The organism is Lapillicoccus sp. (genome assembly GCF_036559105.1).
GTDB lineage: Bacteria > Actinomycetota > Actinomycetes > Actinomycetales > Dermatophilaceae > Lapillicoccus.
The window spans coordinates 1-47,935 of the sequence record NZ_DATBTV010000131.1 but is presented as its reverse complement, the minus strand read 5'-3'; the positions used below and the strand labels follow the sequence as shown (position 1 = coordinate 47,935).

Annotated in this window: 43 protein-coding genes and 1 pseudogene; 29 read left to right on the top strand and 15 right to left on the bottom strand. The window is 71.7% G+C overall.

Going from position 1 to position 47,935, the window contains the following annotated elements; translation table 11 throughout:
* Positions 1–50 precede the first annotated feature (50 nt).
* Positions 51–215: a hypothetical protein gene (locus tag VIG79_RS16445; RefSeq protein WP_331887567.1), complete on the bottom strand. Its 165-nt coding sequence runs from the start codon at positions 213–215 to the stop codon at positions 51–53.
* 108 nt (positions 216–323) lie between these two features.
* Here VIG79_RS16445 and VIG79_RS16440 point away from each other — a divergent pair, with 108 nt between their 5' ends.
* Positions 324–1,688: a glutamine synthetase family protein gene (locus VIG79_RS16440; protein WP_331887565.1), complete on the top strand. Its 1,365-nt coding sequence runs from the start codon at positions 324–326 to the stop codon at positions 1,686–1,688.
* 58 nt (positions 1,689–1,746) lie between these two features.
* On the opposite strand, the gene VIG79_RS16435 is transcribed toward VIG79_RS16440, so the two are convergent.
* Positions 1,747–2,127, bottom strand: coding sequence for a nuclear transport factor 2 family protein (locus VIG79_RS16435; protein WP_331887563.1), 381 nt, complete (start codon positions 2,125–2,127; stop codon positions 1,747–1,749).
* A 51-nt stretch (positions 2,128–2,178) separates the two neighbouring features.
* The gene (locus VIG79_RS16430; RefSeq protein WP_331887561.1) at positions 2,179–3,276 is read right to left on the bottom strand and encodes a class I SAM-dependent methyltransferase; all 1,098 of its coding nucleotides are present in this window, start codon (positions 3,274–3,276) and stop codon (positions 2,179–2,181) included.
* A gap of 112 nt (positions 3,277–3,388) precedes the next feature.
* Here VIG79_RS16430 and VIG79_RS16425 point away from each other — a divergent pair, with 112 nt between their 5' ends.
* The 4 genes from VIG79_RS16425 (at position 3,389) to VIG79_RS16410 (ending at position 8,713) form a co-directional block, all read left to right on the top strand.
* Positions 3,389–6,508, top strand: coding sequence for an ATP-binding protein (locus VIG79_RS16425; RefSeq protein ID WP_331887559.1), 3,120 nt, complete (start codon positions 3,389–3,391; stop codon positions 6,506–6,508).
* Positions 6,508–6,903, top strand: a complete 396-nt coding sequence (locus VIG79_RS16420; RefSeq protein ID WP_331887557.1) for an SRPBCC family protein — start codon at positions 6,508–6,510, stop codon at positions 6,901–6,903. Before VIG79_RS16425 ends, VIG79_RS16420 begins: the two co-directional genes overlap by 1 nt.
* A 371-nt stretch (positions 6,904–7,274) precedes the next feature.
* Positions 7,275–8,300, top strand: a complete 1,026-nt coding sequence (gene fbaA, locus VIG79_RS16415; RefSeq protein WP_331887555.1) for a class II fructose-bisphosphate aldolase — start codon at positions 7,275–7,277, stop codon at positions 8,298–8,300.
* A gap of 2 nt (positions 8,301–8,302) precedes the next feature.
* The gene (locus VIG79_RS16410; protein WP_331887571.1) at positions 8,303–8,713 is read left to right on the top strand and encodes a DUF3151 domain-containing protein; all 411 of its coding nucleotides are present in this window, start codon (positions 8,303–8,305) and stop codon (positions 8,711–8,713) included.
* Positions 8,714–8,917: 204 nt separating this feature from the next.
* Here the strand turns inward: VIG79_RS16410 and VIG79_RS16405 are convergent.
* Positions 8,918–9,049: pseudogene (locus tag VIG79_RS16405) on the bottom strand (VOC family protein); the annotation flags it as partial.
* A gap of 669 nt (positions 9,050–9,718) precedes the next feature.
* Here VIG79_RS16405 and VIG79_RS16400 point away from each other — a divergent pair.
* Genes VIG79_RS16400 through VIG79_RS16390 form a run of 3 tightly spaced genes read left to right on the top strand, consistent with a single transcriptional unit; the run spans position 9,719 to position 13,221 of the window.
* Positions 9,719–10,618, top strand: coding sequence for a helix-turn-helix transcriptional regulator (locus VIG79_RS16400; protein ID WP_331887553.1), 900 nt, complete (start codon positions 9,719–9,721; stop codon positions 10,616–10,618).
* Between the two features lie 60 nt (positions 10,619–10,678).
* Positions 10,679–11,998 carry an adenylosuccinate synthase gene (locus tag VIG79_RS16395; protein ID WP_331887551.1) on the top strand — a complete coding sequence of 440 codons (1,320 nt, stop codon included), beginning with the start codon at positions 10,679–10,681 and terminating at the stop codon, positions 11,996–11,998.
* A complete protein-coding gene (locus VIG79_RS16390) occupies positions 11,995–13,221 on the top strand; it encodes a glycoside hydrolase family 32 protein (RefSeq protein ID WP_331887549.1) in 1,227 nt (408 codons plus the stop codon). Before VIG79_RS16395 ends, VIG79_RS16390 begins: the two co-directional genes overlap by 4 nt.
* A gap of 3 nt (positions 13,222–13,224) precedes the next feature.
* Here VIG79_RS16390 and VIG79_RS16385 read toward each other — a convergent pair whose 3' ends face one another.
* Positions 13,225–15,408, bottom strand: coding sequence for a HelD family protein (locus tag VIG79_RS16385; RefSeq protein ID WP_331887569.1), 2,184 nt, complete (start codon positions 15,406–15,408; stop codon positions 13,225–13,227).
* Between the two features lie 182 nt (positions 15,409–15,590).
* Positions 15,591–16,616 (bottom strand): helix-turn-helix transcriptional regulator, encoded by a 1,026-nt coding sequence (locus tag VIG79_RS16380; RefSeq protein WP_331887547.1) that lies wholly within the window; start codon positions 16,614–16,616, stop codon positions 15,591–15,593.
* A gap of 400 nt (positions 16,617–17,016) precedes the next feature.
* Here VIG79_RS16380 and purD point away from each other — a divergent pair, with 400 nt between their 5' ends.
* The 5 genes from purD to purL are packed head-to-tail and all read left to right on the top strand — an operon-like array spanning position 17,017 to position 22,418.
* Entirely contained in the window at positions 17,017–18,306 is a 1,290-nt protein-coding gene (gene purD, locus VIG79_RS16375; protein ID WP_331887546.1) for a phosphoribosylamine--glycine ligase, read from the top strand.
* Positions 18,303–19,187, top strand: a complete 885-nt coding sequence (locus tag VIG79_RS16370) for a phosphoribosylaminoimidazolesuccinocarboxamide synthase (RefSeq protein ID WP_331887545.1) — start codon at positions 18,303–18,305, stop codon at positions 19,185–19,187. The genes purD and VIG79_RS16370 overlap by 4 nt, the downstream gene beginning before the upstream one ends.
* 23 nt (positions 19,188–19,210) lie before the next feature.
* Positions 19,211–19,465, top strand: a complete 255-nt coding sequence (gene purS / locus VIG79_RS16365) for a phosphoribosylformylglycinamidine synthase subunit PurS (RefSeq protein ID WP_331887544.1) — start codon at positions 19,211–19,213, stop codon at positions 19,463–19,465.
* Positions 19,462–20,130, top strand: coding sequence for a phosphoribosylformylglycinamidine synthase subunit PurQ (purQ, locus tag VIG79_RS16360; RefSeq protein WP_331887543.1), 669 nt, complete (start codon positions 19,462–19,464; stop codon positions 20,128–20,130). The genes purS and purQ overlap by 4 nt, the downstream gene beginning before the upstream one ends.
* The gene (gene purL, locus VIG79_RS16355; RefSeq protein WP_331887542.1) at positions 20,127–22,418 is read left to right on the top strand and encodes a phosphoribosylformylglycinamidine synthase subunit PurL; all 2,292 of its coding nucleotides are present in this window, start codon (positions 20,127–20,129) and stop codon (positions 22,416–22,418) included. The genes purQ and purL overlap by 4 nt, the downstream gene beginning before the upstream one ends.
* A gap of 5 nt (positions 22,419–22,423) precedes the next feature.
* Here the strand turns inward: purL and VIG79_RS16350 are convergent, their stop codons facing one another.
* Together VIG79_RS16350 and VIG79_RS16345 are read right to left on the bottom strand one after the other, a co-directional pair.
* Positions 22,424–23,233, bottom strand: coding sequence for a fused MFS/spermidine synthase (locus VIG79_RS16350; RefSeq protein WP_331887541.1), 810 nt, complete (start codon positions 23,231–23,233; stop codon positions 22,424–22,426).
* Complete coding sequence (locus VIG79_RS16345; RefSeq protein ID WP_331887540.1) at positions 23,230–24,024, bottom strand: GNAT family N-acetyltransferase; 795 nt, start codon at positions 24,022–24,024, stop codon at positions 23,230–23,232. The genes VIG79_RS16350 and VIG79_RS16345 overlap by 4 nt, the downstream gene beginning before the upstream one ends.
* A gap of 17 nt (positions 24,025–24,041) precedes the next feature.
* On the opposite strand from VIG79_RS16345, the gene VIG79_RS16340 reads away from it, so the two are divergent.
* From VIG79_RS16340 to purM, 7 genes are all read left to right on the top strand, one after another.
* Positions 24,042–24,908, top strand: coding sequence for an LLM class flavin-dependent oxidoreductase (locus VIG79_RS16340; RefSeq protein ID WP_331887539.1), 867 nt, complete (start codon positions 24,042–24,044; stop codon positions 24,906–24,908).
* Positions 24,908–25,282, top strand: coding sequence for a sterol carrier family protein (locus VIG79_RS16335; RefSeq protein ID WP_414672647.1), 375 nt, complete (start codon positions 24,908–24,910; stop codon positions 25,280–25,282). The genes VIG79_RS16340 and VIG79_RS16335 overlap by 1 nt, the downstream gene beginning before the upstream one ends.
* 1 nt (position 25,283) lies before the next feature.
* Complete coding sequence (locus VIG79_RS16330) at positions 25,284–25,793, top strand: AAA family ATPase (RefSeq protein WP_331887537.1); 510 nt, start codon at positions 25,284–25,286, stop codon at positions 25,791–25,793.
* A complete protein-coding gene (locus tag VIG79_RS16325; protein WP_331887536.1) occupies positions 25,790–26,005 on the top strand; it encodes a hypothetical protein in 216 nt (71 codons plus the stop codon). Before VIG79_RS16330 ends, VIG79_RS16325 begins: the two co-directional genes overlap by 4 nt.
* Positions 26,006–26,040: 35 nt before the next feature.
* Positions 26,041–27,576: an amidophosphoribosyltransferase gene (purF, locus tag VIG79_RS16320; RefSeq protein ID WP_331887535.1), complete on the top strand. Its 1,536-nt coding sequence runs from the start codon at positions 26,041–26,043 to the stop codon at positions 27,574–27,576.
* Between the two features lie 123 nt (positions 27,577–27,699).
* Positions 27,700–28,644 (top strand): type IV toxin-antitoxin system AbiEi family antitoxin domain-containing protein, encoded by a 945-nt coding sequence (locus VIG79_RS16315; RefSeq protein WP_331887534.1) that lies wholly within the window; start codon positions 27,700–27,702, stop codon positions 28,642–28,644.
* Between the two features lie 125 nt (positions 28,645–28,769).
* Positions 28,770–29,810 carry a phosphoribosylformylglycinamidine cyclo-ligase gene (gene purM / locus VIG79_RS16310; RefSeq protein WP_414672648.1) on the top strand — a complete coding sequence of 347 codons (1,041 nt, stop codon included), beginning with the start codon at positions 28,770–28,772 and terminating at the stop codon, positions 29,808–29,810.
* Positions 29,811–29,832: 22 nt separating this feature from the next.
* On the opposite strand, the gene VIG79_RS16305 is transcribed toward purM, so the two are convergent.
* Positions 29,833–30,030 (bottom strand): DUF3073 domain-containing protein, encoded by a 198-nt coding sequence (locus tag VIG79_RS16305; RefSeq protein WP_331887532.1) that lies wholly within the window; start codon positions 30,028–30,030, stop codon positions 29,833–29,835.
* Positions 30,031–30,168: 138 nt separating this feature from the next.
* Positions 30,169–31,242 (bottom strand): Glu/Leu/Phe/Val dehydrogenase dimerization domain-containing protein, encoded by a 1,074-nt coding sequence (locus tag VIG79_RS16300; protein ID WP_331887531.1) that lies wholly within the window; start codon positions 31,240–31,242, stop codon positions 30,169–30,171.
* 201 nt (positions 31,243–31,443) lie between these two features.
* Between VIG79_RS16300 and VIG79_RS16295 the strand changes: the two genes are divergently transcribed.
* Positions 31,444–31,623, top strand: a complete 180-nt coding sequence (locus tag VIG79_RS16295) for a BldC family transcriptional regulator (RefSeq protein WP_331887530.1) — start codon at positions 31,444–31,446, stop codon at positions 31,621–31,623.
* Between the two features lie 68 nt (positions 31,624–31,691).
* A complete protein-coding gene (locus VIG79_RS16290; RefSeq protein WP_331887529.1) occupies positions 31,692–33,020 on the top strand; it encodes an AI-2E family transporter in 1,329 nt (442 codons plus the stop codon).
* A gap of 12 nt (positions 33,021–33,032) precedes the next feature.
* Here VIG79_RS16290 and VIG79_RS16285 read toward each other — a convergent pair whose 3' ends face one another.
* Complete coding sequence (locus VIG79_RS16285) at positions 33,033–33,608, bottom strand: DUF7158 domain-containing protein (protein ID WP_331887528.1); 576 nt, start codon at positions 33,606–33,608, stop codon at positions 33,033–33,035.
* The gene (locus tag VIG79_RS16280; protein ID WP_331887527.1) at positions 33,605–37,924 is read right to left on the bottom strand and encodes an NEW3 domain-containing protein; all 4,320 of its coding nucleotides are present in this window, start codon (positions 37,922–37,924) and stop codon (positions 33,605–33,607) included. The genes VIG79_RS16285 and VIG79_RS16280 overlap by 4 nt, the downstream gene beginning before the upstream one ends.
* Positions 37,925–38,037: 113 nt before the next feature.
* On the opposite strand from VIG79_RS16280, the gene VIG79_RS16275 reads away from it, so the two are divergent.
* The 7 genes from VIG79_RS16275 to VIG79_RS16245 all read left to right on the top strand — a co-directional run bounded on the left by VIG79_RS16275 (position 38,038) and on the right by VIG79_RS16245 (position 44,004).
* Positions 38,038–38,529, top strand: coding sequence for a TadE/TadG family type IV pilus assembly protein (locus VIG79_RS16275; RefSeq protein ID WP_331887526.1), 492 nt, complete (start codon positions 38,038–38,040; stop codon positions 38,527–38,529).
* Positions 38,517–39,875: a pilus assembly protein TadG-related protein gene (locus VIG79_RS16270; protein WP_331887525.1), complete on the top strand. Its 1,359-nt coding sequence runs from the start codon at positions 38,517–38,519 to the stop codon at positions 39,873–39,875. Before VIG79_RS16275 ends, VIG79_RS16270 begins: the two co-directional genes overlap by 13 nt.
* 87 nt (positions 39,876–39,962) lie before the next feature.
* Positions 39,963–40,658, top strand: coding sequence for a PadR family transcriptional regulator (locus tag VIG79_RS16265; protein WP_331887524.1), 696 nt, complete (start codon positions 39,963–39,965; stop codon positions 40,656–40,658).
* Between the two features lie 160 nt (positions 40,659–40,818).
* Positions 40,819–41,889 (top strand): ATP-binding cassette domain-containing protein, encoded by a 1,071-nt coding sequence (locus VIG79_RS16260; RefSeq protein WP_331887523.1) that lies wholly within the window; start codon positions 40,819–40,821, stop codon positions 41,887–41,889.
* On the top strand, positions 41,886–42,668 hold the full coding sequence (locus VIG79_RS16255; RefSeq protein ID WP_331887522.1) for an ABC transporter permease: 783 nt from the start codon (positions 41,886–41,888) through the stop codon (positions 42,666–42,668). The genes VIG79_RS16260 and VIG79_RS16255 overlap by 4 nt, the downstream gene beginning before the upstream one ends.
* Positions 42,669–42,710: 42 nt before the next feature.
* A complete protein-coding gene (locus tag VIG79_RS16250) occupies positions 42,711–43,151 on the top strand; it encodes a hotdog fold thioesterase (protein WP_331887521.1) in 441 nt (146 codons plus the stop codon).
* 1 nt (position 43,152) lies between these two features.
* Positions 43,153–44,004 (top strand): SDR family oxidoreductase, encoded by an 852-nt coding sequence (locus tag VIG79_RS16245; RefSeq protein WP_331887520.1) that lies wholly within the window; start codon positions 43,153–43,155, stop codon positions 44,002–44,004.
* 2 nt (positions 44,005–44,006) lie between these two features.
* On the opposite strand, the gene VIG79_RS16240 is transcribed toward VIG79_RS16245, so the two are convergent.
* The 3 genes from VIG79_RS16240 to VIG79_RS16230 form a co-directional block, all read right to left on the bottom strand.
* Entirely contained in the window at positions 44,007–45,578 is a 1,572-nt protein-coding gene (locus VIG79_RS16240) for a hypothetical protein (RefSeq protein ID WP_331887519.1), read from the bottom strand.
* A 235-nt stretch (positions 45,579–45,813) separates the two neighbouring features.
* Positions 45,814–46,605, bottom strand: coding sequence for an alpha/beta fold hydrolase (locus VIG79_RS16235; protein WP_331887518.1), 792 nt, complete (start codon positions 46,603–46,605; stop codon positions 45,814–45,816).
* Positions 46,606–46,672: 67 nt separating this feature from the next.
* On the bottom strand, positions 46,673–47,935 hold a 1,263-nt coding region (locus VIG79_RS16230; protein WP_331887517.1), incomplete at its 5' end, for a transglycosylase family protein.

Genomic DNA, 47,935 nt, shown 5'->3' with positions numbered 1-47,935 from the left:
ACCGTGGCAGTGGTGGTCGGTGAGCACCCCGAGCCGGTCGGACTCCGGTCTCACGAGGTGGCGGGCGCGTCGGCGGGGTTGTCCGGCGACTCGTCGAGGTGTCGGAACGCCGCGGACATCCGGTGGGCCAGCCCGGGGACGCCGAGGACGACGACGGTCACGAGGAGCAGCCAGCCGAACGCGACCACAGGGAACCAGCGGGTTGTGGTGGCCACTGCACGCTCCTGCCTGGGGTGGTTCCGACCTCTCGGCAGTCTCGTCACGCACCTATCCTTTGTCCACCCCACCGCACACGCGCATACCGAGGCCGTTGGAGGACGCCTGTGGACCAGGCCGACCGGGACCAGCGTCATAGCCGCGCGACGGAGCTCGCTTCGGCGCTCGCCGACCAGGGGGTCGTCGGCGTCGCGACGAGCTTCGTCGACAACGCCGGGATATCCCGCGTCAAGACCGTGCCTCTTGCCAGGCTGCCGGAGCTGGCCGCCTGGGGTGCCGGGTTCTCCACGGCGTTCGACTACTTCCGCGCCGACGACTGGGTCGCCGCGCCGACCAGTGGTGCGGGGCCGGTCGGCGACCAGCGGATCGTCCCCGACCTCGGCCGGCTCGTCGTGCTCGCGGCCCAGTCAGGATGGGCGTGGGCGCCGGGCGACCGCTACGAGCAGGACGGGCAGCCGCACGCCCAGGACACCCGGCTGTTGCTGCAACGGCTGGTCGACGACTGGGCGGAGCGGGACGTGACGTTCCGCTCGGCGTTCGAGGTCGAGTGGGTGGTGTCCGCCGGCTGCGGGGACGCGTTCGTCCCGGCGGCGGTCGGACCGGCATACGGGCTGGGGCGGCTGGCCGCCGTCTCGGACTACGGCCGCGACCTGCTGGAAGCCTTTGTGGCGCAAGGGATCCGGGTGGAACAGCTGCACCCGGAGTATGCGCCAGGACAGTTCGAGGTGTCGGTCGCCGCGGAGTCGCCGGTCCACGCGGCGGACACGTCGGTGCTCGTGCGCGCGACGATCCGGGCGGTCGGGCTGCGCTACGGGTTCCGGACGTCGTTCTCGCCGAAGGTCGATGCGGCCGGGGTCGGCAACGGTGGTCACCTCCACATCAGCCCGTGGCGGGCCGACGAGAACCTCATGGCCGGTGGGCCCGGACGCTACGGGATGTCGCCCGACGGTGAGTCGTTCGCCGGCGGAGTGCTGGCCCACCTGCCGGCGCTCCTGGCGCTGGGCGCGCCCAGCGTCGCGTCCTACCTGCGGCTGGTCCCGCAGCACTGGGCCGGCGCGTATGCGTGCTGGGGGCTGGAGAACCGGGAGGCCGCGCTGCGGCTGGTCACCGGTTCGGCGGGCAGCGAGGCGTGGTCGGCGAACCTCGAGGTCAAGTGCGTCGACCTGCACGCGAACCCCTACCTCCTGCTGGCCGGCGTCCTCGCCGCCGGCGCGGACGCGACGCCGCTGCCCGAGCCGGTCGACGTCGACCCCGCCTCGCTGGACGACGCCGAGCTGGCGCGGCGAGGGGTGGCCCGGCTTCCGACCACGCTGGGGGAGGCGCTCGACGCGTTCCTCGCGGACCAGGTGCTGGCGGAGGCGTTCGGGGCGCCGCTCGTCGCCTCGATCGTCGCCGTGCGCGAGTCTGAGCTGGAGGAGCTGGGCTCCTCCAGCCCGGAGCAGGTGGCCGACGCGTCGCGCTGGGCGCACTGAGCCGCCCCACGAAGTTCTGCGCTTCGCTCCGATACTTCGCGGGGACCCCGACTCAGCGTCAGGCGTCCCAGACCTGCACGGCCGTCTGGTCGACGATGAGCCCCTCCTTGACCCGGGCGACCGCGATGCAGACGACTCGCTGGCCGTTCGGGTAGCGGCAGTGCTGGGTGAAGGCGATCCGGTCGGGGGCGGCGACGCGGTCGGCGACGCGGTGGCCCAGGTTGCGGCCGCAGATGTCGCGGAAGTAGGCGTCGATCTCGTCGGTGCCCGCGAGGATCGCGGGATCGGCCGGCGGGTGGTCGCGGTCCAGCAGGCTCAGCGTGGCGCCGGGCGCGTAGTGCGCGGCGATGGTGCTTGCGTCGTTCGCTTCGATGGCGGCGGCCAGGGAGTCGAGCAGTGCAGCGGTCGTGGTGGTCGTGGGCTGAGTGGTGGTGGTCATGACGAGTCTCCTTGTTTGCGTGGGTGAAGGTGGTGCTGGTGGTGGTCGGGCTCAGTCCCGAGCCTCGTAGACGTGGTTGACGGGTGTCTCGGCCGCGATCCGGACCGAGCCGAAGCCGGCCTCCTGGAGGACGGCGGTGATGCGGGCGGGTCCGGCCTGGGTACCGATGGCCGCCTGACCGGGCTGCGCGAGCGAGCTTGGCGTGCAGATGAGGGTCGAGGCACCGTAGAAGACGCGACCCAGGGGGTTGAGGTTGTCGGCGACGTGGTCGCCGGCGCGAGGTTCGACGAGCATGAACACGCCGTCCGGGGCGAGTGAGGCCCGGATCCGGCGGGCCGCGCCGACCGGGTCGCCCATGTCGTGGAGGCAGTCGAACATCGTCACGAGGTCGTAGCCGGCGCCGGCCGGGTTGGCGGCGAGATCGAGGGCGTCGACGGTGACGAACGTGGTGTTCGCCGTGACGCCGGCCTCCTCGGCGCGGCGGCGGGCCACGACGATCGAGCCCTCGTGGTAGTCGGCGCCGACGAATGACGAGTGCGGATAGGCCGCGGCCATGAGGACCGTCGACGCGGCGTGTCCGCAGCCGACGTCGGCGACCCGAGCCCCGCGCTCGAGCTTGGGGACGACGCCGTCGAGCGCGGGCAGCCACGCGTCGACGAGGTTCGCGACGTAGCCCGGCCTGAAGAACCGTTCGGTGCCGACGAAGAGTCCGGCATCGTGCTCGTGCCAGCCGAAGCCCTCGCCCGTGCGGAACCGGTCGGCGATGGCGTCGACGTCCCGCAGGGCGCCGAGCGCGACCTGCACGCTCGGGGCGAAGTACGCCGGGCTGTCCGGATCGGCGAGGGCCGCGGCCTGCTCCGGGCTCAACGCGTACGTGTCGGTGTCTCCGTCGGTCCGGTGCGTGACGTACCCGCCCGCAGCCTGGTTGGCGAGCCAGGGACGCAGGTACGCGGCGGACAAGCCGGTGCGGTCGGCGAGGCTCTCAGGGGTGACGGGCGTGCCATCGGCCATGGCGCGGTAGAGGCCGAGACGGTCGCCGATGAGGACGAGGCCGGCGGATACCGTCCCGCCGAGGTCGACGACCATCTGGCCGATGAAGGCGTTGAGCAGGTCCGGGTCGGGTTGGCGGGTCTGGGTGATCGTGGTCATGGCGGTACCTCCGGGCGGTGGACGTAGGTGATGTCGACCACGGTCCGCGGCGCCCGTCAGGGCTGCGTCAACGAACCGTCAACGGCTCGCCGGGCCGGTCTACGCTCGTCGTGTGCTCCGGCTTCATCTGGTCGGGCGCGTGGCCGCGGAGGCCGACGGGACCCCGCTGCCCGTGCCGTCGGCAGACCGGGTCCGGGCCCTCGTCGGGTGGCTCGGGCTCCATCCGGGTGTGCAGTCGCGCGGTCGGGTCGCGGCCGCCCTCTGGCCGGACGCCGACGAGGCGCAGGCGCGGGCCCGGCTGCGGACCACGGTCTGGGCGCTGCGCCAGTCCTGGGGCGGGGCTTCGGACCAGGTGTTGGCCGGGGCGCGGGACACGCTCGGGTTCGCCGAACCTCTGTGGGTCGACGCGACCGACGAAAGTGGGCAGGAGGTCTCGGACGGCGAGCTGCTGCCGGGGGTCGACGACGAGTGGGCGGAGACGGAGCGCGAGGCGTACCGCGAGCGGCAGGCCTCGCGCTGCCGGGTGATGGCCGAGCAGGCTCTCGCCGACGGGCGGACGCGCGAGGCGGTCGGCTGGGCAAGGCGCCGCTGCGCGGTGGCCCGGTTCGACGAGTCGGCGCACCGGGCGCTGGTCCGCGCCCTGGTGGCCGACGGCGACCGTGCGGGAGCGGCGGACGCCGTCCAGCGGTTCACCGAGCGGCTCCGCGCGGACCTCGGGGTCGGGCCCAGCCCGACGACCCGCTCGTTGCACGCCGACGTCGCGTCGGGCGCCGCGCCCCGCGCGGCGGTGTCGATCTTCGGCCGCACGGCCGAGCTGGGCCTTCTCGACGCCGCCTGGCGGGCTACCACGCGCGGCAGCGGTCGGGTCGTCGTCGTCACGGGCGAGCCGGGGATCGGCAAGACCACGCTGCTCGACGAGCTGGCTCGCCGTGCCTCGGCCCGTGGAGCCCGGACCGCCGGCGCCGCGGGTCTGGACGTCGGCGGAGCCATGCCGTTCGGGGTCTGGCTGGAGCTCGCCCGCGGGCTCGCCGCTCAGGTGCCGCCCCCCGCCCCGGCGGCGCTCTGGCCACTGGAGCTGACCCGCCTGTCCGAGGACCTCGGCTCGGCCCTCGGGCGGTCGGGGGTGGCGCCGCCGGTCGCGACCCCGGAGCTGGAACGCCTGCGGGTGTTCGAGGCGTCGCTGCGGCTCGTCGAGTGGGCGGCGGCCGATCGACCAGTCCTCCTGGTGGTGGACGACGCCCACCAGGCAGACCGGGCGAGCATGCGGCTGCTCGCCCACCTCGCTCGTCGCCTCGGCGGACTGCCGGTCGCCATCGCGCTGGCCTGTCCCGACCGGCCCACGGCCGAGACGGACGTCGTCGCGGACGTCGCCGCTCGGTCGGGCGTGGGTGTCGTGCGCGTGGCCGTGGGGCCGATCACACCGGAGGCCGTGGCCGCCCTGGCCTCGTCGTTGGGCCTGGCCGGCGGAGGCGACGTCGACCGGGTGGTCGCGGCCGCCGAGGGCAACGCGCTGCTCGCCACGGAGAGCGCCCGGGCCCTGGCCGCCGGCGACAGTGGGCCGCCCCCGAACCTGCGCGCCGCCGTCCGCGTCTCGATGGGCCGGCTCAGCCCGCCGGCCCGCCGCCTGCTCGACCTCGTGGCCGCGGCGGAACGTCCGCTCACCGGTTCGGAGCTGGTCCGGCTGGGCGACCTCGCGGCCGACGACACGGTTGCGGAGGTGCTCGCCGTCGGCCTCGCCACCCGGACCGACGGACGCCTCGGCTTCCGGCACGGCCTGCTTCGGGAGGCCGCCTACGTCGACGTGTCCGACCCCGTGCCGCTCCACGCCGCCCTGGCCGAGGCCGTCGACCAGGCCCAGAGCGCCGAGGTCGCCGGGCACTGGGAACGCGCAGGCCGACCGGACCGGGCCACGACGGCCTGGGTGGAGGTCGCTACGTACGCCCGTTCGGTCGGGGCGTTGGTGGAGGCGGTCGACGCCCTCGGTCGGGCCGTCGACAACGCCCCGGATCGCGGGGACCTGTGGCTGGAGCTCGAGGAGCTGTTCGCCCTGCTCGGCCGGCGCGAGGACGAGGAGCGGACCTGGGACGTCGCCCTGACCCGGCTGCCGGCCAGATCCCTGGCGGAGGCGTGGTGCCGGCGGGGTGACCAGTTCCGGAGCGTGAGCTGCGATCCCGGCCGCTCGTGGACCGCATACCGAGAGGCCCGGCAGGCCTACCGCCGGCACGGATCGGGGGAGGACGCCGGCCGGCTGCGCTTCCGGATCGACATCGGCCTGGCGTGGAACGAGGCGGTCGCCGGCGACCCCGGTACGGCACTGATGGCGCTGGCCGAGCTCGGCCGCTCGCTGGCCGTGGACGCCGACAGCGAGGACCGCCTCGACCTCATCGACATCGGTATGCAGGGCCTCATCCGACAGGGTCGGTTCACCGACGCGGCGGAGCTGGCCCGCACCGCCCAGCCGCTGCTCGACCGCGACGACTCCGCGGGGAAGGGCTGGCGGATCACTGTCAACGCCGCCGCGGCGCTGGTCTGCGAGGGCGACGACGACGGGGCCCTGCGCTTCATCGACCGCGCGGTCGAGGACGCCAGGGAGGCGCCCGCCATCCTCGCCCGGTCCCTCGGGGCCATGGCCCACCTGCAGGCCCGGACCGGCCGGCCGGCGGAGGCCAGGGCCACGCTCGCCGAACAGGGTCGGGTCGTGGAGCGTCTCGCCGCTCCGGAGTTCGCGGTGCAGGCCGCCGCCGACGCCGGACTCGTCGCCCTGGCCCTCGGCGACCCGGTCGAGGCGGCCGACCGGCTCGGCGCGTCCCTGGACGGCGGGCTCGAACCCTGGCGACCGTCGACCGCCCTGGCCCGGGCCGAGGCGCTGGCGCTGGCCGGCGACCACGAGGCCGCGACGAACCAGCTGCGCGCGGCGCTGGAGGAACCCACGACCGCCGCCGACCAGCCCTGGTCGCTGCTCCCGCGCGTCTGCTTCGTCCAGGCCCTGATCGCCGTGGCCCGGCACGACACCCCGGAGGCGATTCGGCGGCTCGACGAGGCGCGCGCGGCCTGGGACCGGCTGCTGCCACGGGTGGGCGCGCTGACCAGCGAGGGGTACCTCGCCAACCTGCTGGACCTGGGCCGCCCCCCGGTTCTCGGCCTCGTGGAGCCGCAGCGCGAGCTGGACCGGATCCAGGCCCTGCGTGAAGGGCTGGCCGCCCGGCCCGGCAGCCCGGTGGAGGTGGCGTGATGCCGCAGTTCGACGACGAGGTCCTCGTGCGGGCGCCGCTGGAGGAGGTCTGGAAGCTCGTCCACGACCCGTCCCGGTACCCCGAGTGGTGGACGGGTATCGGGTCGGTCGAGCCCGCTCCGGACGGCTACACGATGTACCCCGAGGGTTGGCCCGACTACCCGATGCCACAACGGCTGAGCACCTCCTCGGCCGATGGTCGGGTCACCATCTCCTGCCTCGTCTCCGACCTCGAGTACCGCTGGCAGCTCACCGCCGACGGGGAGCGCACGCGGGTCCAGGTCCACGTCGACATCCCCGAGGTGGAGGCCCATCGCCTCGACACTCAGACCGCGGCGATGTCCTCGGCGCTCGTTCAGCTGGCCCGGCTCGCCGCGGCATCGACTGCTCGCTGACGAGAGACTGTCGATTTCCGCATCGGTCGGCCGTCATCCCGGTGTCCGGCTCGACCGAGCCACGACCCGAACCGAACGAGAACGGGCATGACCGAGTACGCGATCTGCCTTCTGGACGGTCTCGACGACGAGCTGCCCACGAGCCATCGGCTGCCGGCGGTCCGTGCGGAGCTGATGGTCCGTGCGGGGTCCCGGACCGGGCCGCAGTGGCGTTCGACCTGGCGATCGCAGGGTGCGACAACGAGGTGGAGCGGGAGCACCTCAGCCGTCGCCGGCAGGAGGCCCTCGGCTGAGACGGACCTGCGGCCCTCCCGGCGTGCCGTGGAAGGATGCTGGGGCGTCATCGTCCCGTTCGTGAGGAGCCCGTCACCATGCCCATCGCCACCCCCGAGGTCTACGCCGACATGCTCGACCGGGCGAAGGCGGGAGCTTTCGCCTACCCGGCGATCAACGTGTCCTCGTCGCAGACCCTCAACGCCGCCCTCAAGGGGTTCGCCGACGCGGGCAGCGACGGGATCGTGCAGGTGTCGACCGGCGGCGCGGAGTACCTCTCCGGCCCCTCGATCAAGAACATGGTCGCGGGCTCGATCGCCCTCGCGTCCTACGCGCACGAGGTGGCCCAGAACTACCCCGTCAACATCGCGCTGCATACCGACCATTGCCCCAAGGACAAGCTGGACGGGTTTGTCCGGCCGCTGCTGGCCGCGTCGACCGAGCGGGTCAAGGGTGGCGGCCTGCCGTACTTCCAGTCCCACATGTGGGACGGCTCGGCGGTGCCGCTGGAGGAGAACCTGCAGATCGCGCAGGAGCTGCTGTCGCTCTGCCAGGCCGCCAAGGTCATCCTCGAGATCGAGGTCGGCGTCGTCGGCGGCGAGGAGGACGGCGTCGCCCACGAGATCAACGAGAAGCTCTACTCGACACCCGAGGACGCGATCGCCACGGCCAAGGCGCTCGGTCTGGGCGAGAACGGCTACTACATGACGGCGCTCACCTTCGGGAACGTGCACGGCGTCTACAAGCCGGGCAACGTGAAGCTGCGCCCCGAGGTGCTCAAGGCCGCCCAGGATGCGGTGCACAAGGAGTTCGGGACGCCCGACGAGAAGCCGTTCCACCTCGTCTTCCACGGTGGCTCCGGCTCGCTGCCCGAGGAGATCACTGCGGCGGTCGACTACGGCGTCGTCAAGATGAACATCGACACCGACACGCAGTATGCGTTCACCCGGCCGGTCGCGGGCTACATGCTGACCAACTACGAGGGCGTCCTCAAGGTCGACGGCGAGGTCGGCAACAAGAAGCAGTACGACCCACGCGCCTGGGGCAAGGAGGCCGAGGCCGCCATGGCCGCTCGGATCGTCGAGGCCTGCGAGCACCTGCGTGCCGCCGGGACCCACGCGTGACGATGTCCACCGACGGCGGACTGCTGGGGGTTCCTGAGACCCGGCTGCCCGTCGACCCGGCGGCGGCCCGGCTGGGGGCCGGCGAGAGTGCCGAGACGGTGGCCGCCGCGTACCCCTCGTCGTCGCTGGCGTGGGCGCTGCTGGCCGAGCAGGCCCTCGGCGCCCACCGTCCGGTCGAGGCCTACGCGTACGCGCGGACCGGGTACCACCGAGGGCTCGACGCGCTACGGCGCGCGGGCTGGCGTGGCCAGGGGCCGATCCCGTGGTCGCACGAGCCGAACCAGGGCTTCCTCCGGGCGCTCGCCGCGCTGAACCGCGCGGCGCGGGCCATCGGGGAGACCGAGGAGGAGCAGCGCACAGCGACGTTCCTGCGCGACTCGTCCCGCGAGGCGGCGGAGACGCTCGGCGTCTGAAACACCCCACGAAGTTCTCCCCACGAGGTTCGCCGCTTCGCGTCGATCCGTCGCGAGGACCCCACGCTTCGCTCCGATACTCCGCGGGGACCCCAACCGACGGGTCAGCCCGACGTACTGCGTGGCGGCCTCGGCGGCCGATGCGACGTCGAAGAGGTTGCTGTCCGGGTCGCTCATCGTGACCCAGCGGAAGCCCTCCTCGCCGCGGCGCTCGACGAGAGTGGCGCCCGCGGCGACCAAGCGGTCTACCTCGGCGTCGACGTCGGTGGAGGTGAGGTCCAGGGCGACTTTGTTCTTGCCAGGCGTGGGGTCCTCGACCTTCTTGAAGGCCAGCATCACCGGCAGGCCCCGCCCTTGAGCGTGACGAACCAGCCGTCGTAGCGGTCGTCCAGCTCGCCGCCGGTCTGCTTCGCACACCACTGGGCTAGCTCGCGGGGGTCCTATGCGTCGACGGTCACCATGCCAGTGGTCAGGGCCATGCCCGGACCGTCACGCCCGGCGGCGACACACCCGCGGTGACGGCGCTCGGCGTCTGACTCGGGCTGCGAGGTGTGCGGCGGCTTCGAGTGGTCACGTCGCGGGTCATGTCGCGGGTCATGTCGCACGAGGGGTCGCGATAGCCGCCGCTGCTGCGACATGAGGTGCGACATGACGGGAGCGCGGCGGGTCGGAAACCCGGATTCCGGTGGGGGCCGCGGCGTCAGGATCGCGCGGGCGCCGACACCCCGCGACGACGACCGTGGACGAACGCCTACCCCTGGCGTCGGAGATCGTCCACGCTGACCGAAAGCCGGGTGAAGCCAGCGATCCGGAAGCCGGGGAATGGACCCCCGATGTGTCCACTCCCCGGCACCTGCCCCCCTTGTGGGCAGCGGATCACCGGCGCAAGCCGTGCCGCAGGCGTTCGGCGCCATCCCCAGAAGGCGCCGAACAGCCATCGTTATCCAATCACCTCGACTGACGTTGCTAGTGGTCAACACCTGCCAATGTCCCTAAGATGCCACCGTGGCCCACTCCGACATGCCCGGCTCGGACCTGATTGACGAAGACCCCCGCGAGACGATCTCGCGCCTGATCGTCGACGAGGAGGCGCGCCTGCGCGTCCGACAGGCCGATCTCGCGACCGCCCGGAACGCCTTGGTCCGGCTGCACGACCTCGGCGCCGCGCCCGCCGTCCCGGCCATCACGCCGATCACCGTCGAAGTTGCTCCGGCCCTTCTGCGCAGCCTGCTCGACCAGACGACGGGCCCGGTCCGCAACGCGGTGATGCGGATGGACGTGGGATCCGGGACCAGTGAGGACTGGATGAGCTACAACCTCCAGGTCGTGCGTGAGGGCAAAGAGCAGCGCACCCTCTACGACGACTCCGTCCTCGAGAGCCCGCTCCTCGCGGCCGACATCGCCGAGTGGGCGGCGGCCGGCGAACGCCAACGCGTGCTGGCCGGAGTACCCAGCGAGTTCGTCGTCTACGGCGACCACGCCGTGGTGGGTCCCGAGGTCTGGGGTGACCCGGCGTCCCAGTACGTCGTCGTGCGCGACCGGATGATCGTCCTGGCCTTCGTCGACCTCTTCGACCGGCTGTGGTCGGCCGCGTCACCCATCCCCGCCCGGAGAGGGGCGGACCAGGGGGAGGACGAGCACCTGCTCGACCTGCTGAGCCGCGGTTTCAAGGACGAGGCCATCGCGCGCTACCTCGGCTGGAGCCTGCGAACCGTGCGTCGCCGCGTAGCCCGGCTCATGGACGAGCTCGGCGCCAAGACGAGGTTCCAGCTCGGAGCCGAGGCGGTCCGGGCCGGCCGGCTGAACGCCTCGGGGACCGGCAGCCGGTCCGACACGGGACCTGCCGCATACCAGGGTTCGGGAACTACCCCGCTGCAGTTGGGTCGTCGGGAGCGCAGCGGATAGCCTCGCTGCGCGCTCGGCCGACGACAGAAGCCGTGCGGACGGGCTCGAGGAGGTGCGCGGATGCCGGCCGTGGTGCTGGTGGGCGCCCAGTGGGGCGACGAGGGCAAGGGCAAGGCGACCGACCTGCTCGGCGACAGCTGTGACTACGTCGTCAAGTTCAACGGCGGCAACAACGCGGGTCACACGATCGTCATCGGGTCGGGCGAGACCGCCGAGAAGTATGCGCTGCACCTGCTCCCGAGCGGGATCCTCACGCCGACGTGTACGCCCGTGATCGGCAACGGCGTCGTCGTCGACCTCGCGGTGCTGTTCCAGGAGATCGACGGGCTGGAGTCCCGGGGCGTCGACACCTCGAAGCTCGTCGTCAGCGCGAACGCGCACGTCATCACGCCCTACAACCGCACCCTCGACAAGGTGACCGAGCGGTTCCTCGGGTCGCGACGGATCGGGACGACCGGCCGCGGCATCGGCCCGACCTACGCCGACAAGATGTCGCGGACCGGCATCCGCGTCCAGGACCTCTTTGACGAGAACATCCTTCGCCAGAAGGTCGAGGCGGCCCTCGACATCAAGAACCAGGTCCTCGCCAAGATCTACAACCGCCGCGCGGTCCTCGCGGACGACGTCGTCGGGGAACTGCTCTCCTACGTCGAGCGGCTCCGGCCGATGGTCCGCGACACCTCGCTGCTGCTGGAGGAGGCGCTCGACCGTGGCGACACCGTACTGCTCGAGGCCGGCCAGGCGACGTTGCTGGACGTCGACTTCGGGACGTACCCGTTCGTCACGTCGTCCAACGCCACCGCCGGCGGAGCATGCACCGGTTCGGGGATCCCGCCCACCCGGATCGACGCGGTCATCGCGATCCTCAAGGCCTACACGACGCGCGTCGGCGAGGGCCCGTTCCCGACCGAGCTGTTCGACGACCACGGCGAATACCTCCGCAAGACCGGCGCGGAGTACGGCACGACGACCGGGCGGCCACGCCGCTGCGGCTGGCTGGACACCGTGATCGGCCGCTACGCCACCCGGATCAACGGCGTCACCGACTTCGTCGTCACCAAGCTCGACGTCCTGACTGGGCTCGACACGGTGCCGATCTGCGTGGCCTACGAGGTGGACGGCGTCCGCCACGACGAGATGCCGATGAGCCAGAGTGACTTCCACCACGCCGTGCCGGTTTACGAGGAGATGCCCGGCTGGTGGGAGGACATCTCCGAGTGCCGGACCTTCGCCGAGCTGCCGGCCAACGCCCAGCGCTACGTCGAGCGCGTCGAGGAGCTGATCGGTGCGCGCGTCTCCGCGATCGGCGTCGGCCCCGGTCGCGACGCGATCATCGAACGGCACGAGATGCGGCAGGTTCGCGGACGGGAGGCGGGGTGAGCGAGCCGTCACGGGCCGGTTTCCACATCCAGCCGGCCAAGGGCTGGACCAACGACCCCAACGGGATGGTCTTCCGCGACGGACGATGGCACGCCTTCTTCCAGCACAACCCGGCGGCTGCGGTCCATACCGACATCCACTGGGGTCACGTCTCGAGCGACGACCTCGTCTCGTGGCGTGAGCACCCGGTGGCGTTCGGTCCGATGCCCGGTGGCCCGGACGAGGGCGGCTGCTGGAGCGGCGTCTGCGTGGACCTCGGCGACCGGGTGGCCGCCGCCTACACAGGCATCGTCACCAGCGCGGTCGACAGCACGGTGTGCGTTCGGTATGCGACGGACCCGGACCTCGACGCGTGGTCGGACCCGGTGGTGGTGGCAACCGCTCCGGGGTCGGGCTCGGGGGAGACCCCGGTTCGCGAGATGCGCGACCCGTTCCTCTTCTTCTGGGCGGGACGGCGCTGGGCGGTGCTCGGCGCGGGCCTCACCGACGGAACGCCCGCCCTCCTGCTCTACTCGTGCGACGACCTCGAGGCGTGGCGGTTCGAGCGGGTCTGGCTCACCGGTGCCGACCCGGTCCTCGGCGCCCTGGCGCCGGCCGAGATCTGGGAGTGCCCGCAGCTGGTCGAGTTCGACGGGTCCTGGGCCCTGCTCGTGTCGTTGTGGCGGGACAACCAGCTCGAGCACACGGTGGCCGCCGTCGGGTCGATGTCGACCGCCCTGGACGGCTCGCCGGAGCTCAGCGTGCGCGGTGGCGCCCGCATCGACGACGGACGGTCCCTGTATGCGCCGCAGGTCGCCCTGGACCCGGACGGCCCGTGGTTCCTCGGCTGGGTGATGCAGGTCGGCGACCCCGGCGAGGTCACCGAGGACGCGGTCGCGGGGTGCCTCACGCTCGTCCGCCGGCTCCGCCTCGACGGTGACCGTGTGCTCAGCCGCGTCGACGCCCGCCAGGCCGGTGTACTCGGCGAGCCGGTCGTCGCCGAGGAGGGACACCTTCCCGCACACGCGCAGGTGGCCGCCACGGGTGATGCCGTGACGCTGCGGGGGAACGAGCTGTCGGTGACCCTGCAACGCGGCGCGGAGGCCTGGTTGGACGGCGAGGTGCTCGAGGTCTACCCGCCGGACGCCCCGCCGCGCACGTACCGGGACCCCGGGACGGCGGTCTGGCGCCTCACCGAAGGCGCCGCCGACGCCACCGTGCGCGAGGTCCGCCCGCAGCGCTGACGCTCAGCGCAGAACGGTCATCCGGTGGGCCGCTCGGGTCAACGCGACGTAGAGCACCCGGGCGCCGCCCGGGGACTCGGCGACGATCGCGTCGGGGTCGACGACGACGGTGGCGTCGTACTCGAGGCCCTTCGTCGACATGGGGTCGGTGACCTGCACGCGGCCGTCGGGGCCGGCGCCCAGCGGGGCCAGGACGGCGGCGTGGTGCGACGGGGTGATCACCGCGACGGAGCCCTCGACCTCCCCCAGGAGCCGTTCGACCGCCGCCGCCACCGACGCATACACGTCGGGGCCGAGCGGTCCGTCGACGGGTTCGACCCCCGTCTCGCGCACTGCCTGGGGGATGTCCGCGTCCGGAACGCTGCGCCGGATCATCGAAGCGGCGTAGTCGAAGATCTCCCGCGCGTTCCGGTAGTTCGTGTCCATGTGGAACAGCCGGCGCGGCTGCGTCCCGAACGCCTCCTCGCGGGCGACCGCGGACTCGGCGGCGTCCGGCCAGGAGCTCTGCGCGGCGTCGCCGACGACCGTCCAGGACGCATACCGGCCGCGGCGGCCGAGCATCCGCCACTGCATCGGTGAGAGGTCCTGCGCCTCGTCGACGAGCACGTGCGCGTAGTCCTCCGGGCGGCCGATCCGCCCCTGCAGCAAGCGTTCCCGCGCATCGTGGGGGGTCAGGGTGTATGCGGGTTCGACCCGGTCGGGGAGCGCTCGGCCGCCCAGCTCGGAGACGCCACGCGAGGACAGGTCGTCGAGCTCCTCGATCTCGTAGAAGCCCCGCTCCTCGCGCGGGGCGTCCTGGACCGGGCCAAGCCGCGCCGCGACGTCGTCGACGAGCGCGACGTCGGCGACCGACCAGACGCCGGTTTCCAGGGCCAGCCGCATCGAAGCGAGCAGCTGCGCCCGCTCCTCGTCGTCGAGAACGCCCTTGGCGTAGCGGGTCAGCCGATCCTCGTCCGCGAGCCAGAGCAGCACCTCGCGCGGGTCCAGCTGCGGCCACCAGTTCTCGAGGAAGGTGGCGACCTCGAGGTGGTCCTCGAACCGGCTCACAAAGTCCTCGCGCTCGGGGTGCCCGCTCTGCCGGTAGGCGGCGTCGGCGAGCAGCTGGACGACCGTGTCGTGGGCGAGGTTCCGCTGGTGCTGCCGCAGCGCGCGCGACCTCACCTGGTCGAGGGTCTGGCGAGGAAGCCGCACGGCGAACCCGGCCACGAAGGCGCGAAACTCCTCCGGCCCGTCCGGGACGGCGTCGTGGGCGGCCCGCGACAGCACCTGACGGATCCGCAGGCTGCCCTTGACCGCCGCCGCTGCAGGGGTGTCGAGGCGCTCGGTGCTGACGGCGTCGACGACGTCGCCGAGGGAGCGCAGCGTGACGGTCTCCTCACCGAGCGACGGGAGCACTCGCTCGATGTACGAGGTGTAGGCCGCGGAGGGGCCGACGACGAGGATGCCCCCGGACTCGTAGCGACGCCGGTCGCTGTAGAGGAGGTAGGCGGCGCGGTGCAGGGCGACCACGGTCTTGCCGGTACCGGGGCCGCCGGTGATCTCGGTGATGCCGCGGGCACTCGCCCGGATCGCCTCGTCCTGGTGTCGCTGGATGGTGGCGACGATGTCGCGCATCCGGGTCCCGCGGCTGCGGGTCAGCGCCGCCATCAGGGCCCCGTCGCCGACGACGACGAGGTCCGGTGGGGCCTCGGCGACCATGAGGTCGTCCTCGATGCCGACGACGTCGGACCCCTTGCAGCGCAGCACGCGGCGGCGCAGGACGCCCATCGGTTCGACGGGGGTCGCGCGGTAGAACGGCGACGCGGCGGGGGCGCGCCAGTCGATGACCAGCGGCTCGTAGTCGTCGTCACGGACGCCGAGCCGGCCGATGTAGCGGACCTCGCGCTCGGGGTCGCCCTCCCCGTCGGGTTTCGGCGGGTGGTCGATGTCCAGGCGGCCGAAGACCAGCCCCTCGTACTGGCTCTCCAGGGCGTTGCGCCGTCGCGCGGCGTGGAAGACCAGGGCGTCGCGCTCGAACAGCCCGGTCAGCTCCTCGTCGCGAGCGGTACCGACCCGGTCCGTACGCCCGCGGGCCAGGCCGTCGGCCTCGACGAGACCGGCGCGGGTCCCCGCCTTGACCAGCTCTGCGTAGACCTGGTCCACGTGAGCCTGTTCGACGGCGATCTCGTCAGCCACAAGGGCCGACATCGAGTCCGCCCTGCTGTCCGAACCGGTCACACACTCCGCCTGGCGAGTCTCGTTGTCGGCGGTCCGGACCCATTGCGAGCTGTGTCGCTCAGGTCAGGCCGCCACGATGGGAACGTGTGAGTCTAGTCCGGTTGGGTGGATGCTTTCGCCAGCCGTCCGTCTCATGGTGAGCGGCCCGTCGGTCAGAGCCAGCCGCGGTGCACGGCCTGCACACCCGCCTGGAACCGGGTCTGCGCCCCGAGCCGCTCCATGACGTGGCGGACCCGGCGCTCCACGGTCCGCTGCGAGAAGCCGGTCTGCCGGGCGATCGCCGCGTCGGTGACCCCGGCGGCCATCAACCGCAGGACGGTGGCGTCGCGGGCGTCGAGCTCGCCCTCGGCGTCGTCCCCGATGGGGGTTCCGAGCTGCCAGAACCGGTCGAACACCCGGATGCCCGCCGAGACGGCCCCCTGCGCGTGTCCCTTGAGTCCTTGCGGACCCTTGCCGTCGCCGGTCCACTCGACGATGCACGTGGTCTCGTCGACGACGACGACGCTGAGGGGGATGTTGGTCATCGAGCGCTGGGCCTCGCCGCCCTCGCGACGGGCCGAGAGCGCCGTGAGCGCCCCCGGCATCTCGAGGACCTGGGTGTCCCAGACGGTGAGCATGTCCACTCGCCGACCGCCCACCCCGATGGTCGGCTCGCGGTGCGACCCGAGGGGCGATGCCATCAGCTCCCGGGTTCGCGCCGTCATCCCGCGGAGGCAGCGAACCGAGTTCTCGGCCAGGGCCACGGCCTCGTTGGTGGCCGCCCCGACGTGCTCGAGGTCCATAAGGACCTCCAGGGTGCCGTGCGAGTCGTCGTCGTCGTTCCGCGACGCGTTGTAGATGCGCGAGAGACCGTCGGCGGCGGCCCGGGCCGCGCTCGCCCGGCGCTCCAGCAGAAGGGCGTGCTGGGTGAGGGCGGTGAGCGGCGGAGGGACGTCCAGCGCCCCGCCGCTCCGTAGGACGACGAGCCCGCGTTCGGCCAACGTCTGCAGCGCCGGGTCCAGCCGGGCGGCCGGAATTCCTTGTGCGAGGAGGAGCTCGCGCGTCGGCCGGGGGATGCGGATCACCGACAGGTAGACGCGCGTGGCGTCGTCGTTCGGGGACTCCAGCCACGCAAGTGATCGCGGCTCGGGTTCCGACTCGCGCCGGGCCGGGGGTGATATTTCCGGTATGTCCGGCACTTGACACCCCTCCACTCCACGCTGCCGGGCCCGAGCTGCTGGCGGAATTCCGCCACTGACTCTACTCCGACAGTTGACCTCTTTACTAAGTCGCGCTTGTTTGCCATTGTGGGCCGTGTCGGTTGCGATCGACATTGCCCCGACGCCGCGGGTCCCCCTCCCAGCGGCGCGGAGCGAGAAGCGCGGTGTTCCCGGGTGATTGTCCCCCCTGCCTCCCGGGAGCACCGCGCCCCGCTTTCAGGGCGCAACCGGCCTCCGGCGGGGCTCGCGCCGCCACTCGGCTTGACGCTGCGTCAAGGGACTCGACGCGGGCTGCAGGGGGCGTCAACTCGCTCGATGCTGCGTCAAGCCGACGAGACGGGCACAGCGCCATCGAGGCGTGGGTCCTAGGGTGGTCGCCGTGGCCGGCTGGGTAGTCCTCGTCGTCGGGTCGGGGGCGCGTGAGCACGCCCTCGCCAGGGCCCTCGCGGCGGACGACGCGGTCGACGCCGTGGTGGCGGCCCCCGGCAACCCGGGCATCGACACCATCGCCCGGTGCGAACCGCTGGCCGACGTCACCGACGCCGACGCCGTCCTCGCGATCGCCAACCGCCTCGCCGTCGACCTCGTCGTCATCGGCCCGGAGGCGCCCCTGGTCGCCGGCGTGGCCGACGTCCTGCGCGCCGCCGGGTTCCTCGTCTTCGGGCCGTCCGCCGCCGCCGCGCAGCTGGAGGGCAGCAAGGCCTTTGCCAAGGAGGTCATGGCCGCGGCCAACGTCCCCACGGCGCGCGCCCACGTCTGCACCACGCCCGAGGAGGTCGACGACGCCCTCGACGACCTCGGCTCGCCGCACGTCGTGAAGGACGACGGACTCGCCGCCGGGAAGGGTGTCGTCGTCACGAACGACCTCGACGAGGCCCGGACCCACGCCGCCGCCTGCCTGGCCAAAGCGGGCGGCCGCGTCGTCGTGGAGGAGTACCTCGACGGCCCCGAAGCCTCCGTCTTCTGCGTCACCGACGGCACCACTGTCCTCGCCCTTCCCCCCGCCCAGGACTTCAAGCGCGTCGGCGACGGCGACGAGGGGCCCAACACCGGCGGCATGGGCGCGTACTCGCCGCTCGACTGGGCCCCCGCTGCCCTTGCGGACCTCGTGGTCGAACGCATCGCGCAACCGACGATCGACGAGATGCGCCGCCGGGGCACCCCGTTCGTAGGCGCCCTCTACGTCGGCCTGGCCCTGACCTCCAAGGGCCCGCGTGTCGTCGAGTTCAACGCCCGCTTCGGCGACCCCGACGGCCAAGTCTCCCTCGCCAAGCTCCGCACCCCGCTCGGCACCCTCCTCCACGCCGCCGCCGACGGCCGCCTCGAGGAGATCGACCACCTCCGCATTGACCCGGCCTACGCGGTCAACGTCGTCGTCGCGTCGAACGGGTACCCCGCCGCCCCCCGGACCGGTGACACCATCGCCGGCGTCGAGTCCGCCGAGACCGTCGACGACGTCTACGTCCTCCACGCCGGCACGGCCCGGGACGCCGACGGGCTCCTCGTCTCCGCGGGCGGCCGGGTCCTCGACGTGGTGGCCACCGGCGCGACCCTCGCAGAGGCGCGCGACGCCGCATACCGGGCCGTTGCGGAGATCCAGCTGGCGGGCGGCCACCACCGCACCGACATCGCCCTCGCGGCGCAACGTGGAGAGGTCACCATCGGATGAGCGCGCCCACCCTGCCGGGCTACACCCACGTCTACTCCGGCAAGGTCCGCGACCTGTACGCGCCGGACGACGCCCCCGATCAGCTGCTTCTCGTCGCCTCCGACCGCATCTCGGCGTTCGACTACGTCCTCGACACCCCGATCCCCGACAAGGGCGCGGTGCTCACCCAGCTGAGCCTGTGGTGGTTCGACCGGCTGTCCGACGTCGTCCCGAACCACCTCGTCTCCACCGACGTCCCGGCCGACGTCGCCGGCCGCGCCGTGCTGTGTCGCCGCCTGGAGATGGTCCCGGTCGAGTGCATCGCCCGCGCCTACCTCACCGGCGGCGGGCTCAGCGAGTATGCGGAGAAGGGCTCGGTGTCCGGCGTCCCCCTCCCGCGCGGGCTGGTCGACGGCGACCGGCTGACCGAACCGGTCTTCACCCCGACCACCAAGGCCCCCGTCGGCGAGCACGACCTCCCGATGACCGCCGCCGAGGTCGCGGAGCTCGTCGGTGCGGACATCGGCGACCTCGCGGACGGCCTCACCCGGCGGATCCTGGCTCGGGGCAACGAGATCGCCATCGAGCGCGGCATCATCATCGCCGACACGAAGGTCGAGTTCGGTGTCGAGCGGACCGACGGGAAGCCCACGCTGATCCTCGCCGACGAGGTCCTCACCCCCGACTCGTCGCGGTTCTGGCCGGCCGAGGAGTGGGAACCCGGCCACCCGCAGCCGTCGTTCGACAAGCAGTACGTCCGCGACTGGCTCACCTCCCCGGCCAGCGGATGGGACCGGAGGTCCGGCGAACCGCCGCCGCCGCTGCCCGACGACGTCATCGACCGGACCCGGCAGAAGTACGTCGACGCATACCAGCGGCTGACCGGTCGCCGGTTCGGCTGAGCCGCCTCGGTAGCCTTCGCCCCATGGGACGGATCGTCGTCGACGTCATGCTCAAACCCGAGATCCTCGACCCGCAGGGCCAGGCCGTCGCCGGTGCGCTCCCACGGCTGGGCTTCGACGGGATCACCGACGTCCGCCAGGGCAAGCGGTTCGTCCTCACCGTCGAGGGCGAGGTGACCGATGACCACCTCGCCCGTGTGCGCGAGGCGGCGGAGACCCTGCTCTCGAACCCGGTCATCGAGGACGTCGTCTCCGTGACGGCCGAGGGCGGCTCGTGAAGGTCGGGGTCGTCACCTTCCCGGGCTCGCTCGACGACCGCGACGCCGCCCGTGCCGTGAGAGCCGCCGGGGCCGAGGCGGTCGCCCTCTGGCACGCCGACCGGACCCTGCGCGACGTCGACGCCGTCATCCTGCCCGGCGGCTTCTCCTACGGCGACTACCTGCGCTGTGGCGCCATCGCCCGCTTCGCCCCGGTCATGGAGGAGCTGGTACCCGCGGCCCGCGGCGGCCTGCCGGTCCTCGGGATCTGCAACGGGTTCCAGATCCTCTGCGAGTCTCACCTGCTGCCCGGAGCGCTGATCCGCAACGACCATCGGAAGTTCATCTGCACCGAGCAGGTCCTTCGCGTCGAGAACGCCTCCACCGCCTGGACCTCCGACCTCCAGGTCGGCAGCCACATCACCATCCCCCTGAAGAACGGCGAGGGCGGTTACGTCGCGGACGAGGCCACGCTCCGACGGCTCGAGGGCGACGGCCAGATCGTCTTCCGGTATGTGGGGCGGAACCCCAACGGGTCCTACCGCGACATCGCCGGCATCACCAACGAGCGCGGCAACGTGGTCGGCCTGATGCCCCATCCGGAGCACGCGGTCGAGGACGGCTTCGGGCCGTCCACCGACGGGCTGGCCTTCTTCACCTCCGTCCTGAACCGGGTGGCCGCGTGAGCGTCGCCGCCCGCGTCGACACCGTCGAGGTCGCGGCCTCCGACGCGCAGACCAGCCAGCCCTGGAGCGAGCTCGGCCTCAAGGAGGACGAGTACGACAACATCCGCGAGATCCTCGGCCGTCGCCCGACGTCGGCCGAGCTGGCCATGTACTCCGTCATGTGGTCGGAGCACTGCTCCTACAAGTCGTCCAAGGTCCACTTCGCGCTATGGGGCGAGAACACCACCGACGAGATGCGCGAGAAGCTCCTCGTCGGCATCGGCGAGAACGCCGGCGTCGTCGACATCGGCGACGGCTGGGCGGTGACGTTCAAGGTCGAGTCGCACAACCACCCGTCCTACGTCGAGCCCTACCAGGGCGCCGCGACCGGAGTCGGCGGGATCGTCCGCGACATCATGTCGATGGGCGCGCGGCCGATCGCGATCATGGATCCGCTCCGCTTTGGCAACCTGCACCACCCCGACACGCTGCGCGTCCTGCCGGGGATCGTCGCCGGCGTCGGCGGCTACGGCAACTGCCTCGGTCTGCCCAACATCGGTGGTGAGGTGGTCTTCGACGACTGCTACCAAGGAAACCCGCTCGTCAACGCGCTCTGCGTGGGCGCCATGCGGATCGAGGACATCCACCTCGCGTCGGCCCGCGGCGCCGGCAACAAGGTGGTCCTGTTCGGCGCCAAGACCGGCGGCGACGGCATCGGCGGCGTCTCGGTGCTCGCCTCGGAGACGTTCGCCGAGGGCGGCCCGACCAAGCGCCCCGCGGTCCAGGTCGGCGACCCGTTCGCCGAGAAGGTGCTCATCGAGTGCTGCCTCGACCTCTACGCCGCCAAGGTGGTGGCCGGCATACAGGACCTCGGCGGAGCCGGGTTGTCCTGTGCCACCAGCGAGCTCGCGTCCAACGGTGACGGTGGGATGCAGGTGGCGCTCGACCTGGTCCCGCTCCGGGACGCGTCGCTCCGGCCCGAGGAGATCCTCATGTCGGAGTCACAGGAACGGATGATGGCCGTTGTCGAGCCGAAGCACCTCGACGAGTTCCTCGCGATCACCGGCAAGTGGGACGTCGAGGCCACCGTGATCGGCGAGGTGACCGACGGTGACCGACTGGTCATCACGTGGCACGACGAGACCATCGTCGACGTCCCGCCGCGGTCGGTGGCTCATGACGGCCCGGTCTACAACCGACCGCTCGCGCGACCCGTATACCTGGATTCGTTGCAGGAGAACGGAACTCACGGCCTCGAGCGTCCCGTCACTGGTGCGCAGCTCCGCGCGACGTTGCTGACGATGCTCGGCAGCCCGAACCTCTGCGACAAGTCCTGGGTGACCAAGCAGTACGACCGGTTCGTCATGGGCAACACCGCGCTCGCGATGCCCGACGACGCCGGCGTCGTCCGGGTCGACGAGCAGACCGGACGCGGCGTCGCCGTCTCCACCGACTGCAACGGCCGGTTCGCGAAGCTCGACCCGTATGCCGGTGCGCAGCTGGCGCTGGCCGAGGCCTACCGCAACGTCGCGACCGCCGGCGCGGCCCCGCTGGCCGTCACCGACTGCCTCAACTTCGGGTCACCTGAGGACCCGGGCGTGATGTGGCAGTTCCGCGAGGCCGTGCGCGGGATCGCCGAGGGCTGCAAGACGCTCGGCATCCCGGTGACCGGCGGGAACGTGTCCTTCTACAACCAGACCGGCGACGTGGCGATCCACCCGACACCGGTGATCGGCGTCCTCGGCGTCATGGAGGACGTGTCGACGCGCACCTCGACCGGGTTCCGGACCGACGGCTCGTCGGTGTTCCTCATCGGTCAGACCCGCGACGAGCTGGACGGGTCCGAGTGGGCTCACGTCGTCCACGGCCACCTCGGCGGCCGGCCGCCGTTCCACGACCTCGACCACGAGCAGCGACTGGCCGGTGTCCTCGTCGAGGCGGCCCGCGAGGGGTTCCTCGACGCGGCCCACGACCTGTCCGAGGGCGGTCTGGCGCAGGCGCTGTGCGAGTCGGTGCTGCGCCACGGCGTCGGCGTGAAGGTGTCACTGAAGCACGTCCACGAGGATGCGTTCGTCGCGCTGTTCTCGGAGTCGGCGGGGCGCGTCGTTGTGTCGGTCGTCCCCGGCAGCGACGACGATCTGCTCGCGCTGGTCGAGGAAGCGGGGCTGCCCGTCGCCCGCATCGGGACCGTCGACACCGACACCGACGGGCTCGTCGTGTCTCTCGGCCACGACGACCGCATCGAGGCCGACCTCGTCACCCTGCGAGACCGGCATACCGGCACGCTGCCCGCGGTCCTCGGCCGCTGACCGGGTCAGCGCACCGTCCAGGCTCCCGGGTCCGGGGGTGCGGGGGACGGCTCGGCGTCGTCCTCGGTCAGCGGACGCGCCCCCGAGACGAACCGGTCCAGCTCGCCCGCGTACCGGACCCCGGCGGGGAACGCCAGCCGCGAGACGCCACGCCGAACGGCCGCGACGTTCAGCGGCGTCACGCTCGCGACGACCACGGAGTTGCCGAACCGCCTTCCGCGCAGCACCTCGGACGTCGCGAGGACGAGCCGGTCCGCATACCCCGCCGCCGGCAGAGTCGCGAGCACCCGGCCCAGGAACCGGCGCCGCGGCTCGTCGGCGACGTTGAGCAGCAGCACGCCGTCCGGGCGCAGGGCGCGGCGAACATCGGTCAGGAAGGCCACGGTCGTGAGCTCCGCAGGGATGCGGCCCTGCGCGTAGGCGTCGACCACGACCAGGTCGGCGCTGCCGTCGGCGAGCGCCCGCATACCGGACGCGCCGTCCACGGGCCGGACCCGGATCCGGTGCCGACGCGGCAGCGGCAGCTCGCGGCGCACGACCTCGGTGAGCTCGCCGTCGGGTTCGAGCACGATCTGGGTCGAGCCCGGACGGGTCGCCTCGACGTAGCGGGGCAACGTCAGTCCGGCGCCGCCGACATGGGTCACCGCCAACGGACCAGGCGGCAGCGTGTCGGCGACGAGGGCGAAGTGCTGGACGTACTCGAACACCAGCAGTAGCGGGTCGTCCGGCTGGACGTAGGACTGCGGCGTCCCGTCGACGACCACGGTCACGCCGCCGTAGGAGTCACGGTCGAGCCGGATCCGTGGCTCGCTCACGCGAGTGGCTGCTCGACGATGCGCTCCTCGCCGTAGCGCGCGAAACCGAGGCCGGTGAGAATCGGGGAGGAGGTGTCCACGACGCCATGGGTCAGGCCCAGGGTGGCCCCGCGCGCCTGCGTCACGCGCAGCCGCTGTGCCAGCACGGCCCGGTAGGCACCGCGTCGGCGGAAGCGGGTATGCGTCGCTCCTCCCCACAGCCGGCACACCGGTCCCGCCAGCGTCCACCCACCGGTACTCGCCGGCTGACCGTCCACGTAGGAGACAAGAATCCCCACGGAGTCGTCCTCGAGGCCGCGCCGCGCCTCGTTCAGGGCGGCTATGTGCCGTTCCGGGGCGACGTCGGGCTGACCGAAGCCGTCGGCGGTGACCTCGAGCATGTCGGCGACCGTCTCCCGGTCGCTCACCCGGCGGACCTCGACGTCCGGAGGTGTGCCGAAGTCGGGCGTCTCCGAGCCGATGGGGAGGGCCAGGACGTCCATCCGCTCGGTCGTCGAGCCGCCCCGGGAGACGACGACGGCTTCGAGATCGCGAGGGACCGTGACGTCGGTCAGCCGCCACCCCAACGTGGTCGACCCCAGGTCGCGCGCCGCGCTCTCGATGTCGTCGGCGAGATCCTCGGCCCGGCGCGACGACCCCAGCACCCACACCATGGTGGCCAGCGGCAGATAGAACGGCGGGTGGACGACGACGAACTCGTCGGTCCTGGTCGACGTCGCGCCGTCCGGCACCCACCGCCACTCGTTGGAGGCCGCCACGACGCGCTCCGCTGTCCAGAGGTCGTCGGGCATCCGAGTAGCGTGGCACGGTGCGGTTCGGGCTGGCGATTCTTCCGGAGCGGCCGTGGTCCGAGGCCGAGCGGCAGTGGCGGACGGCCGAGGAGCTGGGCTTCGACCACGCCTGGACCTACGACCACCTCGTCTGGGGCGGTCTCCCCGACTCGCCGTGGTTCGGGACGACGCCGACCTTGACGGCCGCGGCTCTTGTCACCTCCGGGATCGGGCTCGGGACCTTCGTCAGCTCGCCGAACTTCCGGCATCCCGCCGCCCTCTGGCGCGACGTCCAGTCGCTCGACGATGTCTCCGGCGGCCGGTTCCTCCTGGGCGTCGGCAACGGTGGCGACCTCGACTCGGGGATCCTGGGCGGCCCGCCACTCTCGCCGCGCGAGCGGGTGGACCGGTTCCAGGAGTTCACCCGGCTGTTGCTGCGACTGCGCGAGGACGACCACGTGAGCGTCGAGGGCCGGTGGTTCTCGGCCGACGACATGCGCACGCTCCCGCGGGTCCGCCACGTGCCGTTGCTCCTGGCCGCGAACGGACCGCGGTCCGTGCGGTTCGCGGCGCGGCACGGCGACGGCTGGATGACGACCGGGCCGGGCGGAGCGGAGAGCGTGGACGCCTGGTTCGAGGGAGTCGGCCGCTCGGTCACCACGCTGGACGAGGCGCTGACCTCCGCGGGCCGCGACCCTGGTGCGTACCCCCGCTACCTCAGCCTCGACTCCGCCCCCTCCTACTCGCTGGCCGACCCCGAGACCTTCGGGGGCCACGTCCGCCGCGCAGCGGAGCTCGGGTTCACCGACGTGATCTGCCACTGGCCCCGGTCGACGTCCCCCTACGCCGGCACGGAGTCGACCCTGGAGATCGTTGCCACCCAGCTGATCCCGGAGCTGCGCTAGTGCCGGCCCGCCGCCGTGTGGATCCCGCGGCGGGGCACGACGCGCTCGCGGTATGCGAGTCCGCACCCGACCTGTCGACGGTGCCTCGAGCCGTCGTCGCGACCGCGGTCCGCTTCACGCTCGAGGAGCTCGCGGCGCGGCACCCGGGCCGGTCGGTCGAGGTCCGCGTTCCTCCCCACGGCGCCGTGCAGTGCGTCGAGGGACCGACCCACAAGCGCGGTACGCCACCGAACGTGTTCGAGACCGACGCACCGACCTGGCTCGGGCTGGTGACCGGCACGGTGGCCTGGTCCGAGGCGGAGGCGAGCGGCCGCATCCGGGCGTCCGGACTGCGGGCCGACCTGTCCGCGTACCTGCCCATGGCCGGCGTCTGACGTGACGACGCTGCACGTCGTCGTAGGGCTGCCCGGCGCCGGCAAGACGACGTTGGCCAAGCGGCTCGAGGCCGAGCTGCCCGCACTGCGCCTCACGCCGGACGAGTGGATGGTGCCGCTGTTCGGGGAGTCGGAGGCCGGCGGGAAGCGGAACGCCGTCGAGGGGCTGCTCATCGGGGTGGCGATGCGGTCATTGCGGTTGGGCGTCGACGTGGTCCTCGACTTCGGCGTGTGGAGCCGCGACGAGCGCACCGGCCTGCGCCACCTCGCGGCCGACGTCGGGTCGGTGACGCGGCTGCACTACCTGTCCGTCGAGCCCGAGGAACAGTGGCGGCGCCTGGCGGCCCGGGACGACCCGCGCTCGTTCCGGATCGCCCGCGCGGAGATGGACGGCTACGCGACCCTCTTCGAGACGCCGACCGTCGAGGAGCTGGCCGGCCACGACGACCGGCCCGACGACCCGGACTGGACCGAGTGGTCCCGGGGGCGGTGGCATACGCTGGCCGAGTGAGGCCGGCACCACCACGGACGCCCCACTTCCTGCGGTTCATCGTGACCGGGGCGGTGGTCGGGTTCCTCGCGGGGGCGATCGTCTCGCTGGTGGGTGACTCGGCGACGGACTACTCGGCGGGCTCGCAGATCGCGTTCTTCGGGGTGATGCTCGGCGGGATCGGCGCCCTGCTCGCGGGACTCGTCGCGGTCCTGCTGGAGCGGCGTCGCTGACCGGTCCGCACCGGTTGCTATGGGAGACTGACGGCGTGCCTCGCGGAGACGGACGACTCTCGCACGACCTCGACCCGCTGAACCCCTCCGACAAAGGTCCGCAGGACGCCTGCGGTGTCTTCGGGGTCTGGGCACCCGGTGAGGACGTCGCCAAGCTCACCTACTTCGGCCTGTATGCGCTGCAGCACCGCGGGCAGGAGTCCGCCGGGATCGCGACCGCCGACGGCGACAAGATCCTCGTCTACAAGGACATGGGGCTGGTCAGCCAGGTGTTCGACGAGTCGGCCCTGGCGTCGCTGCGCGGGCACATCGCGGTGGGACACACGCGGTACTCCACGACCGGCGGATCGACGTGGGAGAACGCGCAGCCGACCCTTGGCGGCCTTGGGGACACGTCAGTTGCGTTGGCGCACAACGGAAACCTCATCAACACCATGGAGCTGCGCGACCTTGTCCGGGACCAGCTCGGCTCGTCGGCGGGCAAGCGCGGCGAGCTCGGGCGGGGCAACACGTCCGACACGGCGCTCGTGACGACGCTGCTCGCGGCCGACCCCGACCGCCCCATCGAGACGGCGGCGCTCGAGGTGCTGCCGCTGCTCAAGGGCGCCTTCTGCTTCGTCTTCATGGACGAGAACACCCTGTACGCGGCGCGTGACCCCCACGGGGTGCGCCCCTTGGCGCTGGGCCGGCTGGAGCGCGGCTGGGTGGTCGCCTCCGAGACGGCGGCGCTGCAGACCATCGGTGCGTCGGTGGTGCGCGAGATCGAGCCCGGTGAGCTGGTGGCGATCGACCAGCACGGGCTGCGCTCGCACCGGTTCGCGCCGGCGCAGCCGAAGGGGTGCGTGTTCGAGTACGTCTACCTGGCCCGGCCGGACGCGGTGATCCGAGGCCGCGTCGTCCACGAGGCCCGCGTCGAGATGGGGCGCCAGCTGGCCCGGGAGCACCCGGTCGACGCCGACCTCGTCATCGGGGTGCCCGAGTCGGGGGTGCCCGCGGCGGTGGGGTACTCGCAGGAGGCCGGCATCCCGTACGGGCAGGGGTTCGTCAAGAACGCCTACGTGGGCCGGACCTTCATCCAGCCGTCGCAGACGCTGCGCCAGCTGGGCATCCGGCTCAAGCTCAACCCCTTGGAGCACACGATCCGCGGCAAGCGGCTGGTGGTCGTCGACGACTCCATCGTGCGCGGCAACACCCAGCGGGCCCAGATCCGGATGCTGCGGGAGGCGGGCGCACTGGAGGTGCACGTACGGATCTCGTCGCCGCCGGTGCAGTGGCCGTGCTTCTACGGCATCGACTTCGCCACGCGGGCCGAGCTCATCGCGACCGGGCTCGGTGTGGAGGAGATCCGGGCGTCGATCGGGGCCGACTCGCTCGGGTACATCTCTGAGGAGGGGATGGTGGCCGCGACGGCGCAGCCGGCCAGTGACCTGTGCACGGCGTGCTTCACCGGCGTCTACCCGATCGAGCTGCCCGAGGACGGCCGGATCGGCAAGCACGTCCTGGAGACCCTGCCCATCACGGTGCGGACCGGGCACGACTCGAGCATCGACCTCCTCGCCCTCAACCCCTAACCCGGGCTTTTCTCTGGGTGGAGGTATATCCGAGCGTCCTAGCGCTCTCAGCACCCTCCACCGGTTGTCCACAGGGACGTTGCGGACCCGTTTCGACCGCATCGAAAAGTCCATCGTTCTGGGGTGAGTCCTCGACGACGCTCCGCCGCTCGGCTGGCGCGCGCGCATGAGCTGGCCACGGACCGGGACGGCGTCATCAGCCGGCGCGAGCTCGCGGCGCTCGGCTTGGACCGGTTCGCGGTCCGCGACATGGTGGCGGCGGGCCGGTGGCGGGTTCTCGGGCGGCAGACGGTATGCGTTCACACCGGTGAGCTGTCCGAGCTGGCTCGGTGGTGGCGGGCGGTGATCGAAGCGGGCCCGGAGATCGCTGCGCTGGACGGGGTCTCCGCGCTCATCGCCGCAGGCGCCCGCCACGTCAGCTCGCCTGAGATCCACCTCTCGGTCCGCCATGCCAGCCGGCCCCTTCCGGTGCGCGGCGTCCGCATCCATCAGGTCAGGGGCTGGGATCGGCGCGATGTCACCACGACCGGCGTGCCTCGCATACGCCCGGCCGTGGCCGCCCTCCGGGCCGCACATTGGGCGGCGTCCGACCGACAGGCGGCGTTGTTCCTCTGCGTGGCCGTTCAGCAGCGGATCGTGTCCCCCGGGGCCCTGCAGCTCGCGTCCCAGCGGGTGCACGGCCGCCGCCGCAGGGCGTTCATCCGGCGCGTCGTGGCTGACCTCGCCGACGGCGCACACTCGCTGGGCGAGCTGGACTTCGCACGGTTGTGCCGCGAGCGTGGCCTCCCTGAACCCAGCCGCCAGGTCGTGCGCCGAGGTTCGCGCGGCAAGGTCTACCTCGATGTCCGGTGGGACGACCTGAAGCTGGTCGTCGAGATCGACGGTTCACAGCACACCCAGGGCCTGAGCGTCTCGGACGACAACCTGCGCGCCAACGCGGTCGCGATCCGAGGCGACACGGTTCTGCGCATCGACCTGATCGGGCTTCGAGTTGTCGAACGTCTCTTCATGGACCAGGTCTGCGAGGCACACCGCGTCCTGGGTGGCGGTCGTGGCCGGGCTGCGTGAGTGGAGAGCCGAGCGAGCGGTAGAGCGCTCGGATATACCTCCACCGGAAAACTAGAGTGGTGCGCGTGGTGACATACGCCGAGGCCGGGGTCGACGTCGAGGCGGGGGACAAGGCCGTCGAGCTGATGAAGGACTCGATCCGCCGCGCTCAGCGCCCGGAGGTGCTCGGCGGACTCGGCGGCTTCGCCGGCCTCTTCGACGTGACCCGCCTGACCCGGATGACCCGCCCGGTCCTCGCCACCTCCACCGACGGAGTCGGCACCAAGGTCGCCATCGCCCAGGCCCTCGACAAGCACGACACCATCGGCTTCGACCTGGTCGGCATGGTCGTCGACGACATCGTCGTCTGCGGGGCCGAACCGCTCTATATGACCGACTACATCGCCACCGGCAAGGTCGTCCCCGAACGCATCGCCGAGATCGTCAGCGGCATCGCCGACGCGTGCGCCGAGGCCAACACGGCCCTCATCGGCGGCGAGACCGCCGAGCACCCCGGCCTGCTCGAGCCCGGCGAGTACGACGTCGCCGGCGCGGCCACGGGCGTCGTCGAGTACGCCGACCTCCTCGGCGCCCACCGGGTCACCAGCGGAGACGTCGTCGTGGCGCTCGCGTCCAGCGGTCTGCACTCCAACGGGTACAGCCTCGTCCGTCGCGTCATGGCCTCGGCCGGTTGGAGCCTCGACCGCCACGTCGAGGAGTTCGGGCGCACGCTCGGCGAGGAGCTGCTCGAACCGACCCGCCTCTACACGCATCCGGTCCTCGAGCTCATCCGACTGCCGGACCTGCACGTCCACGCCCTCAGCCACGTCACCGGTGGCGGGCTCGCCGCCAACCTGGCCCGCGTTCTCCCGTCGGGCACGCTGGCCACGATCGAGCGGTCCACCTGGACTCCGCCGCCCGTCTTCGAGACGGTCCAGCGCCTCGGCCGGGTGCCGCGCACCGACCTCGAACGCACCCTCAATCAAGGGGTGGGGTTCCTCGTCATCCTGCCCGCCGAACAGGCCGACCGAGCCGTCGAGCACGCCGAGACCGCGGGCATACCCGCCTGGGTACTCGGCGACGTGACCACCATCGACCGAGCCACGACCACCTCGGAGCTCGTCAGCGGCGCCAAGGGTGTCGACGGAGGAGCGGTCCAGGTGCTCGGCGAGCACCCGGACGCCTGAAGGGAGTCAGAACCGGAGAGCGCTAGCGCTCTCCGGCGGCCCACTTCCCGTACTCGCCGTAACCGTCGTCGTCGTCCTCGACGGCGTCCGTCTCCGGCTCGTACCGCGTGGTTGACCCGTGAAGTTCTCGCTCAAGCGCGCTGAGATCCGTGTCGGGAGAGAAGTACTTCAGCTCCCGAGCGACCTTGGTCTGCTTGGCCTTCGCCCGGCCGCGCCCCATGGCGTGACCCCCTCATGCGTCTGCCGGGGCGGCATCACTCGTGCCGATGGCTAGAAGGCGGTCATCGACCTTTGCGGAGCGGCCCCGGGAATCGTGATCTTCGTGGGGATAACGCTACCCCAGCGTGAGACGTTCCACCTACCGCCCCGCGGGCAGCCACACGCCGCCGGGCGCCGCAGCCGCGATCCGCTCCTCCGCGAGCCGGTTCGCCGCCTCCGACGTGGTCACTCCCCGCGTCGTGGCCTCCCGCAACACGGCGAGCGTCGTCTCGTAGATCCCGGCCGTCCGAGCCCGGGCGCGCTCGAAGTCGAACCCCTGCAGCTCGTCGGCCACCTGGATCACGCCGCCGCTGTTGACGACGAAGTCCGGCGCGTAGAGGATCCCCCGCTTGTCCAGCAGGTTCGCCGACCCACCGCACCCCTCGACCGCGAGCTGGTTGTTGGCCGCGCCGCACACGACCTGCGCCTGCAGCCGCTCGATCGTCTCGTCGTCGAGCGCGTGACCCATCGCGTTCGGCGAGTACACATCCAGCGGCAGCCCAGTCAGCGCGACGGCGTCGGCCGCGACCTCGACGTCGGGATGCTCGGCCAGCACCGATGCGACCGCCTCGGGGCTCACGTCGCAGATCACCACCGACGCGTCGTCCCCCGAGAGGAGCTCGACCAGCCGGCGACCGACCTTTCCGACCCCGGAGATCCCGACCCGCCGACCCGCGAGCGACGGCGTCCCCCACCGGTGCTCCGCCGCTGCTCGCATACCTTGGAACACGCCGTATGCGGTGAGCACCGACGAGTCGCCCGCCCCGCCGTGCGCCTCGGACCGGCCCGTGGCGTACCGGGTGGTCTCCGAGACGACGTCCATGTCGGCGACGTAGGTGCCGACGTCGGAGGCCGTGACGTAGCGGCCGCCGAGGCTCTCCACGAACCGCCCGTATGCGCGCAGCAGCTCGGGGGTTTTGTCGCGGCGAGGGTCTCCGATGATGACGGCCTTGCCACCGCCGTGGTCGAGGCCGGCGACCGAGTTCTTGTAGGCCATCCCTCGGGACAGGTCGAGCACGTCCGCGAGGGCGGCGTCCGTCGACGCATACGGGTAGAACCTCGTCCCGCCGAGGCCCGGACCGAGAGCGGTCGAGTAGAGGGCGATGATCGCCCGCAGCCCGGTGTCCGAGTCGTGGCAGAAAGCGACCTGCTCGTGCGTGAAGGGATCCGTCATGGTGGTGACTCCGCTTCCATCAACGTGCGCGGGGATGACCGCAGTTCGACCCTAATCGGGGGATTTGGGTGGACCTGCCCAAAACCCCCCGTTCGAGCCGATGCCCAAGGTACCGTCGGTCCTGTTGAACAGCGGACCGACCTGAGGGGGTGGGCCCACAACGGGGGTTCAACCACTGAGCGGGAATGCGAGTTACCACGAATGGGATCGTTCGAGCACGAGAGACTGCTGACGCCTGCCGAGGTTGCGGCGCTGTTCCGGGTTGACCCCAAGACGGTCACCCGGTGGGCGCAAGCCGGCAAGCTCACCGCCATCCGGACCTTGGGGGGGCACCGGCGCTATCGCGAGAGCGAGGTCAGCCGGCTTCTCGAAGCGGGTTGACCTCCGCCGAGCAGCGCCGCCGAGCACCGTTGACCACGGCGGACGCGCCGGAGCCGTAGGCTTCGCGCGTGGGTGTCAGTGAGCGGTTGGGCCGTGGCCCCGGGCTGCGTCGGAAGGACTCCGACGCGTCTGGGGCTGACGAGTCGCTTCCCGACGCCGTGACATCGGCACCGGTGGAGCCGGATCCGCCGATGCAAGCCGAGGCGACACAGCCGCGCCGTCCCGCACCTACCGAACCGGCGCACGGTCAGGCCACGTGGATCTCCATCACGCCCGCGAGTGCCCGGCGCACGGCGCTGATGGTGATCGGGTTCTTCATCGTCCTCTCGATCGGCGTCTGGGCTTTCCAGGCGCTGGGGACGTTCCTCTTCATCCTGCTGCTCGCCTGGCTGTTCTCCATCGCGATGGAGCCGCCGGTGCTGTGGATGGTCCGGCGGGGCGTCCGGCGAGGGCTCGCGACCGGGATCGTCCTCATCCTCGGCCTGGTCGTGCTCCTCGGCCTGACGGCCCTGTTCGGTGGCGTGTTCGTCTCCCAGCTCTCGGACCTGGCGAGCTCGCTGCCGAACACCCTGACCTCGGTGATCAACTGGGTCAACGCCACGTTCCACACCTCGTTCGACCTGAACAACATCGCCGCGTCGATCCAGATCACCCCGGACAAGATCGGGGGGTGGGTCGGCCAGTACGGCGGTGGCCTCCTCGGCATCTTCGGTTCGGTGTTCGCCGGGATCTTCGACACCCTGACGATCCTCGTCTTCGCCTACTACTTCTCCGCCGACAGCCCGCGGCTGCGCCAGACCATCGGCTCCTGGCTACCGCCCGCCTACCAGCGCTACTTCGTCACGGTCTGGCAGATCTCGGTCGAGAAGACGGGCGGCTACGTCGTCAGCAAGGTGGCTCTGGCCGCCCTCTCCGCGTTCTTCCACTCGGTGTTCTTCGCGATCATCGGGGTGCCGTACTGGCTGCCGCTGGGCGTGCTCGCCGGCATCGTCGGGCAGTTCATCCCGACCATCGGTACCTACATCGGCGTGGCCCTGCCGGCCCTGTTCACCCTGGTCTCCGACCGTCCCATCAACGCCCTGTGGATCGCGATCTTCGCCACGGTCTACCAGCAGCTCGAGAACTACGTCTTCACCCCGCGGATCAGCCGCCGGACCATGGACGTCCATCCAGCGGTCGCGCTGGGCTCGGTCATCGCGGGCGCGGCGCTGTTCGGGCCGGTCGGCGCCCTGATCGGGATCCCGCTGGCCGCGGCCGCCCTGTCGATCATCGACACGTTCACCCACCGCCATGAGCTGCTGCCCGAGCTCGCCTTCCTCGAGGATGCCGAGAACCGGCAGGACGAGGACGCCCGCGCCGACCAGGAGCGGCACACCCAGGCGCGTCAGGCGGAATAGCGGGCGCTGAGCTCAGTGTTCGTGCAGGTTGTCCGGCTGCGACGCGTCGCCCGGATGCTCGTACCCCTCCTCGAGGCGGACCCGCTCGTGCGTGGCGCGGGCGAGCCAGCGGGCGAACGCCTCCAGTCGGGCCGAGGCCAGCAGCTGGTCGGCCGACCACGCCGTCCCGCCGTCGGGGGTGGCGGCGAGCGCGGCGGCCCGCCGTAGTCGCTCCGGAGCGATGGCGACGTCACTGGTGACAAGTGCCGCCGTCGTCGGCACCGCCGGGTTGTTGGTCCAGGCGGCGGCGACGATCGACCCCAACGCGGCAGCGTCCGACCGTGTGGGCTCCAGGGTGAGCGACCTCGGAGGGTTCGTGGTGTTCGGCGCCGGAGCCACGTGCGGCCCGGAGCACGAACCGGCGGTGGTGTGCTCGCAGAGTCGCTCGACGACGGCCACCTGCGCGACCCATCGCCGCAGCTGACGCCCCTCTCGGGAGTCGGCGACCGGCAGCGAACCAGCCCGGTCCCGTGACCGGAGCCGCGCCAGCCGGTCGTCGACCTCGTCGGAGCCGATCGGCTCGCCGTCGACCCAGGCGGCCACGCTCATCCGCGCACCTCCAGCCGGACCGTCTCCGCGTACTGTGCCCGTCCGAACCACATGACCTTGGCCATCAGCCAGGCGTGCCCGGGCGGCGTGTCGGCCGGCGGCGCGACCTCGATCTCGACCGTCGTCGTCTCGCCGGCGGTCGCGGTGAAGCCTTGCGTGGGGTTCGCCAGCCAGTCCCAGGTGCCCCACGGTGAGGCGACCTGGAGCTCGCCGCGGATCTCCGACAGGGTGCGGTTCCGCAGGCTCAGGGTGACCGTCGTCGAACCCCCCGGCGTCACGACGACCGATGTCGTGTCGACGTCGACCTCGAGCCCGGTCGGCCGGCCCACCTCACCGGTTGCCGCACCGAGCTGGACGTTGCGGGCGAGGTCGGCCGTACTGGGCAGCCCGAACCCCAGCGTCTCGTCGAGCGCCGCGGAGTCGCCGACGAACACGGTCACCACGTCCTCGATGACACCGACCGCACCACCCCCCGCCAGCCCGGCGTCATCCGCCGAGACCTGGGCCGCGACCGCGTACTGGCCTGGGGTGGCTCCCTCCGGCACCTCGACCCAGGACCGGAAGCGGGCGTACCCGCTCGGCGCCAGGACCGTCGGCGCCTCGGGCAGGGTGGCCGTCCAGCCGTCGGGTAGGTCCAGCCGGCTGGCGACGGCGACCGAGCTCGACGCGTACTGGTTCGTGACGACCCAGCTGACCTCGAAACGGTCACCCGCGGCGCACCGTGCGACCGTCGGCGTGATCACGGCCGACACCGGCAGGAAGCCCATCGGAGCGGGTCCGCGGTTGTGCAGCCAGTACCGGCTGAACACCGGTTGGGCCGCCTCGTGGTCGAGGCCGAGGACGGCCGTCGAGGGATCGCCGCTCGCCGCCAGGGTCGCGACGACGGTCTCGATCTGCTGGCCGTCGACGTCCACCTCGAGCACTCCGGCGGCGACGCCGAGCGGCCGGCGCGGTACCTCGAGGAGGTCGGCCCGCGCGGCGGACTGGATGGGTGTCAGGGGGAGGGCGACGGTGGCTCGACGGGACGTCCCGGTCGCCTCCACGAGTCGGATCGTCACGCTGTGGCGCGGGTCGGCGGGGTCATGCGCTCCCGACGCCACGGGGTTGCCCGCGGCCTTGACCGTCTGCACGAGCACGTCACGCTCGGGCTCGACCGCGAGCAGGCTCTGCCTCGCTGGCAGGTCACCGGCCGACGAGTCGGACGGCACCGCGAGGAGCGGGGTGCTGAAGGCCTGTCCACGAGCCGGGAGGTACGCCTCGCGCCAGTCCCCGGCGTTGCTCACCAGGGCGTAGTGGAACTCGTGTGTCCAATGCTGCAGCTGGAACGAGGAACCGTCCGGCGTCGTGCGCCTCGGCGGGTCGATCCACACCCCAGACGGCCATCCGGTGCAGGAGCGCATCAGCGAGAGGTTGAGACCGCCCTCCGGGTCGACGGCGAACCCCGGCAGGCCGTAGGTCAGCAACGCGACCGTCCCGTCCGTATGCGCCTCGACCTCGCGGCCGCCCGCCAACCGCGCGGTCAGCCGACCGGCGGTCACCGCTTCGACGGCGGCGGCAAGGTTGCGCAGGACGACGACCGGGAGGGCGTCGACGTCGCGCAGGTCGGCGTTCGGGACCCACGTCTCGGCCAGGGGTTTCACCGCCGGCACCAGGACGACGTCGTCACCGGGCAGCGACCCGACGCGGCCCTCCACCGCGTCCAGCACGGCATTGGGGCCGTCGGCGAGGACGAACCGGAGGTCGGGCAGGTTGGAGTCGACCCCGAGATCGCCGTACCGCGAGCCGGATGCGGTCGACGTGGTCGCCGTGACCCCGCGACGGGCCAGGGCGACAACGAGGTCGCGCGCGTCGGCCGGATCGCTGTCGTCGGGGACGACGACCTCGGCGACCGCAACGGCGCGCGTCCCGACGCGCTCGCCGGACTCGTCGACGACGTCGACCGCCAACGTCGTGCCGATGCCGAACCAGGTGTTGGCCGGGTTGTCCAGGGTCCACGGGGCGTCGGCGGTGTCGGCGTCGACGAGTCCGAACCCGCGGCCGACCACCCCGGAGGCCACCTCACTCACCGGCAGGCCGCCCGGTTGGTCGACCGGGAACCGGACCCGGACCAGCCGGTCGGACACCTCGTGGTCGAGGAACCGCGTGGTGAGCTCCACTCGGTCCAGCCCGTCGACGAGAGTCGTGACCTGCTCGTACTCGATCCCGTCGACCACCCCACGTGCGACCAGTCGGCGACCGATGATGCTCTGCTGCAACAGGACTCGCGCTTCGGCGTTCGAGGCGTGGACCGAGCGGCCGTTCGGCAGGAGGTGCCATGGACCCTCGCTGAAGCGGGGGTGCGCCGCATACTCCTCGTAGACGCGCAGCTCGTTCCCGGGTCCGGTGAGCAGCTCGCGGCCGCCGCGCCGGTCGTGGACCGAGGTCAGCGTGCCGCCGCGCGCGGGGTCGGCGGTGACCCGGTATGCGGCGTTCTCGACCGTCACCGGCCCGCCGTCGGTCGCGACGTCGGTCCAGCCGTCGGCGGAGCCACCCTCCAGGACGCGGTAGGTCCGCCAGCCCATCGACGGGACGTCACCAGCCACGAAGCGCACGACGCCGGGCGCCTCGAGGACGACGGGCACCTCGGCGCCGGTGTCGTCGACGACGCGGACGCCGCCGGCCGTCTCGACCTCCGCCCGGACCAGGTCGGTACGGGCGAACGCGACGGTGTTGAGGACGACCAGCGCCGTCCCCTCGCCGGTCGTGTCGATGCGGCGCACGATCGCCGCCGACGCGGCGTTGCGGGCGCCCACGGCCAGGTCGTAGGCCTCACGCCAACCGGTGAGGAGGTCGATGTAGACCTGGTCGGCCTCGGAGCCGGTGATCGCGTCGTGGTGCGCGCCGAAGGCCAGCTGCCGCCAGACCTTGTCGAGGGCGGCCTCCGGGTACCTTCCCTCGCCGAGCAGGACGGCGAAGGTGGTCAGCTTCTCGGCGTCGGTGGCGGCCGTCTCGGCAGCGCGCTGCGCCTGCTTCGTGTCGATGTAGGAGACGTCCTTGCCCGTGTAGACCGGGTTCATGTCGCGGCTCTGTGGCGACGGTGTCCGGTGCTGCTCGGCGAGACCCTCCCGGACGCGGTCCATGAACATCCGCGTGGTCCCGCAGACGAACCTCGGCCATACGTAGCTGTCGTTCCACCACCGGTGCAGCTCGGTCACCCAGTTGTTCGGCGGGCAGTAGTCGCCGCCGACCGGGAGCAACGTGTTGCGTGTCGCCGCAACGGGTTTCAGGACCTGGAAGAGGTGGTACGCGATGTCGCCGGCGGCCTCGACCGAGGGTGCGTGCTGGAGCTCCCACCCCGGGCCGTAGTGGTCGGGCATGTAGTGGGTCAGGACTCCGTCGCCGCTCGGCGAGATCCACTCGAACTCGCTCTCGAACTGCATGACGGTGATGTCACCGGTGCGGTCCTGGTCCCAGTGCTGGCGGAGCGGTCCCCACTGGTGGTGAGGTCCGCGGGCCCACGCGCTCCCGGTGAGCCCGGCCTTGGCGGCGAGGCCGGGGAACTGGGGGTCGTGGCCGAAGGCGTCCAGCTGCCAGGCGGTCTGCGGGTCGCCGCCGAGGATGTCGCGCTGGAAGCCGATGCCGTAGACGAAGCTCCGGATCGTCGTCTCGCTGCCGGTGAGGTTGGTGTTCGGCTCGTTGTAGGTCCCGCCGACGAGCTCGACCCGACCCTCGGCCATGAGGCGTCGCAGCACGGCCCGTTGCTCCGGATGGGTGTCGAAGTAGGGCTTGAGGTAGTCGAGCTCGGCCAGGACGAAGTGATAGTCCGGGTCACGAACGGCCAGCTTGAGGTGCGCCTCGACGAGGGCGAACCCGTTGTCGACGAACGCCGGTCGTGTCGACCAGTCGGGCCCGACGAAGTCCCAGTCCGTCGTGTACGACGCCTGCGTGTTCCACCAGACCGGGTCGTAGTGGAAGTGCGACACCATGACCATCGTCCAGCCGGGTTCGGCGACGACGACGGTACCGTATGCGTCGTCCTCGTCACCGCCGTCGCTTGCGGCGCTCACCTGGACAGCGAGCTCGTCGCCGACGCCCGCGCGCTCGGGCAGGTCCAGCGGTACGTCCACGCGTACCGCTCGGTCCCCGGCCGGCACCGTCAGGGCGCCCCGCACGTCGGTCGCGAAGACCGAGCCAGGCGGCTCCGTTCCGGTGACCTCGAGACGGATGTCACCGTCTCGCATACTCCGCTCGATCGTGACGTGCAGCACTTGATGGGGCTGCTCCGGTGTCCCCACGAACCGTTCGGTCGAACGGACCTCGGTGATGGTGACGGGCACGAGCAGCTCCCTTGGTGGTCGGGGACGATTTCTGGTCCATTCGGAGGATATGCAAGGGTCGGGCGGCAGGGGAGGCTGGCTGCATCCTGGGGAAGGGGCCTGCGTTGAGTCGGATGTTGCATGCCCCGCGCCGGCATCGAGACCGGGGCGCGGCCATCGTCGAGTTCGCGATCGTCATCCCCCTGCTGCTCGCCCTGCTGTTCGGGGTCGTGGACTACGGACTGTGGTTCAACGACTCACTCTCGGTCCGCCAGGGGGTGGCCGAGGTGGTCAGGACCGCTTCCGTCCGCGGCTCGTTCACCGGCTGTTCCGGTTCGGGGATGGGCCAAGTCGCCTGTGGCGCGCGGAAAGCCATGGTGACGTCCGGTGGTACGGCGTACGCGAAGGTGTTCAGCACGGGTGACCTCTGGAGCCGGGGCGGCGAGGTCGTCGTCTGCGGAATGGTGGACGCGAAGAGCTTCACCGGGTTCGTCCCGCTCCCGTCGAGCGGAGTGATCCGGTCTCGTGCATCGATGTCCATCGAGAACGTGAACCCCTACCCGACGGACACGACGTACGAGGACTCACCGCCGCCTGGCGAAGACTGGAGCTGGTGCACCAGTTGACGCGGCGGACGAAGGTACGAAGCGATCGTGGTCCTCGTGACCATGGAGCCGTCACGCTGATCGTCACGATTGTCATGTCCCTCGTCCTGGTCGGGATCGTCTCGCTGGTCGTGGACCTCGGCCTCGCGCGCGACACTCGTCGCCAGGCCCAGGAGGCTGCCGACGCCGCTGCCCTGGCCGCCGCGAATGCGCTGTTCCTCAAGACCAGCGACCCCACCTACGACGCCGACTACGCAGGGGCGGTGGACGCGGCCAGGACCATAGCGGGCAAGAACTTCGGGACCAGCGACGGCCAGTGGTCCGCTTGCGTCGACCCTCGTGCCTACGCACTGCGTCCGGGCGGCACGCAGTGCATCTCGTTCCAGGTCAGCCCGCCGCCGTCCGCGGGGACGGGATGGACCACGCTGGTCCGAGTCAAGCTCCCCTTCCGCAACGTGCAGACCCCGTTCGGTGGGGTGTTCGGCTCCGAGTCGGTCCGAGTCGACGCGATCGCCACGGCCGACGTCGTGAACCGGAAGAAGTCGACCTGCTCGGTGTGCGTCGTTGGTTCTGGGGCGCACACCATCGACGGCGCCCTGGATCTCGACACAGGGACCCTCGCGGTCAACGGCACCCTGCAGGGTCGCGGCTCCGTCCGAACGCCCACCGCGGCGGTGCTCCAGGGAGACTCGCCGCCCGGAGTGCGGTTCACGCCGTCGGCCTCGCAGGACCAACCGGAGACGCAGGACCCCCTGCGCTACCTCCAGCTGCCCTACTACGAGGGACTTCCGCAGCGCACCGACCCCTGCACCGAGGGACCGGGGGTCTACGGCGACGTGGACCTGGACGACTCGCCCGGCTCCGCCTGTGTGCTGCGGGCCGGCCTCTATGTCTTCGTCGGCACGGTGCGCAGCACTACGCGGAGCATCGTCGGGTCCAACGCGACGCTCGTGTTCGCCTGCGGGGACTTCCGGGTCCCGAGGACCTGCAGCAGCGGGGGCTCGGGAGGCGGCGGACTGGTCCTCACCGGGACGGCCACGCTGTCGCTCACGGAGCCGGACGGTGGTCCGCACGACGGGTGGGGGATCGTCGCCGAGCGGGACAACCCGGTGCGGCTGATCTTCCGCGGTGACGGCACCAACCGCATCGACGGCACGATCTACGCGGCCAGCGGGACCCTCGACTACGGCGGCAACGGGCCGGGAGGTCCGGTTATGGACTCGTTGGTCGTGGTCGGGGACCTGGCGCTGGGCACCTCCTCCGCTGGGGACTTCGGCGGTCAGCGGGCGCCGTTCCAGTCGACGTACTCGCAGCTGAACAACACCGAGCTCACCACCAACGACATCTTCCTGGTCCCCAACGGCTAGCCCGATCGACACTCACGATATAGCTTGACTTCGCTCGAGAGACGCGACATACTCCAGTCCGAGTATTCAGATCGGAGGGCAGAGTCGATGACACGTCGCCGGGTCAACAACCCGCTTGCCTTGGCCGTACTCGGCTGCCTGGCCGAGCGGCCGATGCACCCGTACGAGATCTCCACGACCCTGCGAACCCGCGGCAAGGAGAAGAGCATCAAGCTCAACTACGGCTCGCTCTACTCCGTGGTCGATTCGCTGCAGAAGCACGGCCTCATCCAGCCGAAGGAGACGATCCGCGACGGCCGTCGCCCCGAGCGGACCGTCTACGCGATCACCCCCGCCGGCTACACCGAGTTCGAGGACTGGCTCAGCGAGCTGCTGGCCGTGCCGACCCGCGAGTTCACGTCCCTCGAAGCCGCGCTCTCGCTGATGGGCGGACTGCGCCCCGGCGAGGTGGCCCGTCTCCTGGAGGAGCGGGCCGGACGGCTCACCATCGAGCTCCGCTCGGAACGCACGACGATCGACGTCACCCGCGAACAGGGCATCCCGGACATCTTCCTCGTCGAGGGACTTCTGCGCATCGCCATGCTGGAGGCCGAGCTCCGGTTCGTCGAGCAGCTCGTCCACGACATCCGGTCAGGCGATCTGCTGGGCGTCACCACCTGGGCGCGCCTCCACGACCTGCTGGCTGAGGGACGCTCCGCGGAGGAGATCCTCGCCGACCCTGTCCGCTACCTGGGGGAGGAGGGACGCGCCCTGGCCGACCTGCCGACCGTCACCGCCAACTAGCCAGACCTAGCCAGACCCATCCGCCGGCGCGGCAACGCCTGCGGCGGGTCTGACCAAGCCATCACCTCGAGTCAACCGGTGGACGAGCCACCAGCGCCTTCGGATGCACCTGGCAGCCTACGGCAGCCCACCGCGCGACTCCTCGCTCCAAGGAGTCACCATGCCCAACCCCATCGGGTCCACCACGACGTGGAACCTCCCATCACCAACCAGTCCACCGCATCTCGCCATCGAAGCCACGGACCTCGTCAAGACGTATGGGACGGGTCGCGGCAAGCCGCCCGTCCAGGCTCTCGACGGTCTCTCCCTGACCGTCCGCCAGGGCGAGGTGTTCGGCCTGCTCGGACCGAACGGCGCCGGCAAGTCGACGACGGTGAAGATCCTCTCCACGTTGACCAGACCGGACGGCGGCCGCGCGGTCGTCGCCGGCCACGACGTCACGAGTGACCCCGACGCGGTCCGTCGGGCCATCGGACTGATCTCGCAGAAGTCGAGCTCGGCACCGATGATGACCGGCCGCGAGAGCGTTCTTCTGGCGGCGCGCATCCACGGTATGACCCGCTCCGAGGCGCGATCCAGGGCCACCGAGCTGCTGGACCGCTTCGACCTCACGGACGCGGCCGACCGCCACACCAAGACCTACAGCGGCGGCATGCTGCGCAAGCTCGACATCGCCGTGGGCCTGGTCGCCCGGCCAACCGTGCTCTTCCTCGACGAACCCACGACCGGCCTCGACCCCGAGGCCCGCGCGCAGATGTGGGACGAGATCGCCCGCCTGGCTGCCGTCGAACAGCTGACCGTCCTGCTCACGACGCACTACCTCGACGAGGCGGACCACCTCGCCGACCGGCTCGCGATCGTCGACCACGGTCGCCTCGTCGTCGAGGGCACCCCCGACGAGCTCAAGCGACGGCTCAACGGCGACGGTGTCGTGGTGGAGGTCGTCGACCAGACGGCCGCCACCATTGCTGCGGAACGCCTTTCGCACCTCGCCGGGCTCAACGATGTCACCCACGAGGGTCGGGTTGTCCGGGCCCGAACCCGTTCGGCCGCCGGAGTCATCCCGAGCGTCCTGGCGTCGTTGGACCAGGCCGGCGTGGAGGTCGACTCGGCCACCGTCTCCCGACCGTCTCTCGACGACGTCTACCTCCACTACGCCGGCCGCACGTTCGAAGTGGAGCCACGGGGATACCGGACGAAGTCCCGGGTCCTCGAAGGAACAAACCGATGACCGCTCTCCTGACCCACTCCGCGCTGCTGACCCGCCGGTCGCTGACCGGGTTGGTGCGGCAACCCGCATACCTGCTCATCACCCTCATCCAGCCGATGATCTGGCTGCTGCTGTTCGGACAGCTGTTCTCCAAGGTCATCGAGATCCCCGGGTTCGCCAGTGACGGGCAGTCGTTCATCGCCTTCCTCACTCCCGGTGTCGTCATGATGACCGCGCTGTTCTCGGCCGCCTGGGCCGGCACGACGTTCATCGAGGACATGGGCCTCGGCGTCATGGACCGGATGCTCGCCTCGCCGGTCCGTCGCGGCGCCCTCGTCAACGGGACCGTGATCTACCAGGGCGTCATCTCGGTCGCCCAGACCGCGGTCGTCCTCGTCGTCGCGTATGCGACGGGCGCCCGGTTCGGGTCATCGGCGGTCGGCATCGTCCTGACCATGGCGGCCGCCGTCCTGCTCACCGTCGTCTTCGCGGCGCTGTCGAACGCCCTGGCGCTGCTGACCCGTCAGCAGGAGACCCTGATCGGCGTCAGCCAGCTGCTGAGCCTGCCGCTGACCTTTCTGTCGTCCGCGATCATGGACCCCAGCCTCATGCCGGACTGGATCCAGACCGTCGCCCGCTACAACCCCCTCGACTGGGCCGTCCTGGTCAGTCGCGAGGCGCTGTCCGCCACCCCGGACTGGGGCGTGATCGCCTGGCGCGGAGGCGCACTCGTCGTCCTCGCCGTCGTCATGTCGTGGCTCGCGACACGGGCGTTCGGGGCCTACCAGCGGTCTGTCTGATCCGGTGGGTGTCGGTGCCGGCCTGCGTGGCACAGTGAGCGCATGGCCGACACCGACACCCGGACGCCCTGGCTGAGCGTCGAGGAGCTCAATGCCAACGGCGGCACGCTCGCCGCGAAGATGGGCATCCTCTTCACCGAGGCGAACCAGGACCGCGTCGTGGCGACGATGCCCGTCGAGGGCAACACCCAGCCCTACGGCATCCTGCACGGCGGCGCCTCCGTCGTCCTGGCCGAGTCGGTCGGGTCGATGATGGCGGTCCTGTACGCGGGCGAGGGTCGGGCCGCGGTCGGCATGACCATCACCGCGATCCACCACCGGCCGGCCTCCTCGGGGGTCGTGACCGCGACCGGCACCCTCATCCAGGCGGGCCGCACCACGGCCAGCGTCGCGATCGCGATCACCGATGAGCAGGGCCGCAGGGTCTGCTCGTGCACCCTCCTCTGCCAGCTGCGGGACGCGCCGCCGGTCGAGCGGTCCTGACGTGCCGGGCACCCCTGGGCCGGTCGCGGTGACGGGCGTCACCGGCGGCCTCGGCGGGATGGTGAGCCGCGCCCTCGCGGACGCCGGCGTCCCCTTGCGGCTGCTGGTCCGGACGCCGAGCAAGGCGCCGTCGATGACGGGCTCGACGGTCGAGCGCTTCGACTACTCCGACCGGAACGGTTGCGAGACAGCGCTGTCCGGCGTCCAAACGCTGTTCTTCGTGTCCGCTGCGGAGGACGCCCATCGGCTCGACCAGCATCGCAACGTCGTGGAGGCAGCGGCCGCCGCCGGCGTCCAGCACGTCGTCTACACGTCGTTCGTCGGAGCCTCGCCGACCTGCACGTTCACCCTGGGCCGAGACCACTTCGCGACCGAACAGCTCATCCGGGACGCGGGAATGACGCACACCTTCTTACGCGACAACTTCTACCAGGACCTGCTGCCCTACTTCGTCGGCGACGACGGCATCCTCCGCGGTCCCGCGGGTGAGGGCCGCGCCGCATTCGTCGCACGGGCTGACATCGCCCGGGTGGCCACCGCCGTGCTGTCGGCCCCCGAGGCCCACGCCGACCGGACCTACGACCTCACCGGACCGGAGGCGCTCACCCTCGACGAAGTCGCGACCGTGCTGACGACCGGTCTGCGTCGGTCGGTCACCTACGTCGACGAGACCGTGCCGGAGGCCTACGAGTCCCGCGCCCACTACGGCGCCGCGGACTGGCAGGTCGACGCATGGGTCTCGACCTACACGGCGATCCGGGCCGGCGAGCTGGAGCCGGTCAGCGGTGACATCGAGACCCTCACCGGCCGCCCCGCGACCAGCCTCGCCCAGCTGCTGGCCGTCCGTCCCTGACGTCAGCGGGGCAACGGTTCCGGACGGGCCCACGCCGGCAGGTCCAGCCACCACTGGAACGACCTCAGCCATTCCGGGCTCACGCCGTGCAGGGCAGCCTGACCCGCCAGATCCGCGAGGCGCTCGGTTTGGCCCCACATGCCGAGCAGGTATGCGTGGGCGCGGGCGAGGCTCTGCGGGTCCGGGTGCCGCCGGCGCAGCTGGTCGGCCGCGAGCGCACTGGTCCGCGCCGTGATCCGGTCCGCGGTGCTGCTGGTGACCCGGACGTTGCCGGCCGCCCCGGCGGCGGTCAGCGTGGTGACGGGGTCGGTGACCGCTTGGAAGGCCAGCTCGACGAGCTCGTCGGCCTGTCCCGGCTGAGCCACCCAGGAGAGCGCCCCCAACGCGTCGTCGATGAGCGTCGGCTCGTCGTTGAACCACGCCTCGGAGAGCTGGGTGGCGTAGGCCGACGCCACGGCCGGCGCCTGGGGGGTGAGCATCAACACGGCAAGGGCCCGCCCGCGCTCCTCGTCGTGGGTGGTGGTCACGGCGGTACGGACCAGACGGTCGAAGGTGGCGGTCCAGCGCGTCATGTTCATCGTCTGGCGCAGCCGGATCTCGAGGCTGCGGGTGAGCGCGTCGACCTCGTGGTCGGCTACTGCACTGCCCCGCTCGACGATTCGGGCGATCCGTTTGCGGGACTCGGCGCTCAGCGCGTTGATGATGCGGCTTCTGGTGGGCGGGTCGATGCGCCGCAGCAGGTTGGCCGACTCGCGGTGGATGCGCACCGACCGGGCCTCGTCGCGCATCAGGACCAGGGCGATCTGGGCGGCCTTCATCGTCTGGGCCGGGGTGAGCAGACCGCGACGTACCTGCGTGGTCGTCGTGAACAGGCATACCCAGAGGCCCGACTCGGCGGTCGGGTTCTCGAGGTACTCCAGCAGGAGCGCGGTGCCGTCGGGATCCGCGGAGTGCTGGAGCAGCCCGACGATGTCCGAGTAGACCTGCGTCGTCGGGTCATACAGCGTCCGCCGGGCCATGGCGGTGAGCGCCGGCGCGCTGCGAGGATGGGCGGCGAGGCGCATCAGGGACTGGTCGCGCAGCGTGAACTCGAGCCCGACGTGCACTGACACCTCGAGGGAGAGGCGGCGGGTCAGCGCCGCCCAGTCGGTGCCGCGGATGAGCCACTCGTCGCGGTTCTGGAGGAACCCCGTCAGCCGGTCCCAGTCCTCACCGCTGAGCGCTGCGCCGTTGAGCGCGCGGTCGAACAGAGTTTGGGCGAGCTCCCGGTCGCCCAGCGCCCACGGGGCCGACAGGAAGGGGACTCGCTGGTGCCGGTCGTCGAGCTGGGCGAGGTACTCGACGGCGGAGAGCAGCTGGCCGTACGGCAGCCCGAGCACCGTCTCGTAGCGCCGGACGATGTTGTGGGTGACGGGCACCTGGCCGTGCTCCCACCGCACGACGGCGGACCGGTGGACGGGCTCGAAGCCGCCGGCACGGGCGAAGCCCGCCGCCGTCTGCACGCCGTCGACGGCGGAATGCTGCCGGGCGTTGGCCAGCAGCCATCCCACGTCCTGGGCGATGGTCGTCTCCATGTTGCATGAGGCTAACCGCCGTGCAACACCAGGGCCCGTTGGGGCCGCGCTCTAGTGGGATGGGGGAGGGCAGGGGGGCTCGCTGTGGATCACAGTCGAGCAGGGGCTTAGGAGCTGTCGCCCGGCGGGTTCCCCTGCTCCGTCCTGTCCGTCCACCCTCGATGCCGGGTCCGACCCGCACCTGGAGCCCGGATGGTCGTGGCCGAGGGCTTCTCCCCGAAGCGGGGCTCGACGTTCAGGCCGCGGTCGACGCGTGGGTGACCGCATCGAGGACGACGTCGGCCAGCTCCTCCGGGTGCGTGTACGGGTTGTTGTGCGAACCGGGCAGCGGGCGCACCGTGACGGTCGGCGACCCCGATGCCGCGGCGAGCCGGTGCAGCCAGTCCTCCGGGGCGTACGAGTCGGCCTCACCGGCCGTCAGGACCAGCGGGACACGCAGCTTCCGGAGCCGCTCGTCGGGGGTATCCCGCATCCCGCTGCGCAGGACCGACCACACTCCGGTCAGCTCGCGCACGGCAGTGGGCACCACCATCAGCTCAGCGGGGGAGTCGCGGCGGTACGCCGTCAGGGTGGCCGCCGCCAACGGGCCGAGCCGCCGCTGACGCGGGGTGAACGTCGGTCCCGCCATCACCAGGCCGAGCTGCGTATGCGTCTCCTGCAGGCTCAGGGCCGCCGCCAGAGCGGCCTGCGAACCGGTCGAGTGGCCGAGCACGACGACCGGACCGGTCACGGCCTGGGCCTCGACCCACTCGGCCGCCACCCGTCCGATGTCGTGCACGTCGGGCTGGGACCCATGACGCCCGGCGGCGCCGAAGCCGGGGAGGTCGAGGACGGTGCAGAGGACGCCCCGTCGCGACAGGGCCTCGGCGGTCGGGAACGTGTACCGAGGCAGGCCGAGGCCGGGCAGGATCACGACGAGTGGCGCGGCGGGCGACGGCTGGTCGACCGAGGGGTCCGACAGGTAGGCATGGACGACGTGGCTCCGGGTGGTGGTCCACGTCTCGTGCGCGAGGAAGGGTGTGGGCATCAGGCGCTGACCGTATGCGGAATCGACCGACGAGGCACGTCGGGTCCGCCCGGGCGGCCTGGCGAGGTCAGGCCGCGGTGCGGCAGGTCCAGGGCTTGAGGCCGAGCTTCGCGTAGAGCCGGTTCGCGGCAGTGATCTGTTCCTCACGGGAGGCCAGGTCGGGCCGTGGGGCGAAGTCGAAGCCGGCGGCGATGCGCCACGCGTCCAGGTTGAACTGGAGGCCCCCGTAGTAGCCGCTACCGAGGTTGAGATGCCAGCGCTGGCTGGACTCGCACCACGCGATCCGGTCCCACATGTCGGCCATGGCCAGGTTGAGCGGCGGCTTGCCGGACGCCGGCGGCGGGGGGACCGGCGGCGGGGGGACCGGTGGGGTCGGGGTGGCCGCCGGCGGCCTCGGCGTCGGCGGGGGCTTCGGCTGCGCGGCGGCCTTGACGACGGCGGCCGCAGCGGCCGCCTGACGAGCCGTCGTCGCAGCGCGCTCGGCCGCCTGGGCCTGAGCTTGCTGGGCCGCGAGCCGGTCGGCCTCTTGCCGGGCGGCCTCGGCCGCGGCGCGTATGCCGGCCTGCCGCGCCTCCTCATCGCGTCGGGCCTGCTCCTGCGCGGCCAACCCGTCCTGACGGGCCTGTTCGAGGGCAGCGCTCGTCTGGCGCAGCGTCGCGAGCTGGGCGACGAGCTGGGTGGACTCCGCCTGGAGAGCGGCGAGCTGGGCGGTCAGCCGTGCCGAGTTCTGCTGGGCCTCGGCCGCCGCCGCACGGGCCTCGGCGGCGGTGTCGTTGCGGCGTTGCTCGGCCTCGGCTGCGGCCTGTCCCAGGGTGTCCGCGAGCAGGTGGGCCGAGTCCGCCTCGGCGGCGGCGTGGACGCGCTCGGCGCCCACGGCTTCCAGTCCGGCCGCCCGGTCCAGGACGGCCTGCGGGCCGTCGCCACCGAGGAGGGCGTCGAGCTGCACCATGCCGCCGCCCTGCTGGTACGCCTCAGCGGCGAGGAGGGAGAGCAGGAAGCTCGCGTCGTCGGCGTGCTGGCGGGCCGAGTCGGCCGCCTGGCGTGCGGTGCCGGCCTCTTCGCTCGCTCGCGCGAGGAGGGCGTCGGCGCCGTGGCTGGCCATGTCGGCCTCGGCCGCGTCGGCTCGAGCCGTGGCCACCGCGTCCCGGGCGGCGGTGAGCCGTGCGTCGAGGCTCTGCGCGGTGGCCTGGGCCGAGGTGACCGCTGACTGTGCCGCGGTCACCTGATCGGCGGTCGGTGTGGGGTCACGGTCGGCGGCCGCCGACGAGATGGTGGTGGCGACGAGGGCGAGGCCGATCGCGGATGCCGCGAGCGGGCGCAGCAGGATGGC

Bases quoted from the DNA above. Each gene is read 5' to 3' on its own strand.
- VIG79_RS16435 (WP_331887563.1), bottom strand. From the start codon at position 2,127: ATGACCACCACCACTCAGCCCACGACCACCACGACCGCTGCACTGCTC.
- VIG79_RS16430 (WP_331887561.1), bottom strand. From the start codon at position 3,276: ATGACCACGATCACCCAGACCCGCCAACCCGACCCGGACCTGCTCAAC.
- VIG79_RS16420 (WP_331887557.1), top strand. From the start codon at position 6,508: ATGCCGCAGTTCGACGACGAGGTCCTCGTGCGGGCGCCGCTGGAGGAG.
- fbaA (WP_331887555.1), top strand. From the start codon at position 7,275: ATGCCCATCGCCACCCCCGAGGTCTACGCCGACATGCTCGACCGGGCG.
- VIG79_RS16410 (WP_331887571.1), top strand. From the start codon at position 8,303: ATGTCCACCGACGGCGGACTGCTGGGGGTTCCTGAGACCCGGCTGCCC.
- VIG79_RS16395 (WP_331887551.1), top strand. From the start codon at position 10,679: ATGCCGGCCGTGGTGCTGGTGGGCGCCCAGTGGGGCGACGAGGGCAAG.
- VIG79_RS16385 (WP_331887569.1), bottom strand. From the start codon at position 15,408: ATGTCGGCCCTTGTGGCTGACGAGATCGCCGTCGAACAGGCTCACGTG.
- VIG79_RS16370 (WP_331887545.1), top strand. From the start codon at position 18,303: ATGAGCGCGCCCACCCTGCCGGGCTACACCCACGTCTACTCCGGCAAG.
- purS (WP_331887544.1), top strand. From the start codon at position 19,211: ATGGGACGGATCGTCGTCGACGTCATGCTCAAACCCGAGATCCTCGAC.
- VIG79_RS16345 (WP_331887540.1), bottom strand. From the start codon at position 24,024: ATGCCCGACGACCTCTGGACAGCGGAGCGCGTCGTGGCGGCCTCCAAC.
- purM (WP_414672648.1), top strand. From the start codon at position 28,770: ATGAAGGACTCGATCCGCCGCGCTCAGCGCCCGGAGGTGCTCGGCGGA.
- VIG79_RS16305 (WP_331887532.1), bottom strand. From the start codon at position 30,030: ATGGGGCGCGGCCGGGCGAAGGCCAAGCAGACCAAGGTCGCTCGGGAG.
- VIG79_RS16300 (WP_331887531.1), bottom strand. From the start codon at position 31,242: ATGACGGATCCCTTCACGCACGAGCAGGTCGCTTTCTGCCACGACTCG.
- VIG79_RS16295 (WP_331887530.1), top strand. From the start codon at position 31,444: ATGGGATCGTTCGAGCACGAGAGACTGCTGACGCCTGCCGAGGTTGCG.
- VIG79_RS16285 (WP_331887528.1), bottom strand. From the start codon at position 33,608: ATGAGCGTGGCCGCCTGGGTCGACGGCGAGCCGATCGGCTCCGACGAG.
- VIG79_RS16275 (WP_331887526.1), top strand. From the start codon at position 38,038: ATGTTGCATGCCCCGCGCCGGCATCGAGACCGGGGCGCGGCCATCGTC.
- VIG79_RS16265 (WP_331887524.1), top strand. From the start codon at position 39,963: ATGACACGTCGCCGGGTCAACAACCCGCTTGCCTTGGCCGTACTCGGC.
- VIG79_RS16260 (WP_331887523.1), top strand. From the start codon at position 40,819: ATGCCCAACCCCATCGGGTCCACCACGACGTGGAACCTCCCATCACCA.
- VIG79_RS16255 (WP_331887522.1), top strand. From the start codon at position 41,886: ATGACCGCTCTCCTGACCCACTCCGCGCTGCTGACCCGCCGGTCGCTG.
- VIG79_RS16250 (WP_331887521.1), top strand. From the start codon at position 42,711: ATGGCCGACACCGACACCCGGACGCCCTGGCTGAGCGTCGAGGAGCTC.
- VIG79_RS16240 (WP_331887519.1), bottom strand. From the start codon at position 45,578: ATGGAGACGACCATCGCCCAGGACGTGGGATGGCTGCTGGCCAACGCC.
- VIG79_RS16235 (WP_331887518.1), bottom strand. From the start codon at position 46,605: ATGCCCACACCCTTCCTCGCGCACGAGACGTGGACCACCACCCGGAGC.